Origin of the sequence: Microcoleus sp. T3_D1 (assembly GCF_036700405.1) — a bacterium.
Lineage (GTDB): Bacteria > Cyanobacteriota > Cyanobacteriia > Cyanobacteriales > Microcoleaceae > Microcoleus.
On the sequence record NZ_JAUBOV010000038.1, the window covers coordinates 1 to 51,090 of the forward strand.

The 51,090-nt window shown below is 44.8% G+C and carries 46 protein-coding genes and 1 tRNA gene; 18 read left to right on the forward strand and 29 right to left on the reverse strand.

Features of this window, described 5'->3' with window-relative positions; all coding sequences use genetic code 11:
* Positions 1–358: 358 nt before the first annotated feature.
* Positions 359–832, reverse strand: coding sequence for an ABA4-like family protein (locus QT992_RS17975; protein WP_333315974.1), 474 nt, complete (start codon positions 830–832; stop codon positions 359–361).
* 178 nt (positions 833–1,010) lie between these two features.
* Between QT992_RS17975 and QT992_RS17980 the strand changes: the two genes are divergently transcribed.
* Positions 1,011–2,021, forward strand: a complete 1,011-nt coding sequence (locus QT992_RS17980; RefSeq protein ID WP_333339867.1) for a leucine-rich repeat domain-containing protein — start codon at positions 1,011–1,013, stop codon at positions 2,019–2,021.
* Positions 2,022–2,797: 776 nt separating this feature from the next.
* On the opposite strand, the gene QT992_RS17985 is transcribed toward QT992_RS17980, so the two are convergent.
* Both QT992_RS17985 and QT992_RS17990 read right to left on the reverse strand, forming a co-directional pair.
* Entirely contained in the window at positions 2,798–2,995 is a 198-nt protein-coding gene (locus QT992_RS17985) for a hypothetical protein (RefSeq protein ID WP_333339870.1), read from the reverse strand.
* 154 nt (positions 2,996–3,149) lie between these two features.
* Positions 3,150–4,649 carry an NAD(P)/FAD-dependent oxidoreductase gene (locus tag QT992_RS17990; RefSeq protein WP_333339873.1) on the reverse strand — a complete coding sequence of 500 codons (1,500 nt, stop codon included), beginning with the start codon at positions 4,647–4,649 and terminating at the stop codon, positions 3,150–3,152.
* Between the two features lie 70 nt (positions 4,650–4,719).
* Here QT992_RS17990 and QT992_RS17995 point away from each other — a divergent pair, with 70 nt between their 5' ends.
* From QT992_RS17995 to QT992_RS18005, 3 genes are all read left to right on the forward strand, one after another.
* Positions 4,720–6,411, forward strand: coding sequence for a hypothetical protein (locus QT992_RS17995; protein WP_333339874.1), 1,692 nt, complete (start codon positions 4,720–4,722; stop codon positions 6,409–6,411).
* Between the two features lie 182 nt (positions 6,412–6,593).
* Positions 6,594–7,589: a pentapeptide repeat-containing protein gene (locus QT992_RS18000; protein ID WP_333315978.1), complete on the forward strand. Its 996-nt coding sequence runs from the start codon at positions 6,594–6,596 to the stop codon at positions 7,587–7,589.
* Positions 7,590–7,676: 87 nt separating this feature from the next.
* Positions 7,677–9,011, forward strand: a complete 1,335-nt coding sequence (locus QT992_RS18005) for a serine/threonine-protein kinase (RefSeq protein ID WP_333339879.1) — start codon at positions 7,677–7,679, stop codon at positions 9,009–9,011.
* 358 nt (positions 9,012–9,369) lie between these two features.
* Here QT992_RS18005 and QT992_RS18010 read toward each other — a convergent pair whose 3' ends face one another.
* The 6 genes from QT992_RS18010 to ndhL form a co-directional block, all read right to left on the reverse strand.
* On the reverse strand, positions 9,370–11,787 hold the full coding sequence (locus QT992_RS18010; RefSeq protein WP_333339886.1) for an ATP-binding protein: 2,418 nt from the start codon (positions 11,785–11,787) through the stop codon (positions 9,370–9,372).
* 242 nt (positions 11,788–12,029) lie between these two features.
* Positions 12,030–12,248: a hypothetical protein gene (locus QT992_RS18015; RefSeq protein WP_333339881.1), complete on the reverse strand. Its 219-nt coding sequence runs from the start codon at positions 12,246–12,248 to the stop codon at positions 12,030–12,032.
* A 790-nt stretch (positions 12,249–13,038) separates the two neighbouring features.
* On the reverse strand, positions 13,039–13,686 hold the full coding sequence (locus QT992_RS18020; protein WP_333315982.1) for a DUF6658 family protein: 648 nt from the start codon (positions 13,684–13,686) through the stop codon (positions 13,039–13,041).
* A gap of 890 nt (positions 13,687–14,576) precedes the next feature.
* Positions 14,577–15,374: a tryptophan synthase subunit alpha gene (gene trpA / locus QT992_RS18025; protein ID WP_333104691.1), complete on the reverse strand. Its 798-nt coding sequence runs from the start codon at positions 15,372–15,374 to the stop codon at positions 14,577–14,579.
* 392 nt (positions 15,375–15,766) lie between these two features.
* Positions 15,767–16,072 carry a DUF3007 family protein gene (locus QT992_RS18030; protein ID WP_333104690.1) on the reverse strand — a complete coding sequence of 102 codons (306 nt, stop codon included), beginning with the start codon at positions 16,070–16,072 and terminating at the stop codon, positions 15,767–15,769.
* Entirely contained in the window at positions 16,073–16,288 is a 216-nt protein-coding gene (gene ndhL, locus QT992_RS18035) for an NAD(P)H-quinone oxidoreductase subunit L (protein ID WP_193972727.1), read from the reverse strand. It lies immediately after the preceding gene.
* Positions 16,289–16,486: 198 nt separating this feature from the next.
* On the opposite strand from ndhL, the gene QT992_RS18040 reads away from it, so the two are divergent.
* Positions 16,487–16,571: transfer RNA gene (locus QT992_RS18040), tRNA-Leu, on the forward strand.
* Positions 16,572–16,853: 282 nt separating this feature from the next.
* Here QT992_RS18040 and QT992_RS18045 read toward each other — a convergent pair.
* From QT992_RS18045 to QT992_RS33635, 4 genes are all read right to left on the reverse strand, one after another.
* The gene (locus QT992_RS18045; protein ID WP_333315983.1) at positions 16,854–18,761 is read right to left on the reverse strand and encodes an ATP-binding protein; all 1,908 of its coding nucleotides are present in this window, start codon (positions 18,759–18,761) and stop codon (positions 16,854–16,856) included.
* Positions 18,762–18,907: 146 nt separating this feature from the next.
* Entirely contained in the window at positions 18,908–19,798 is an 891-nt protein-coding gene (locus QT992_RS18050; RefSeq protein ID WP_333315984.1) for a phosphate/phosphite/phosphonate ABC transporter substrate-binding protein, read from the reverse strand.
* Between the two features lie 134 nt (positions 19,799–19,932).
* Positions 19,933–20,166 carry a 7-cyano-7-deazaguanine synthase gene (locus QT992_RS33630; RefSeq protein ID WP_445251112.1) on the reverse strand — a complete coding sequence of 78 codons (234 nt, stop codon included), beginning with the start codon at positions 20,164–20,166 and terminating at the stop codon, positions 19,933–19,935.
* The gene (locus QT992_RS33635) at positions 20,126–20,323 is read right to left on the reverse strand and encodes a 7-cyano-7-deazaguanine synthase (RefSeq protein ID WP_445251113.1); all 198 of its coding nucleotides are present in this window, start codon (positions 20,321–20,323) and stop codon (positions 20,126–20,128) included. Before QT992_RS33635 ends, QT992_RS33630 begins: the two co-directional genes overlap by 41 nt.
* A 31-nt stretch (positions 20,324–20,354) precedes the next feature.
* On the opposite strand from QT992_RS33635, the gene QT992_RS18060 reads away from it, so the two are divergent.
* Positions 20,355–20,504 carry a hypothetical protein gene (locus tag QT992_RS18060; RefSeq protein WP_333340596.1) on the forward strand — a complete coding sequence of 50 codons (150 nt, stop codon included), beginning with the start codon at positions 20,355–20,357 and terminating at the stop codon, positions 20,502–20,504.
* Positions 20,505–20,546: 42 nt separating this feature from the next.
* Here the strand turns inward: QT992_RS18060 and QT992_RS18065 are convergent, their stop codons facing one another.
* The 4 genes from QT992_RS18065 to fmdA all read right to left on the reverse strand — a co-directional run bounded on the left by QT992_RS18065 (position 20,547) and on the right by fmdA (position 25,002).
* A complete protein-coding gene (locus tag QT992_RS18065; RefSeq protein ID WP_333315985.1) occupies positions 20,547–22,322 on the reverse strand; it encodes an ATP-binding protein in 1,776 nt (591 codons plus the stop codon).
* Positions 22,323–22,572: 250 nt separating this feature from the next.
* Entirely contained in the window at positions 22,573–22,800 is a 228-nt protein-coding gene (locus QT992_RS18070; protein ID WP_333315986.1) for a hypothetical protein, read from the reverse strand.
* 472 nt (positions 22,801–23,272) lie between these two features.
* On the reverse strand, positions 23,273–23,536 hold the full coding sequence (locus tag QT992_RS18075; protein ID WP_333204560.1) for a zinc ribbon domain-containing protein: 264 nt from the start codon (positions 23,534–23,536) through the stop codon (positions 23,273–23,275).
* A 290-nt stretch (positions 23,537–23,826) separates the two neighbouring features.
* Positions 23,827–25,002 carry a formamidase gene (fmdA, locus tag QT992_RS18080; RefSeq protein WP_333315987.1) on the reverse strand — a complete coding sequence of 392 codons (1,176 nt, stop codon included), beginning with the start codon at positions 25,000–25,002 and terminating at the stop codon, positions 23,827–23,829.
* Between the two features lie 203 nt (positions 25,003–25,205).
* Here fmdA and QT992_RS18085 point away from each other — a divergent pair, with 203 nt between their 5' ends.
* The 5 genes from QT992_RS18085 (at position 25,206) to ureC (ending at position 29,770) form a co-directional block, all read left to right on the forward strand.
* Positions 25,206–26,081, forward strand: coding sequence for an urease accessory protein UreD (locus tag QT992_RS18085; protein ID WP_333340590.1), 876 nt, complete (start codon positions 25,206–25,208; stop codon positions 26,079–26,081).
* A gap of 173 nt (positions 26,082–26,254) precedes the next feature.
* Entirely contained in the window at positions 26,255–26,557 is a 303-nt protein-coding gene (ureA, locus tag QT992_RS18090) for an urease subunit gamma (RefSeq protein ID WP_015179363.1), read from the forward strand.
* Positions 26,558–26,590: 33 nt separating this feature from the next.
* Positions 26,591–26,902 carry an urease subunit beta gene (locus QT992_RS18095; RefSeq protein WP_333315989.1) on the forward strand — a complete coding sequence of 104 codons (312 nt, stop codon included), beginning with the start codon at positions 26,591–26,593 and terminating at the stop codon, positions 26,900–26,902.
* Positions 26,903–26,969: 67 nt separating this feature from the next.
* Positions 26,970–27,974: an endonuclease NucS domain-containing protein gene (locus QT992_RS18100; protein WP_333340588.1), complete on the forward strand. Its 1,005-nt coding sequence runs from the start codon at positions 26,970–26,972 to the stop codon at positions 27,972–27,974.
* Positions 27,975–27,979: 5 nt separating this feature from the next.
* On the forward strand, positions 27,980–29,770 hold the full coding sequence (gene ureC / locus QT992_RS18105; RefSeq protein ID WP_333315991.1) for an urease subunit alpha: 1,791 nt from the start codon (positions 27,980–27,982) through the stop codon (positions 29,768–29,770).
* Between the two features lie 232 nt (positions 29,771–30,002).
* Here ureC and QT992_RS18110 read toward each other — a convergent pair whose 3' ends face one another.
* From QT992_RS18110 to QT992_RS18150, 9 genes are all read right to left on the reverse strand, one after another.
* Positions 30,003–30,281, reverse strand: coding sequence for a hypothetical protein (locus tag QT992_RS18110; RefSeq protein ID WP_333315992.1), 279 nt, complete (start codon positions 30,279–30,281; stop codon positions 30,003–30,005).
* Between the two features lie 198 nt (positions 30,282–30,479).
* Positions 30,480–30,812, reverse strand: a complete 333-nt coding sequence (gene crn3 / locus QT992_RS18115; RefSeq protein WP_190741266.1) for a CRISPR-associated ring nuclease Crn3/Csx3 — start codon at positions 30,810–30,812, stop codon at positions 30,480–30,482.
* Positions 30,813–30,983: 171 nt separating this feature from the next.
* The gene (locus QT992_RS18120) at positions 30,984–31,910 is read right to left on the reverse strand and encodes a DUF192 domain-containing protein (RefSeq protein ID WP_333340585.1); all 927 of its coding nucleotides are present in this window, start codon (positions 31,908–31,910) and stop codon (positions 30,984–30,986) included.
* 19 nt (positions 31,911–31,929) lie between these two features.
* On the reverse strand, positions 31,930–33,813 hold the full coding sequence (locus QT992_RS18125) for an NAD+ synthase (RefSeq protein WP_333340582.1): 1,884 nt from the start codon (positions 33,811–33,813) through the stop codon (positions 31,930–31,932).
* 87 nt (positions 33,814–33,900) lie between these two features.
* Positions 33,901–34,194, reverse strand: coding sequence for an isochorismate lyase (locus QT992_RS18130; protein WP_333105335.1), 294 nt, complete (start codon positions 34,192–34,194; stop codon positions 33,901–33,903).
* Positions 34,195–34,264: 70 nt separating this feature from the next.
* Positions 34,265–35,014 (reverse strand): NrtR DNA-binding winged helix domain-containing protein, encoded by a 750-nt coding sequence (locus QT992_RS18135; RefSeq protein ID WP_333315995.1) that lies wholly within the window; start codon positions 35,012–35,014, stop codon positions 34,265–34,267.
* The gene (locus tag QT992_RS18140) at positions 34,975–35,574 is read right to left on the reverse strand and encodes a nicotinate-nucleotide adenylyltransferase (RefSeq protein ID WP_333286505.1); all 600 of its coding nucleotides are present in this window, start codon (positions 35,572–35,574) and stop codon (positions 34,975–34,977) included. The genes QT992_RS18135 and QT992_RS18140 overlap by 40 nt, the downstream gene beginning before the upstream one ends.
* A 273-nt stretch (positions 35,575–35,847) precedes the next feature.
* Positions 35,848–37,251, reverse strand: a complete 1,404-nt coding sequence (locus tag QT992_RS18145; protein WP_333340580.1) for a nicotinate phosphoribosyltransferase — start codon at positions 37,249–37,251, stop codon at positions 35,848–35,850.
* 195 nt (positions 37,252–37,446) lie between these two features.
* Positions 37,447–37,623 (reverse strand): hypothetical protein, encoded by a 177-nt coding sequence (locus QT992_RS18150; protein WP_333315997.1) that lies wholly within the window; start codon positions 37,621–37,623, stop codon positions 37,447–37,449.
* A 126-nt stretch (positions 37,624–37,749) separates the two neighbouring features.
* Between QT992_RS18150 and QT992_RS18155 the strand changes: the two genes are divergently transcribed.
* The 4 genes from QT992_RS18155 (at position 37,750) to QT992_RS18170 (ending at position 46,535) form a co-directional block, all read left to right on the forward strand.
* The gene (locus QT992_RS18155; RefSeq protein WP_333143642.1) at positions 37,750–37,899 is read left to right on the forward strand and encodes an isochorismate synthase; all 150 of its coding nucleotides are present in this window, start codon (positions 37,750–37,752) and stop codon (positions 37,897–37,899) included.
* A gap of 1,017 nt (positions 37,900–38,916) precedes the next feature.
* Complete coding sequence (locus QT992_RS18160) at positions 38,917–40,704, forward strand: NHLP bacteriocin system secretion protein (RefSeq protein ID WP_333340577.1); 1,788 nt, start codon at positions 38,917–38,919, stop codon at positions 40,702–40,704.
* Between the two features lie 224 nt (positions 40,705–40,928).
* Positions 40,929–43,139 (forward strand): NHLP family bacteriocin export ABC transporter peptidase/permease/ATPase subunit, encoded by a 2,211-nt coding sequence (locus QT992_RS18165; protein ID WP_333340574.1) that lies wholly within the window; start codon positions 40,929–40,931, stop codon positions 43,137–43,139.
* A gap of 426 nt (positions 43,140–43,565) precedes the next feature.
* Entirely contained in the window at positions 43,566–46,535 is a 2,970-nt protein-coding gene (locus tag QT992_RS18170; protein WP_333340571.1) for an NHLP bacteriocin export ABC transporter permease/ATPase subunit, read from the forward strand.
* 862 nt (positions 46,536–47,397) lie between these two features.
* On the opposite strand, the gene QT992_RS18175 is transcribed toward QT992_RS18170, so the two are convergent.
* The 3 genes from QT992_RS18175 to QT992_RS18185 form a co-directional block, all read right to left on the reverse strand.
* Positions 47,398–47,625: a hypothetical protein gene (locus QT992_RS18175; RefSeq protein ID WP_333340568.1), complete on the reverse strand. Its 228-nt coding sequence runs from the start codon at positions 47,623–47,625 to the stop codon at positions 47,398–47,400.
* Positions 47,626–47,700: 75 nt separating this feature from the next.
* Positions 47,701–47,913 carry a hypothetical protein gene (locus QT992_RS18180; protein WP_333316002.1) on the reverse strand — a complete coding sequence of 71 codons (213 nt, stop codon included), beginning with the start codon at positions 47,911–47,913 and terminating at the stop codon, positions 47,701–47,703.
* Between the two features lie 46 nt (positions 47,914–47,959).
* A complete protein-coding gene (locus tag QT992_RS18185; RefSeq protein WP_333316003.1) occupies positions 47,960–48,370 on the reverse strand; it encodes a Nif11-like leader peptide family natural product precursor in 411 nt (136 codons plus the stop codon).
* A 365-nt stretch (positions 48,371–48,735) separates the two neighbouring features.
* Between QT992_RS18185 and QT992_RS18190 the strand changes: the two genes are divergently transcribed.
* From QT992_RS18190 to QT992_RS18200, 3 genes are all read left to right on the forward strand, one after another.
* A complete protein-coding gene (locus QT992_RS18190) occupies positions 48,736–49,359 on the forward strand; it encodes a sulfotransferase (protein WP_333316004.1) in 624 nt (207 codons plus the stop codon).
* Between the two features lie 36 nt (positions 49,360–49,395).
* Positions 49,396–49,833, forward strand: a complete 438-nt coding sequence (locus QT992_RS18195; protein ID WP_333316005.1) for a hypothetical protein — start codon at positions 49,396–49,398, stop codon at positions 49,831–49,833.
* Positions 49,834–50,035: 202 nt separating this feature from the next.
* A partial coding sequence (locus tag QT992_RS18200) for a serine/threonine-protein kinase (RefSeq protein WP_333377419.1) occupies positions 50,036–51,090 on the forward strand: 1,055 nt, incomplete at its 3' end.

Consider the following 51,090-nt stretch of genomic DNA (forward strand, 5'->3'; position numbering starts at 1 on the left):
CGCCTGATTGTCGGTATGATCGAATCAATGACGTGGCGATCGGCTAGCTCACTCTTTTAAGATACAAGGGGCGGGTTTCACCAACAATAATTGCCTACAACCAATAATCTCATAAACCCGCCCCCACCCAACGGTAAACCGGCATCTACCTCGCTGCGATCGAGGATTGTAGGGGCGGGTTTCACCAACAATAATTGCCTACAACCAATAATCTCATAAACCCGCCCCCACCCAACGGTAAATCGCCATCTACCTCTTGCAAAATACAAGGAGCGGGTTTAGCTACGATCTATATTGTTATTGATATCTTGCGCCCTTCTTAGGAACGAACGGGCCACAGAGCCCGTTCCACAATACATCAATTTTCTTGTGGGTGGGCCCCAGATCCCGCCCCTGAAAGACTTTCAGAACTGGGGAAAAACTTTTGAGTAATCCAAGCAGTTACAATATGAGAAAGCAATCCCATCGGCCCAGCAAAAAAACACAAAGCCAAAGAATGAACCGTCCAAACTCCTGTCCGCTGTCCTTCCCAATAAATCCAGCGCCCGACAAACAAGTCCATCACTAAAAAATGTATCCATCCCGTAGCCGCCGCCGTTTCCTCCCCCAGAAACTTAGCAATATCTGCTAACTTGGGATTCGACAAAGCAGCCGCATTTTCCGCAGTCAGACTGCTACCAAACAAATATATGTACAAAACGGCGAGCACTGCAAACGGAATAAAGGAATTCATCACTTTTCGGGTAATTCCCCAGTTTGGTAATAAAATCATAATTGCCCAGAAAGGCACAACGAACAGATTACCGGCATTAAAAATTAGTTCTGGTGTCATAGTTGGCTCTTGGCTCCTGCGAAGGCAATGCAATTAAGGATGTTAAGATTACTTTACACAATTTTTGCGGAAATTTCTCAAAACCCGAAAAAAATCTCATTTACAAAGGGAATAGAATTGCTATACTTATCTAAAATTTAAAATATCCCATCTAAAATCGATTGAGGCAGCACAAGCCATGACAACTTATAATAACTTTTCCGAGTGGTGCAAGCAGAAAGAAAATCTATCGAGCAGCGCCAAACATACCGCAGACATACTGTTGCAAATATCAGAGACTTCCGAGTGCGATCGAGCTAACGAACTGCTTTCTAATACAACAGAACTTAACCTCAAAAATCTTCAAATTACCGATATCAGCCCCCTCTCATCTTTCACTCAACTTACTAATCTCATCCTCGGCAGTAATCAAATATCTAACATCGCTCCCCTGCAATCTTTAACTAACCTAAAAACTCTGGTTATAGATGTCAATCAAATATCAGATATCAGTCCGCTTTCATCTCTAACAAATCTGAGCATACTCGTTCTCGATACCAATCAAATCTCAGACATCAGTCCCCTAGCAGATCTAACTAATCTTACCGCACTTGTCTTGTTTGACAACAAAATTTCCGACATCACTCCGGTGCAAAATTTAACTAACTTAAATGCGCTGATTCTTTACAAAAATCAAATTTCAGATATCGCTCCTCTGGCAAATTTAACTGAACTCCAGACACTCTACCTTTACAATAATAAAATATCGGAGATCACCCCGCTGGCTTCCTTGAAAAATCTCAAAACGCTGTTTCTCTTCGGAAATGAAATATCTGACCTCACTCCGCTGGAATCTCTAACAAACTTAAATAAATTGGTTTTATTCCAAAATAAAATATCAGATATTACTCCTTTGACATCGCTCACTAATTTAATTGAACTCAACCTCGGTAACAATCAAATATCAGACATCAGTCCGCTGAAATCGTTAACTAATTTGACTGAACTTTATCTGTTCAACAATCCGATTTCGGATAGCAGCGCGCTGCAAGCTTTAAATAACTTATTTTTACTTGACTTGTACAACAATCAAATCTCTGATATCAGTTCCCTGCAATCTTTGCAAAAGTTAACTACACTCGACTTGCGCGGGAATCCCATTGTTAATAAAATTTGCCCTGTTAATCCTGAATCTATATGCCGGTTTTAATTCTTAAGGGCGAGATAGCGGTTTATAAGGAATACCCTGAAAACCCCGTGACTTCAGTCCGGGGATGAAAGGGCGTTGCAGGATTTATCCTGCCTGTTCTCTTTACCTCAGTCATGAACCCAAAATCCAATCTTTTTAATTCAAAAAACTTCCTTAAAAAGCTTTGGACAAAACGGGACAGTATGGTAAACTGAAACAGTCAGGGTTAAACTCCCTTGCCATCGTGAAACAGGACATGAGACACACTTTTAGGCATAAACTGGGGGACAAAGTGCGGCGAAAACACTATAAACAGTCGAAACCGAAAATGTAGGTTTCAATCCAGCAAATAAACTTTTTCACGCTCGAATTGTTAAGTAGGGTAGGGCATACCCAAACTCTAGGGAAATATCCTAGTACGCTTTTGGAGATAGACCCGCTGGGATGCTTCTGAATTAGGCTCGTCAATTGGTGGTATCCCCACGGTTGAAAGGTTTAAGTATTGCCGTAAGGACAGAAAATTTTAAGGTCAGTCGCTGAATTAAGAATCCCCTCGGCTTCAGCCAGGGGAGTGTCAAAGAGTATAATGTTTAAGGTCAATATCAGGAGAAAGTGATGAGCGGACACGATGCTTTGATGTTAGGATTGCTGCTGTTGCCAGGTTTGGCTTTGTCGATCGCAATTATGGGCGCTTTTGCCGCTGGTGGATAATCAGTTTTGGCAGCAGGCAGATTTTGTAAAAAGTAGTTTTTTCCTCGTTTTCCTCGTTCCCTGGCTCTGGCTGGGAACGCATTTCACTATTGCTCTGCCTCCTGTTTTTTTGCCAGCGAGGCAGAGCCTCTGGATCTCGGTTCCCCGCCAGAGGCAGGGAACCAGTTAATCCGTTGCCGAACTTCCTTCTTCCTGACATCCGTTACATCCGTTACATAATCCGTTGCCGAACTTCCTTCTTCCTGACATCCGTTACATCCGTTACATTTGAGATGTTGCACCATTCTCAATTACTTGTTTAGGAACAGGCAAGATGCCTGTTCCACAAGAAAATTCACTCTTTGTGGAACAGGCATCTTGCCTGTTCTTGACAATGGTGCAAGATGTGAGTTACATCCGTTACATCCGTTACATAATCCGTTGCCGAACTTCCTTCGCTTACAAAAATTGTGCTGTCACATCGGAATTTACCAAAGTATTCGCGCACAAAATACCCGATGCTGCGACGGCGGGGACGCCAATTCCCGGCATGGTGCTGTCTCCCACGCGATACAAGCCTTTGACTGGTGTTTGCGGCCCCGGAAATGTGCCTTTTCCGGCGGCAATTGCAGGCCCGTAAGTTCCTTGATATCGATGCAAAAATCGGGCGTGGGTTAGCGGTGTGCCGATCGACTCTAAGACTATTCGCGATCGCAAATCCGGTATAATTCTTTCTAAAGCTTGAAACAGAGATTGCGATCGCTCTTGCTTTTTCTGCTGATACAATTCGCCATATTCCCAACCTTCGTAAGGTTCCAATGTATAAGCGTGAACGGCGTGATGTCCGGGCGGCGCGAGAGTTGCATCCCACACTGTAGGAATCGAAATCATGCAAGTATTTCCGGGTACTGTAATGTCAATCTTGCTGTCGTGAACGACGACGTGGTGGCCGGTCAAACCTTCGAGTCCTTCGGCTTTAATTCCTAAATGCAGGTGCATGAAACTGTCTACTGCTGGCATCGACAAGGCGGTTTTTCGGTAGCTTTCCGGTAAATCTTCAGGGCGCAGTAATTTTGTATAAGTATCCCAGATTGTCGCATTTGAAATGACAATTGGGGCGCGGATAATTTCGCCATTTTTCAAGCGAACGCCGGTGGTTTTGCCGGATTCAACTAATATTTGCTCGACGGGAGTTCCCAGGCGCAATTTTCCTCCCCAGCGCTGCAAGCCTCTGACTAAAGCATCGACGATCGCACCGCTGCCACCTACAGGATATTCGATCGCACAGCGCGATCGTTCGCCAATCATAAAAGCTATTTCCGGGGCGACAGTTCCGTGCGCTTTCAAACCCGACAGCAAAAAGCACTCCAAATCTATCAAACGCCGCACCCAAGGATCGCGCACGTCCCGATCCATCAAGGAACCTGCTGAACCCGCGATCGCACCTACTAGCGGCAACAGCTTCACCAAAGCAGGCGAGTACCGAGACAGCAAAACAGGTATCAACTGCCAGTCGGATCTCAGCGCTAAAGCCGGAATTCCACGCAAAGCTTCATACAAAACTAATAAGTTTTGTTGAAATTGCTGTAATTCTACAGCACCTTGCGGTGCGAATTTAGCTACAGCATCTAAGTAACTTCTCGCATCAGCATAAATCGGTAAACTTCCTTCGGGAAAATGGTAATGCCCCAGCGGATCGTAGGAAATTGCTGCGATCGATTCCTCCAAAACATCAAAAACTTGCCGCAAAGGATTGAACGACCGGGGGTCAGTCAAACCGCAATAAAAAGAAGGCCCCGAATCAAAGTGAAATCCCCGGCGCGAAAAGCTGTGGGCTGCCCCGCCCGCTATTGTGTGGCTCTCGCAGACGAGCACCCGCTTGCCGTAACGAGCTAGCATCGAGCCGGCGACTAAGCCCCCAATACCGCTGCCAATTACGATCGCATCAAAGTCTTGCATTTATCAAATGTGGTATAATTGTATTATTTCTTGCTGAGTGTTGACAGGGTAGTTTTATGGGAGGAAAACTATGAAAGCTTTATCTATTTTAGATGAAGTTGTTCGCGAATTAGAACAAGACGTGAATCTTTCGCGCATTAAAAAAATAATATTTTTTGCTTGTAAAGATTTCTGGGAAAACGACCCCGCCCAACTCGCCAGCGCCGATGTACGAATTTTAATTGAAGAACTGTGCGCCAAATACAGCCGATTAGAAGATATTGAAGCTGTTTTAAATAGTATAGTCTCTAAGGTTAACAAAAAAACCGAGTATGCTTTAGTAGCAGACCTCATAGTCTGTCAACTTAGCAGGCTGTATGAATTTGAAGACTTCACCAAATTAGAAATAAACATATCTAGTTTTGGCGGTCAGGAAGCACCCGCATTTGAAGAGCACTTTAGTTCGGAAATACCCAGCAGCGAAGAAAGGGCAAGAAACCCCGGCCCTTTATTTGATGTCCGACAAAAAATATTGCAGCAAACAAATCCGCTGAGGGCGAAAATCCTAATTTTTTCTAGTCTTTATCACGAGTTCACTTTTAGCGATCGCGACTGGCTACTGCTGAAAACTCAAGAACTTGACAATCTACTGCGACAACTGTTTAATGTCTGTGGCAGCCTAGCCGAACTGGAATCTCAGTTGTACAGAACTGCTAGCAATCTCGACAACAGAGATGAAAACGACCAAGCTGCGAGCGTAATCATCAAAGCGATGAATCCTTGTTACGCCAAAATGCAACAGGAAGAACTCCATGAAGCCGAATCTTCGCCTAGTGAAGATTACGATCAGACACATTTAAACAACAGTGTTTATGAAGAGAGCGAGCTGGTGGAAAGGCGCACCGATTATTTTGATCCAGGCGAGATTACTCACATCCTTCAAGCTCCTCCACCTCACTATCATTATGACCCCCAAAAGAGTTACTTAGTGCCGGACACGGCAGAAAATGTACCGTTTAAAGAACCCGAAAGCAGCAATAATTATGCTACCGAGTTCAGACAGGAAATGGTAGAAACATTCCCAGTTGCAGAAAGGTCGAGTATTATCGAAACTTTAGAACCGGCGGCTCCTGTTATTATAAATATTAGCGATTCCATCAAACGCAAGTTGGAATTGGAAGAAGAAATGACAGAATTAGTCAGTCAAAGTGCTAACTCCGCAACGGCGCAAATAGAAAATATATTCACCCAGTTAGAAGCTGCTTTGAACGGAAAGTTTTCTACGGGAAGTGCCGAGGATCGTTTGTACTGGAAATATAAAAATCTGAGAGAGTATGTAGGAAAAGTTCAGAAGTTTGCCGATAAATTGCTGGAAATTTTGAGCGAATTGGAGTTAAAAGAAAGGGGGCAATCTCCTTCTGAAATCGCCGAAAACCGGGGGGACAATATTTCCGAAATCCCGCCGGACAACTCTAGCCATAAAGCAAATCAGTATCAGCTTCTGGAAATGGCAAAACAAGGCAAACCAAAGGCGATCGCCCAATTGATCAATCAATTGCTACAGCCTAAAGGAATTGCTGCTACAGTAGGATTTAAAGACGGTTGGCTCCACGTGATTCTGGAGTCTGCTGAAGTACCAAACCAACAGGCTACAGCTACCTACATTCACAAAAAACTGTGTACTTTAAAATCAAAATATCTTACTCATGTGAAAATTCACGGGCGACAGTTAGGCAACAAAACAGTCTTGTGGACTCAAGAATTTGTCAATCCAACTCATTAAATGCCCCGACTCAAGTCTGGGGTGACACAAACTAAGTCCGCTTGCGTCAACTGAAATTCAAGAAATTTCATCAAATTTATCAGACTCTAGTCTGGCGCTACAAAAACTAAGTTCGCCTGCGCGAACAGAAATTTAAGCAGCCTAGAAATAGCAGATTGTACCTAATTACCAACAAAAAAAATATGAATGCCAGCGAAATTTTAAGGCGATATACATCAGGAGAACTAGATTTTCAAGGTATGAATCTCAGAGGGGTATACCTGAGCGGGGCCGATTTAATTGGCGTCAATTTAAGTAATGCTGACCTTTGGGGTGCAAACTTAGCGATGTCGTACCTGAGCAGAATTAACCTTCAGCGCGCAAATTTAACTAATGCAAAGCTGTGCGGTGCTAACTTAAATCAAGCAAACTTGAGCGGAGCAAATTTGTCGGATGCAGACTTCCACGGAGCTACTTTGCAAGGTGCAGACTTTCGCAAAGCCAACATCTCTTTGGCAGTTTTTATTGATGCAAATTTGAGCGATGCAGATATGCGAGGTGTGAATTTGCAAGGTGCAGATTTGCGCGGTGCGTGCTTGCGGGGTGCAAATTTGCGGAAGGAGGTGCGGATTTTTGAGGGTGCAAATTTGCGGGGTACAAATTTGCAAGGTGCAGATTTGCGGGGCGTCAATTTGCAAGGTGCAGATTTGACTAAAGCTAATCTCAGTCACGCGAATTTGACAGAAGCATCTCTGGGGGAAGCAAATCTGACTCAGGCGAATTTGAGCGAAGCTATTTTACATGGCATATTTTTGACTGAAGCAACTTTGGTAGAAACAAATTTTTCCTGGGCTGTAATGACAAATGCTAAGTTGGAAAGAGCTGTGTTAATTGATGCTGAATTTGCTGGCGCTAACTTGCGGGGTGCATTTCTTCCTGATGTTAAGTTGAGCAATGCTAATTTAGTTATGGCTGACTTGAGTCGAGCTAATTTGGTGAGGGCTGATTTGAGTCGAGCTAATTTGAATCAGGCAAATTTGAGTGAAGCTGATCTGACTGATGCTTACCTGGCTAGAACAGATTTTCGGGAGGCAATTTTGCACCGCACAAATTTGATTAGGGCCGATTTGAGCACTGCTAATTTAACGGGTGCTCAGTGGCGCGGTACAATTATGCCGAATGGAGAAATCCACGGATAATTACTTGTACTAGCAATTTAACGCTCTCGGCAAAATAGTTAATTTAATAGTTAAGGCAATTTTTTTCAATAAAAAAATATCAAGGCTGTGTTAAATCCCGGAAAACTTTTACAAGAACGTTATCAATTGCAACAGCGTTTAGGACGCACAGCGGCCGGTCATCAAACTTGGCTAGCAGTAGATTTAGAGTTTCAAGAACAGGTGACACTGAAAATGTTAGCTTTTAGCCCGGAAATGCAGTGGGAAGAACTGAAGCTTTTTGAAAGAGAAGCACAAGTTTTGCAGGCGCTAAATCATCCCCGCATTCCTTGCTATCGAGATTATTTTTCCCTGGAACGGGAAGCCGGAGCAGGATTGCCTTGGTTTGGATTAGTGCAAGATTATATTCCGGGATTTTCACTTCAGGAATTTTTAGAAAATGGTCAGCATTTTTCCGAAAAACAAGTACGAAAAATTGCCACTGAAGTGCTAGAAATTTTAATTTATTTGCATGAATTGAGTCCCCCGGTTTTGCACCGAGATATTAAGCCGAGTAATTTAATTTTGGGGGAATATCAGCAGGTTTATCTAGTAGATTTTGGTGCGGTACAAGCTCAAGCGGCGGTGACAGGCGTAACGTTTACAGTTGTAGGAACCAGTGGCTATGCACCCTTAGAACAGTTTTGGGGCCGGGCGGTGGCGGCTTCTGATTTGTATGCTTTGGGAGCTACTTTAATTCATTTGTTAACGGGGGCGACTCCTGCGGATTTGCCACAGAAAGATTCTCGGATTCAGTTTAGCGATCGCGTGAGTGTCAATCCCAGTTTGGTAAGCTGGATTGAGAAGATGACGGAAATCGGGTTAGAAAAGCGTTTCAGCAAGGCTAGAGACGCTTTAGCAGCTTTGAAATCGGGAAACATACAAGGCGCTAATCTTCAAATAGCGACTGTTCGGAAAATTGCTAAACCGCTTCACAGTCACATTCAAGTTAGCAAATCAGCGACGGAGTTACACATTAAAATTCCGGCTGTCTTAGTCAGAAAGCCTTTATTATCTGCTTATCTAGGAACAGTAATGCTAATGACATTCATCCCGACAATTATTCCCTTTTTAACAGGAAAATTGAGCATAGGGGTAGTAATTTCGGTACTTATAATAGGTTTATTAGTTAAGGTTATTTTTGAGATAAAGCAAGTTAAATTTAATCGCAAATTTTTTAAAATAACACATCAGGTATTGGGGTGTAAATACTTACAAGAAACAGGAGAAATATCAGAAATCTTGGGTGCTTTCATTCACAATAACTCTCTTTCGGGAAATCAAATCAAGATTCGTGCCGGTAACGATATGGGAACTTACTTTTATGTTTTAGCAACAAATTTGACAGAGGTTGAGGCGGCTTGGTTAGCGCAAGAAATTCAAGATTGGTTAAATTTAAGATAAATTTTGGTAGGGCGAAGCCTTGGGGATTAATTTTTTTTGTATAATAGACATCTCCCAACTAAAAATGGGTGACGCGCTCACTTATAGGGCAATACGCTTGGGTTAAAACTATTTATTGCTCGGAGATCCCCCTAAATCCCCCTGATTGTTGGGGGACGCAAGAGTAAGTTCTTGTCCCACCCCCTACTCCCCTTTTTAAGGGGGGCGCCAGGGTGATCGAGCTTAACTGAACCGTATTGACTTATAGGGTGTCTAAAATACAACTTTAAAAGAGTTATGCCAAGGCTTTCAAAAAAATACCCGAATTAAAGTCACTATATCTTATTACGCGATCGCCCAAAAAACATTAAATTTTAATTCAAATTTCTCCCTTCACAGGCAAAACGATCGCAAACTCAGTGCCAACTCCAAGCTCTCCCTTCACCTCGATGCTGCCGCCATGTTTCTCTACCGCAATCTGGTGGACAATTGTCAACCCCAATCCAGTTCCTTTGCCGACACCTTTCGTCGTGAACAAATGGTCGAATATCTGCTGTTTAATTTCCTCTTTGATTCCGGTGCCGTTATCAGCAATTTTAATTTTAATGTACCCTTCGCTGACTAGATCCGTGGAAATCGTGATGCGGTTGGGATTGGCGGTAATTTCGCTAAAAGTGCGTCCTATATTTGACTCTTCTAAGGCATCGATCGCATTGGCAAGCAGGTTCATGAAAACTTGATTCAATTGACCGGGAAAACATTCGATTTTAGGGAGATTGCCGTATTTAGTTATCACTTCTATTTGCGGGCGGTGTTCGTTTGCTTTGAGGCGGTGTTTCAAAATTAAAATAGCGCTATCAATGCCTTCGTGAATATTAAAAGGAACTTTGTAGTCTTTGTCGCCTCGGGAGAAGGTACGCAAACTGTTGCTGATGCTGCAAATGCGATCGCACCCGAGTTGCATTGAATCAATCATCTTCGGTAAATCTTCCAAAAGATAATCGAGGTCTATCTCTTCGGCGTGGTCGGCTATTTCCGATTGCGAGGCACCGGAGCGATACAATTCTAAGTGTTCGATAACATCTTCCAAACTTCTTTTACCTTCGCTTAAATTGCCCGAAATAAACCCAATCGGATTGTTAATTTCGTGGGCGACTCCGGCGACTAAATTACCCAAAGCCGACATTTTCTCACTTTGCACGATTTGCAGTTGTGCTTGTTGTAAATTTTTTAGAGTTTGTTCGAGCTGTTGATTTTGCTCTTGCAAAAGTTCTGCGGCTCGCTTGCGCTCAGTGGCATCCACACCCAAACCAATAATCCCGATCGTCTCGCCCTGGGAATTTTTTAACTGCACTTTCGTGACTTCTAAATAGTGCAGTTTGCCGTCAACAAGTCTGAGAGTTTCGCTGGAGTAATGTGGCGAATCTTGGGCAAGGCAGGCCGCATCTGAAACCAGACAGCCCGCTGCATTCTCCCCCAGTAGATCTTTATAATGATCGACAGCTAGGAAATCGCTAAGAGGTACGCCCACATCTTCACAAAATGTCTTGTTGAAAAACTGTACTTTACCACTGGGATTAACCATCCAAATCCAAATCGGAGCGACATCAAGAATTGCTTGCAGCATTTGTTTCTGATCGGCAAGCTGAGCTTCGGTTCGGCTAATTTTTACTAGCGATCGCTCTAATTGTTGGTTGTAATCCTGATATTTTTTATAAAGCAGAGCATTTTGCAAACAGATGGCTGCCTGGGAAGACAGTAGATTGAGAAGTTGCAGGCGATCGCGGGTAAAAACTCTTGCGGTTAAGCGATTTTCCAGATACAAAATGCCGACTAAGTTGCCTCGATCGAGAATCGGCCAACACAACAGGCTCTGCGGTTGGTATTTGAGGATGTAGGAGTCGGAATCCCAATCACGTTGTTGAGCGAGATCCCGAACAATCACAGGTTTCAATAAATTTTTAACGCAGTCAACAATTGTGAGGGGCAAGATATCGCTGTTTTCATCGAGTTTTGCCGATGATAAGTCGATCGCCCACTCGACTCCCGAATTGTCTAGCGTGCTTGTAGCCGCGATTTCCCATTGATTGCCGTTTGGCAAAATCAGCGCCCCTTTGTTAGCTGCTGTATTTTTCATCGCCAGTTGCATCAGTTTGGCAATCAGTCGAGCGAGTTCTCTTTCACTAGAGAGCCCTTGACAAGCTTTTAGCAGTGTTGAAAAATTCCCGAAATCTGAGACGCTCGCCGAAACAGACGGAGGAATGGATGGATGAATGGATGGATGAAGCGATTGATTTTGCCCAGCAGGTGTGGGAAAATTTGCTAATGGATTTGCAGGGAGTTTTGCGGGTTCTAAAATCGGTTTTAATAATTGATGATAACGTTTTTCTAAGTCATCAATTTTGGCTCTATCTCCCCAGCGGACATAGCAATCATAGGCATCTATCATGTAGATTCTGGCAATTTTTTCTCTTCCCAACGACAGGTAAAACTTAGCAGCGAGTTCGCAGCCAAGAGCTTCTTCATTGACATATTCGTGAGCTTTAGCTCCGGTAATAGCTCGATCGTAAAGTTCCATTGCTTCTGCTGTCTGTCCCAAAACGCCGAGCAATTCTGCCTCAACCAGATCGAACTTGTGTTGGTAATTGATCGGCGTATGGTGGGCGAATTCTTTGAGTTTTTTCTGACTAGCCCCAACGCGATTAAGGATTTGTTGGCGCTCCGCCGGTGTGGCATCTGCATAGATTGCCAAATCTGCCAGCGCATCATAAAAGTCGTGCATCATCGTTAATAGCATCAAAACAGAATTCCCAAGATAAGGTTTGCCTCCATTTCCCCTGTCGATTTGCTACGGATTACGGCTCGAATATATCCCGAATCCGTAGCCTCTTTTTCCTAAAATTTATACACCTCCATCTGGAAGATAACAGCCAAGATTAATTGAAAGATTAAAAGGTTTAATGTATTTGTAAATAATCGGTCTGCGTTTCAGTTCGTCGAGAATGTCTGTTCGGTTGAGGACTATTTCTCCCGATGCAATTAACGATCGCTAATGCAACTTTTTGGGATTTGGGCAGCACCGCGTCCCGGAAATCCTCCGCCACAACGAGGTAGGTGGAGAATTTTAGCGGCGGGTTGTCGGTCTTTCTCGCGCACGAACCGATCGATAGCCGATCGATAATCTGTGTACAATTGCGCGATCGGGCGATATCCCGGCATTAGCGCAGTCAAATCTACTGCATTTATTATTGCGTCCATATCGGCTGGCCTCAACCCAGACATTAACTTGACAAAACTTAGTGTATCTATCTTAGGGCATAAATACCATAATTTTCCACCGATCGATCCCAAATTCCAATTATCTGTTAATGAACAACATTTTATACTTGGGCGATCGGGATTAAAGCTTTTTACTTAGGTATAAGTTTCTGCTGTTAATCTCAAATGGGATTCAATAAACGCGAAATACCGTATAAACACCGCAGTATCCTGTCTTGAAAAATACAATGGGTAATTAATTGAATTTAATATAGCGCGATCGACCAAATTTCCGCGAAGCCGATCAAAAACTTACTACCTTAAAAAGTCCAAATATACTCTATAGAAATTATAAAAAATTCGTCGTAAAAGCAGTGGCATTCCAGTCCCCCGAATTTATCCGTGGGGTCAATGCTTCAATTCTTTAATCTAAAATCTAAAATCTAAAATCTAAAATCTAAAATCGATTGACCGAAAGCATCCAGGATACCCGCCACGTGATTCACCCGTCCAGAAATAAAAAACCTGTATCCGATAAACTTGCCCCCTAATTTATCCGTGGGGTCAATGCTTCAATTCTTTAATCTAAAATCTAAAATCTAAAATCTAAAATCGATTGACTTTACCTACATTCCGACAGGGGTTAAAACCCCTGTCGGAATGTAGCTTCCCGAGAAGGAAACAGCGTTATTTGAGATTAGTCGTCTGTCGCTCTTTGTGCCGCTCGTTGAGGTCAGTCAATATCTAGATTCACTTTCTAGCAAATATTGTCTGAGGCATCTTGAGTATTCTATCTTGCATCTCGTGCTGCATCATTGATATTTTCTTGGCCGCCGCTGGTACCATATCTCAGAGACTCAGTACCCTCTGATACTCTTTCTTTTGCTCCCTGGGTGGCTTCTTTAACAATTTCTTTTGCTCCCTGCAAGCCTTCGCGGGTGTTTTCTTTAAGATTAGCAAAGCCTTGTTTGGTTTTGTCGCCAAAGTCATCAGCTTTGCGCTGGGCGGTGCGAGCATCTTCCTTCACCTTTTGGCCAATTTGGTCGAGTTTTTCAGGCGCGTCATCCGCTACCCGCCGCACATTTTCGCCTACATTGTTGCTAGATTTCGTCTCAATGCGTTGCTGCGCTTGATCTTTTAGAAGCTGAGCTTTTGCTTCTGTGGATGTCATCTTTTTGTTTCTAGGATCGACATCGGGGTAGTCGTTCATGCCACCCTTGAATTCGGACGTTACAGCCCCGGTCGGTACTTCTTCTCTAATTTTGTCGGCTGTTTTTCCTACCCTCGCATCAGCTTTTCCTGCCATCACATCCGTTTTTCCTGCCGCCACACCAGGGCCGCTGCAGGCCGTACTCACTAATACTAAAATGCCAGCCAGAAACACTGTTAAAATTTGTACAGCTCGAATTTTTTTCAGAAATGCAGTTAGTCTCTTCATAAAAATGCTCGGTAAGTGGGAAACAAGCGTGGCTTGAGCCCTGAGAGGGAAACGACGCGGCGGTTTCAACCGCTTTGAATCGCCTTTCGGGGTTGGAGAGGTATGGTTGCCCCTCTGATGGAGATATGGTTGTCTCCTTTCTCCCTTGCGGGGAAATGTTCGCCTCGACCTGGTTATAAAGGCTTGTTAGACCTGCAACACTGTTTCAGTGACTTTAAAACTGTTTAATTGCAGATGACAGAGCGGAAAACTGGCGGATCATTCGCCGGTGTCGTGACCTAAATAACGTCTCCGCCATGCGGGGGGTCTGGTCAGAACAGCTTGCAATTTCTTACAAGCTCAGTAGCACTTAGCCCTGAGTTCCTGACAAAAATGCTCCTTTCTATTGTGAGATGCTGAAATGCCTGGTGGTTCTGTAGATGGCTAGCCTTACCAAATTAGGCACTTAAACACTTTTTTTAGTATACGAATAGAAACAGGAGCTTTTCATCTATCTCAAGTTAGATTTCTCAAGTTATAGTAGAAGGAAGAAGGAACAATGAAGAAGGAAGAAATAAGAAGGAAGAAGGCTCTTCGGCTTGGCGAGCGGATAGAAATCACCAATCAGGAAGAAGGAATGGACAATCCTCAATCTTTTACCCATTATTAAAAGTCGCAGCACGCCGTGCCGGACACGGCAATGCCCTTTACCTACATGGCTGTTTGCTTCTCTGTGCGCGCACTACGTTGAGATGTTTTGCGTTTTTTTAAGTTCAAAAAAAACCTTCCGGTCAGGAACCAGAAGGCAGTGGATGTATGATCTCAAGTACAACAAGGTCTTTAATCGCAATTGTCGTGGCCTATCCCGATCGCACACATCTGTCTAATGGCTGAAAGTATGTGCACACTTACTAAGCATTTTGAATCGCTGTTTTTAAACTTTTGCAGAATTCGCCGATCGCCTCTAAACCCTGTTCTGGAGTTCCTTCGGCCAAGCGTTTGACAAAAGCACTGCCAACAATCGCAGCATCTGCACCCCATTCTTTCACTTGGCGAGCGTGTTCGGGTTTCGATATACCAAACCCGACGCCGATGGGTTTGTCGGTGACGGCGCGAAGTTCTTGCAGCAACTCTTTTGCTCTCGTTTCTAAGCCTTCGCGTACTCCCGTAACCCCCGTCACGCTGACTAAGTAAATAAATCCTTGAGACTGACGAGCGATCGCTTCTATACGACTTTTGGGACTTGTCGGAGCAACTAATAATGTTAGTTCAATCCCTAATTTGTTGGCAGGTTGGATGAGACTGTCGGCTTCTTCTAAGGGCAAGTCTGGTACAACCAATCCCTGAACTCCAGCACTTTTGATTTGCTGCAAGAACGTTTCTATACCTCGGTACAAAATCGGGTTGTAGTATGTGAAGAGAATGATGGGCGATCGCAAATTCGGACTAACTTTCGCTACCATTTCCAGCACCGAATCTAACCGCGTTCCCCGCTGTAGAGCCCTTGTAGCAGCAGCTTGAATCACCGGCCCGTCAGCTAGCGGGTCAGAATAGGGAACGCCAAGCTCGATCGCGTCTGCACCGTTGTCATCCAAAATTTGCAGTGCTTTAGCCGTTGTCTCCAAGTCTGGGTCGCCAGCAGTAATAAAAGGAATCAATGCACATTGGTGGTTCTTGCGTAACGTTTCAAAACAATTAGAAATAGTCATTAGTTATTAGTCATCAGTCATTGGGCATTGGGCATTGGGCATTGGGCATTGGGCATTGGGCATTGGCCAAACAGGGCATTGGTCATTGGTCAGTTGTCAGTTGTTATTAGTCATTAGTCATTGGTCATTGGTCATTAGTCAGGGAGCATCTCAGTTTTGTAAAAAGCATTTTTTTTATTGTAGTGCGAGCGTCCCCGCTCGCGTATTGTACAATACGCGAGCGGGGACGCTCGCACTGTAAATGCAAAACTGAGATGCTCCCATTAGTCATTAGTCAGCAATCATTACTTGGCGGTCTATATTCATCTTCCTTAGCTTTTAGTCGGCAGTCATTATTTCACCGTTTATTGCTAATAACTAATAACTAATGACTAATGACTAATGACTAATGACTAATTATCTTTTTCCTGCTCAATTTCGGCTTGAAGTTTGGCTAATTCTTCAGGAGTGAGTGCATCTAGCTGCTTCTGCAAGACAGCTTCTTTGTAGTCTTGCAATTGCTGGCTGTAGGTCATATTTTGAGTCAGTGCTCGAAATAAATAAGTCACCAGCCAGCCAATCAAGCCGGCGACCAAAAACAACTGACTCCAAATCCCTGCATTCATGCTGTCGAGTCCGGCAAATTGCAGTAGCAAGTAGACAAACCCACCTGCTACAAAAAAGCCGACACTGATTCCAATTACGTCAATACGTCGCATTTAGGCTTCTATCTGCCGCCGTTTGGGCCGAAAATTCAAAAATGGAGCTAGGAGAAACATACCTGGGAAGAAGAAGAACATCAAGAAGTACATGAAGCCGCGCTCAAAAGAGGTAGCGACGTACCAGCGGCTGTTCAGGTAAGCGTAGGTGGCGGCGGGTACTACCAGGAGGTAGGCTCCTGCCAAGACGGCGTAAAGCAGTAAGGTAATATACATAGATTTGCTTTAGGGGAATAATAACACGGGTAAGTCAGTTGGCACGCTGCGTTAGCTGGTTAACTATTGTACCGCTTGCGGAGATCCAGCGCGACTTTTGGGAATTTTTTGATTAGGGGTTGCGTAAATTGGGGTTTTGCCTGTAGAATAAAAGGCTGTTGCTGTTAGTGGCTCAAAACCACAGCAGCTTGACCAAAGGGGGGCGTGGCGGAATGGTAGACGCTACGGACTTAAAATCCGTTGACCCGAAACGGTCGTGTGGGTTCAAGTCCCTCCGCCCCCATCCATTTCAATCATTTGTGATTCAACGGTTTCAGATTTATTGTCCCAGCCAGAGTTCTGTTTTCCGCTCAATTTTCGCGCTAATGGTTTTTTACTATGTCCAAAAGCGCCTCTATATCTGCCCAGTTCGCCCCGGACTTTTTACGTCGGGTCTTCAACTGGTTGAGCAAGTCGGCTGTTTCTGGAAATTGGGCGGCTGTCGGAGCTGAGTTTAAATAGTCGAATAACAAATTATGTGTCGTCGTTAACACATTAATGTCCTCATAATAGACAATATTTAGCTTCAAGTTTGAGATGAGGCGGGGAGTGCGATCGCAAACTCTGCTCCCCCTCCCAAAGCTGAAATTACCTCTATTTTCCCCCGATGTTTTTCCACAATCTGGTAGCAAATTGCTAGTCCGATGCCAGTGCCTTTTCCCGGTGCTTTAGTTGTGAAAAATGGGTCAAAAAGCTTAGTGTGGATTGCGGGTGAAATGCCAGGGCCGTTATCGCAAATTCGCACCATAATTTGGCTACTGTCCAACTTTTGCGTCTGAATTAAAATCTGACGACTTTTACCTTTTTTAGAGTTATCCCATGACTCTTCTAGTGCATCTATCGCATTTAGTATAATATTCATAAATACTTGATTTAGCTGCGCTGGATAACACTCTATTGCGGGCAATTCTCCATAGTTTTTGACAACTTCAATTCCCTGCTTGAGCCGACTGTTCAAAATCAACAGTGTATTGTCAATGCCTTCATGGATATCAACTAATTTCATTTGAGCTTCATCTAAGCGAGAGAAGTTTCGCAAAGACAAAACTATTTGCCGGATGCGTTCTGAACCTATTTTCATAGATTCCAGCAGTTTTAGTAAATCTTCTCTGAGAAAGTCTAGTTCTATCTCTGCGATTTCTTCTGCGATCGCCTCTGTGGGTTGCGGGTATTCCTGCTGATAGAGACGAAGTAAATTCAGCAAGTCTATAATATACTCGTTGGCGTATTCTAGGTTGCCGTGAATAAAGTTAATAGGGTTGTTTATTTCATGGGCGACGCCTGCCACCATCTGCCCTAAACTGGACATTTTTTCGGTTTGGATTAACTGGGTTTGGGTGTGTTTAAGTTGGTGAAGCGCTGCTGTAAGTTCTTCTGTTCTTTCTTGTACTCGCTCTTCCAAAGTTTGGCGAGCCAGCTCTAATTCATCGGTGTATTCTGCTACCCATTGAACTAATTGATTGATGGATTTTGCTAAGGTTCCTACTTCATCTTCTGTGGTGACAGGTGCTTGCAAATCAAAATTTGCTTGTTGAGTAATAGTTTTAGCAACGCTGGTTACAGCTTGGATAGGAATGGCGATCGCGCGGCTGGTACAGATGGCTAGAAAAGTAGCGATCACAACTGACACTAACATACTCACTACGATGATTTGCACTCGCAATTTCTCAGCTATATTAAAATTAATGTAGGCTTGTGTTTGCTGTGCCTTAGCTACTTCTGTCATCAAGCTCAAACTCTCTGACAGCCGCTCAAACTTAACATCGAGCTTAACTGCTCTATCCCCTCTGATTAAATCCAATACCTGCTGCTGTGCCTCTTTAACTTCCTCTGGTTTTAGTGAGGAGGGAGCTATTTCTGGCCAAAAAGATTTGAGCAATTGAGAATACGAATCTGTCGCAGTTGCGTAACCGTTTAACAATTCCTTTAATTCAGCAGAATTTACTGCTAATTCTGGGGAATGTTCTTCCGTAAATAAAGCTAAATCAGCAATATTTTTTTTTACTACATCAACATGTTTCAAGAACTTAGCAGTTTCATATTCAAACCAGATTGAATCTCCCAAGACAGAGATTAGCCGTTTGGGATGTGACTGCACTGCCTGCACGGAATATTCTAAATCACTGAGCAAATGTTGTTGCTCGTCGGCCAAGGTTAAAGCTTGGAAAGCTTGCTTTTGGTAATAGTCTCCACAGATCATTCCCCCTGTGGTTCCTAGTACGGCTATGCCAATTGCTAGGGAGTAGCCCGAATTAATTTTTTGGGCAATGCTTAAGCGAGAAATGAAACGGTTAATTGCAGTTAAGGGAGTTTTTTTGAGAGGATTTTTGATGTCGCGAGATCCTTCAGTGACAGCGACATTATTTTTTCGTCTATTTAGGATAAGGTTGTTGAACCTCACAGCCCCATTCTCTCCCTGTTCAAACTTTTGCATACTGGCAACCTGAGCTAAATTTTAACAAGTTTATTAGTAAATGCACATAAATAAAGTCTCTGATTCGTAGTAGGCAATATTACCTAAATTTTATGAATTAAGGGCTAAAGCTCTACTACAAACTCAGCATTAGATAAAATTTAACCTTAAAAGACATTCCCCTGACCAATGGCTTTATAAACTTCACGAATCATGTTATAATCACTGTCGTTAGCTGGCACCAGTTTAGCTCCTTTATACTTGGCATTAACTTTGCCCACCACCAGCGCTTCAATCAGTTTATCTTGATTTTTTACGAGGCGATCGCGCATTTCTTCAACAACAACAATAGGCAGATTGCTACTAGCTACAAACAAATCATTAGGCAAGGGTTCCCCTGTGGCGATTAGCCGAAACTCACTTTCAGATAAACCCTCGCTCTTGAGCAAGTCTTTATATCTTGTATAACCGATGGCTAAGGCATCAACTTCACCCTTTTTGAGAGCTTGTAAACCTTTTTTACCCAACATTGAGATTTTTAATTCAGATTGGGGATTTAATCCAGCATCGAGGAGAATTTTAATCGGGCCTAGATGACCGCTAGTTGCACCTATTTTCCACATAGCTATTGTTTTACCTTTCAATTGTGCTGGTGACTTAATCTCACTATTGGCACGAACAAGAATAAGTGAGTGATACTCCGGGCGAGTGATGGCAATGATGGGAACAGCATTTGTCCGGGCCCGCATAATCACATATTCAGATGGCCCTGTTAGAGCTAATTTTAGCTGACCCGACTGGAGAGCTACGGCTGCTGCTATATAGTTATCTACTGGGAACAATTCAATTTTTTTCTCCAAAACTTCTCCCAACACAGTCCGAAAGGTTTGATAATTTTGCTGCAACTCTTCTGCCCCCTGAACATCAGTTACAGCAAATTCAAGCGTTTCTGGTTCACTTACTGCCAAATTGGAAGAAGTTCGATTAGATTGATTTACTGTTGTAGAACAGCTTGCTACAAACAATAGCGATAACCCAACAAAATGCCGCCGCTTCATGATTTTTAGGAGTTTTAGTGGCAGTTGAAATTTGCATAACTATTATAAGCTATTTGGAATAAACTTTCATTAAAATAGATTATCCGTTGGTTAAGCTTCAGTGAACTGTTGTAGCCAAATTATTAAGAAAATTTTTAGCGCTCTGTTTTATGGTTGGGAGCATAAGGCAGCGGCTCTTGTAAACCGAACTCATTAAACGCTGCCAGCATTAACTCACAGGAATCGCAAACGCCGCCAGCAACTTCACCGCCGGCGTAACAAGACCAAGTTTTTTCGCAAGGCACTCCCCAATTATTGCCTAATTTAATGATTTTTGTCTTTTTTAGCTCACTCAGCGGTATTAAAATAGAGAGTGCATCGCGTTCTATCCCCTATTTTGCCCCTAGCCGAAATACTTCTTGCATGGCTTGAATTATAATGGGGGCGACAGTGCCGATAGCCGGAATAATCTAAAGCGTTGAGGCTAATGTAAACGCGATCGGCGTTGAGAGTTTCGGCCCCGGCGAGACCAAAACTTAGAAAAATTGTATTGCGATCGAGAACTTAGCTGATGGGGATGCTTTCGGACATTCGATCGAGGGTGCGATCGCGCTCAAGCGTCTGGCTATCCTGCAACGGCTTTGAAGGGAGCGATCGCCTCAACGGAGCTCGGATCGGGTACAATCCCGTATCACCAGCACGCCTCAAGAGGACTTTGATAGTCTAATTTTTGCAAGTCCAAACAAAAACGAAGTCGCCCCACGTAATATTACGCAGCAACTGGCAAAGTAATCACAAATTCCGTGCCCTGTCCTATTTGAGAATTTACCTCAATTTTGCCTTGATGCTTGGCAAGGATTTGATAGGAAATAGCCAATCCTAATCCAGTACCTTTGCCGATCGACTTTGTAGTAAAAAATGGGTCAAAAATCTGTTGGACGCTGGCGGAGGCAATTCCGGGCCCGTTATCCCGAATCTTGACGGTGACAGTATTGTCGGCCGTAATTTCCGTGCTAATCCAAATCGTTGGCGAATAGCCTTTGTCTTCCTTTTTCACCTCTTCGAGCGCATCTATTGCATTGCCGATCACGTTCATAAATACTTGATTGAGTTGGGCCAGATAGCACTCAACCGCAGGCAACTTGCCGTATTGTTTAATAACTTGAATACCTTGTTTGAGCCGATGATTGAGAATTACGAGGGTGCTATCAATTCCTTCGTGAATGTCGGCTGATTTCATTTTTCCGTCGTCGCATCGCGAAAAATTCCGCATGGATACGACAATTTCGCGAATGCGATCGGCTCCCATTTTCATCGAAGAGAGGGTTTTTGGTAAATCTTCTCTGAGAAATTCGAGTTCAATGTCTTCGATGCGATCTAGAATGGCATCTGGTGGGTTGGGATAATATTCTTGATAGAGAGTTACCAAATCTACCAAATCTTTGATGTATTGGTTGGCATAGTCAATGTTGCCCCCGATGAAGTTGACAGGATTGTTAATTTCGTGGGCTATCCCTGCAACCATTTGACCGAGAGATGACATTTTTTCGGTTTGAATTAATTGGGATTGAGTTTCTTTGAGTTCTTTTGTATACTCGCTAACTCGCTGAATTAATTGATTGAAAGAGACCGCTAAAACTCCGATTTCATCGTTGGTTGTGACTGGTACTTGCAGGTTAAAATTTGATTCGCGAGCAACTTGCTGAGCCACATTAGTAACGGTTTCTAGGGGTTGGGCGATCGCGCGGCTGGTTTTGTCCGCCAGTGCGACAGCGATGAGTGCGGAAATTAGCATACTTCCGAGAATAATTCGGTTTCGCAAATTTTCCGATTCTTCTAATGCTTGGGTTCCTTCCTGTCTGTGAATTTCTACTTTAGAAATTAGCTCAGTTAAACGTTGAGCAAGCTTATCTAGTACCATCGCCTCTTGGCCGCTGCTAGCCCTCAACATTTGTAGTTGTGCGGACTCCATGCTGTTGGGTGGCAAGTTCCCTACTTCCGCTTCTTTTAACTGCAATTTAATTAGCTGAGCGTAGTAATCAATGACGAGAGCAGATTTCTTCAAGAGAGCCTGCAATGCTGCCTCTTCTGTTGCTAGTCTATCATGATTTTCTAGTGCAAAAGATTCAATTTCTGAAATCAGGATTTTCGCCTGAGTGATTTGCCCGAAAAAGCGATCCTGTTCGTATTGCAGCAACACCGTGTTTCCCAAAACAGCCGGCAATCTCGCCGCGTGCGATCGGGCTTCAAATACTCTATTTTGCAAATTTTGCAGCATTTGCTGCTGCTGCCCAGCAACATTCACCTGAACTAAAGCTTGCTTGCGAAAGTAGTCTCCCAATCTCAGTCCCGCACCAGTTCCCAAAATCGCTATGCCGATAGCTAAAGCATAGCCATAGCTAATTTTTTGACCGATCCGCAAACGGTTGCATTCTGCCTTTAGCCCAGTTATATTAATAGTTGAAGTTGGTAACAAATGTTTTTGAGCATAGTGTTCTTGCTCTACCTTGCTATTCTTTGACTGACTCTGCTTAAATAATAACATTGGAAGTTCCTCCCAAACAAATCAGGAGTAATTGAGCGAAGAAAAGCAGAATGCACTTATGCTGAAGGTCGAAAGCAGTTTTGAGTGTTGAAGTTTGAATTTTGAAATGTTTCACTCACAACTCACCCCTCAATACTCAACGCTTCCCCTAGTATCTCTCTTTTTAGGCTAGAGTGTTTGTGATCTCTATCAACCATTTATGTGATTATACGCAAATTTACAAAACTTATGATTACAGCGAGTAGTATTTTTAGTCTGTTGGGACACAAGGCCCAACTACCGGTTCTCCCCGTTTTTCTTTTTCTGCCAGTTCTAGGTTTAATTCCAGCACTTTTGCTAAAATATCGTCGCTGTCAGTAAATCCGTAAGCTGCATTACATTCGCGATCGAGCTTAGCATGAAGTTTATAAAGTTGACTTGTTGGTTCTTCAAAAAATTTGTTGTAAAGTTGAGTAATTCCCCACTGCTTTGCTGACATTTGTTGAGTGCGGTACAGTGAAGTAGTAAGCTCGAAGCGGGTGCGTGTTTCTCATTCCTAAACGTTTTCCATTTTAATACTGTAGCAGGTTCAATATGACTGAAATTATTCAGTTTCCGATTATGTTATATTGACCAATAAATAAGTACAAAATACTTCCTTAGCCCGCCAGGGACTGAAGTCCCTGTCTAATAGCAAAAGTCGGTTGAAACTCACATCTTGCACCATTCTCAAGAACAGGCTTTTCGGCCTGTTCCACAAGAAAATCTACTCTTTGTGGAACAGGCCGAAAAGCCTGTTCCTAAAAGGCTAATTGAGAATGGTGCAAGATATAAGTTGAAACCGACTGAAATACAGGACTTACGCACAGCCAGCAAATACTAACTTTACAGTCCTCTTAAGAGGACTTTCGCTTTGAGGCAGGGAATTCATTCCCTGCCGGACTATCGGACTGTCGGAATATCAAACTGCATCAGTGACCGATCATCCAAGGTCGTCCCCCTCGGTGTTCGCGATTTCGCTGCGGTTTAGGTTCCTCAGAACGCTTAACTACCTCCGGTTCCCGATTTTCTTGACCTTTCAACCGCAGCTTTCCAGTTAAAATCATCGGCGGCGAAAAGATGCGTTTAGCAACAGTTTCGCAATTCGGGCAAAGCACCGGTGTATCTGCTTCTGCAAGAGGGCGCCACTTATCAAAAATGCCGCAAGTTTCACACTTAAAATCGTAAAGAGGCATATCAATTTTTGAGGGTAAATTTGGATGCAATGACTAGGGCGGGCCACACATTGTGTCAATTTAAGTTCAACTTAAGGTCAAAGTTAGTATCAGTCTGCTGTCTGAGTCACATTCCTCTAGATCCCCCCTAGCCCCCCTTAAAAAGGGGGGGACAAGAGCGCTCAAAGTCAACCCCTACTCCCCTTTTTAAGGGGGATTTAGGGGGATCTAGACTCGGATAAAAGCGAGAGATACAGAGGGCTTTAGTCTTAAGTTCACACCCCCTTGACTGGCCCGGCCCGCCCTACTAATTAAGATGGCAGAATATCCATCTGGAAAATTTCTGTCGGTAAAGCAATAGTGCAGCAAGCATTGGGAATATCCACAATGCCACTGATGCGACCCTCAACCGGAGCACAACTTAACAGTAAATACGCTTGTTCTCCGGTAAAACCAAACTTTTTCAAATATTCGATCGCATTCAAACAAGCTCGTCGATAAGCAACGTGGGCATCCATATAATACTGCTGACCCGTAAATTCATCAACAGAAATCCCTTCAAAAACGAGGTACTCAGAATAGCGGGGTTCCACCGGCCCGGGTTTGAAAATCGGGTTGACCATCGCGTATTTATCCATGCCACCTTTGATAATATCAACGTGGAGGTCGATGTAACCCGACATTTCAATTGCCCCGCAGAATGAAATTTCCCCGTCTCCTTGAGAAAAGTGAATATCTCCCATCGAAAGTTTCGCGCCTTCGACATAAACTGGGAAATAAATTCTCGAACCCCGCGACAGGTTTTTAATGTCGCAATTGCCGCCGTGTTCGCGGGGAGGAACTGTGCGCGCCGCTTCTGCCGCAACTCGCTCGAATTCTGCCCCTTGCAGCGAGCCCAAAATTGCATTCTTGGGGTTCGGCAGCGCTGCTAAAGGCGGCACTCGATCGGGATTTGTTGCTACTAATTCCGCTTCCCGTTTGTTCCATTTATTCAACAATTCCTGAGAAGGAGCGCAGCCGATTAAACCCGGATGAGTAATCCCCGCAAACCTGACTTTTGGTATGTGTCGGGAAGCGGTATAAATTCCCTGAAAATCCCAAATTGCTTTAGCAGCAGTCGGAAAATGTTCGGTTAAGAAACCGCCGCCGTTTTCTTTAGCAAAAATTCCCGTAAAACCCCATTCGTCCCCTTGCAAAGCCCCGATATCGAGGATATCGACTACTAAAATATCCCCTGGCTGCGCGCCGTTAACGTAAATTGGCCCGCTCAAAACGTGAACTACTGTTAAGTCTACATCGCGAATGTCGTCGGGATTGTCGTCATTTTTAATTTGTCCGTCTGTCCAGTCTTTGCACTCGATGCGAAATACATCGCCGGGATTGACGGAAACTACTGCTGGAATATCTGGATGCCAGCGATTGTGACCGACTAATTCCTGTTCAGACATCGGTTTGGTCAAGTCAACTTTGAAGAGAACTTGAGGCATATTCTGCACTCCTCTAGTTACTGATTTTTACATGGTACGCGCATCTTCGCCGATCTGATGGTTGATAAATGTAAATTCTTATACTAATAAGTGCAGAAACCAAAAATATTTTAGAGAACGATTATCATTATTTAACTAATTGCAGGGAAGCGCCGCAGTCGTGGTATGTTTTTGATTGGGAGTGTTTTTAAATTAAAAATTTAGTGACTGAAAATTTGACCAAACAACATATAGATCGAGTTGAAAATGGATGGCACGGCCACCTGGATTTAGCCTATGCCAACAGATCCGGTGCAACTCAAATCATTCACAATCAAATGCAAGCGCCCCTAAAGGTGCAGCGCCCGTTTTATCCTGAAGGTAAAGAGATTTGTCACAGCGTCATCTTGCACACGGCTGGTGGAGTTGTCGGGGGCGATCGACTTTCCAGCCATTTTCACCTCCAAGCCAACGCCAAAGCCTTGATTACCACGGCCGCCGCTGGTAAAATCTATCGCAGCAGCGGACTAGAATCACAACAAAATATTGACATCCAACTAGAACCCGGTGCTAATTTAGAATGGCTACCACAGGAAACAATCGTTTTCGACGGCGCAATATATCGGCAAAATTTGCGGGTAGAATTAGCACCAACAGCGAGGATTTTACTGTGGGAAATTACCAGATTTGGACGCAGTGCTAGGGGCGAAAAGTTCTTGTCGGGAGAATGGCGATCGCACACCGAAATCTGGCAACAAAACAGCCCTTTATGGATTGACAGACAATTGCTCAAAGGTGGAGAAAAAATGCTCGAAAGTCCTCACGGCCTCGCAGGAAAACCCGTAGTCGCCACCCTCGCTTGGGTAGGCGAACCCGTTACAGCCGAAATCGTGGAAAAAGTGCGAGATTTGCCCTGTGAGGCAACAATTTATCCTGGTAATTCCACCGTCGGCGTGACTCGTATTCCTAACGGTTTGCTGTGCCGATATCGCGGTTCATCCACCGCTGCAGCTAGAGACTGGTTTGTCAACATTTGGCAGTTGCTGCGCTTGTCTTTTTCACAACGCCCTTGCTGTTTGCCCCGAGTTTGGATAAAATAGGATGATCTTTGAGTTTCAATGTATAGTTGCCCTCCTAACTAGATTATTCATCTCTCTCTTCTGGAGACTCTGCGCCCTCTGCGCCCTTTGCGGTTTAATCATTCTTAATCATTCAGCAACAACCGTAAACGATATCATAACCAAATAATGCGATCGCACTTACAAGAATAAAAATGCAACTCACCCCCCAAGAAAAAGACAAACTGCTGATTTTCACCGCCGCCCTGGTAGCAGAGCGCCGCAAACAAAGAGGTTTAAAATTAAACTATCCAGAAGCACTAGCCTACATTTCCGCCGCCATATTAGAAGGAGCAAGAGATGGTCTCACCGTCGCCGATTTAATGAGTTACGGAACAACTCTCCTGACGCGGGAAGATGTGATGGAAGGGATACCAGAAATGGTGCATGAAGTCCAGGTTGAGGCGACTTTTCCCGACGGAACTAAGTTGGTAACAGTGCACGATCCGATCCGTTAAAAAATAAACCACAGAGACTCAGAGGAGGAAAAGATGATTCCTGGAGAAATGATTGTTTTAGAAGGTGAAATAGAACTAAATGCCGATCGCCCAACGGTGCGGATGCTGGTAGGGAATACGGGCGATCGACCCATTCAAATTGGTTCACACTATCACTTTTATGAGGCAAACGAAGCCTTAGAATTTAATCGAGAACAAGCAAAAGGAATGCGGTTGGATATCCCCGCAGGTACAGCAGTCAGGTTTGAACCGGGAGATGAAAGGGAAGTTCAATTAGTGCCGTTTGTTGGTAGTCGTCAAGTCTACGGCTTTAATGGAAAAGTGAACGGTATGTTAGATGGATGAGGTTTTTAGAGGGACGAGACTTTTTGGCATAAATTAAAAAGAATAATTAGTAGGAGTATAATTCGATATGCCCGATCAAATTAGATTGTGGGAAATATCAAAGGATAAATTGAAGGAAATTACCCAATCTAAGTTAGACTTAGAATCTCGTTTAGAAACCTGGCTAGAGAATGATATTTCAATCCTAGCAGATGATCTCTTGGTAATTGGTCGGCAAGTGATTACTGATTATGGTGGACAACTTGACCTTTTATGTATAGATAGGAACGGAGATTTAGTCATTGTTGAGTTAAAGAAGGACAAAACAGCAAGAGAAGTAACAGCACAAGCCTTGGATTACGCCTCATGGGTTAAGGATTTGTCAAACGAGAGAGTTAGAGAAATTGCCAATGCTTATTTACTGACTAAAAATGGCAGTAACTTAGAAAAGGCTTTCTGTGAGAAATTTAGCTCAGAATTCCCTGATATTTTGAATGCTCAGCACAACATTATAATTGTAGCTGCACAGATTGATAGTAGTTCGGAAAGGATTATTAAATACTTATTAGAAACTTATGGTGTGAGAATCAATGTCGCAACATTCCAGTATTTCTGTGACTCTAGTGGTAGAGAGTTACTAGCCAGAAAATTCTTGATTGAGGCTGAAATAAAACCTGTAAATATAATATCAAAAAGAAAGCCCAACTTGACCCTGGAAGAATTAGTTGAAATAGCAGATAGCAATGAAGTTGGAAAAGTGTATAGACTACTTTACAACGAAATCATACCACAAATATTTTGGATAAATACAACAACAAGAGGTCTGGCATTGAGAGGAACAAGTCAAAATAGCCAAGTTATCTTCAATCTTTTGTTAACTGAAAGCACGCCTAGGGAGGGTCTAAAGTTTAAGGTATACATAGATAGATTGTCAAACTATTTAAACATTGATGTAGAAGAGTTGGCTAATTTGTTACCTAACTATCAAGAAATAGCACAAGATGATTTTTTTGGTTCAATTGGTGAAGGATTCTTTAAAACAGAAGAACAGGTGAACCAGTTTGTGGCAAAATTAAATCAAGTAAGGAGCTAATTAATATGAGTTACAGAATGGATCGCCGCGCTTACGCGGAAACTTTCGGGCCGACTGTGGGCGATCGCGTCCGGTTAGCCGATACAGAATTATTCATTGAAGTTGAAAAAGACTTCACAACCTACGGAGATGAAGTTAAATTTGGCGGTGGCAAAGTCATTCGCGACGGCATGGGACAGTCGCCTATTTCTAATGCAGACGGCGCTCTTGACACGGTGATTACTAATGCTTTAATATTAGACTGGTGGGGAATTGTTAAAGCAGATGTTGGGATTAAAGACGGCAAAATTTACAAAATTGGTAAAGCCGGAAATCCTTACATTCAAGATAGGGTAGATATTATTATCGGGCCTGGTACTGAAGTGATTGCCGGTGAAGGAATGATTCTCACCGCTGGGGGAATTGACACTCACATTCACTTTATTTGTCCGCAGCAAATTGAAGTGGCGATCGCCTCTGGCATCACGACAATGATCGGCGGTGGCACAGGCCCCGCAACGGGTACAAACGCCACAACTTGCACTCCCGGCCCTTGGCATATGTACCGAATGCTGCAAGCAGCCGACGCTTTCCCGGTAAATCTAGGATTTTTAGGTAAAGGAAATAGCAGTCAACCTCAAGGATTAGTCGAACAAATTTTTGCCGGTGCAATGGGTTTGAAACTCCACGAAGATTGGGGAACTACACCAGCAACGATCGACACTTGTTTGAGTGTAGCTGACGAGTACGATGTGCAAGTTGCAATTCACACCGATACTCTCAATGAAGCGGGATTTGTGGAAGCTACAATTGCCGCATTTAAAAATCGCGCTATTCACACTTACCACACCGAAGGTGCTGGCGGCGGACACGCACCGGATATTATTAAAGTGTGCGGACAAGCTAATGTTTTGCCCTCGTCAACTAACCCGACTCGCCCTTACACTGTCAATACTTTAGAAGAACATTTAGATATGTTGATGGTGTGTCACCATTTGGATCGAGGCATTCCTGAAGATGTGGCTTTTGCTGAATCGAGAATTAGAAGGGAAACTATTGCTGCTGAGGATATTTTGCACGATTTAGGTGCGTTTAGTATGATTTCTTCTGATTCTCAGGCGATGGGAAGAGTTGGAGAGGTGATTATTCGGACTTGGCAAACGGCACATAAAATGAAAGTTCAAAGGGGGAATTTGAACGGGCAAGATGCCCGTTCCACAGGGGGTTTGGGCGGGCAAGATGCCCGTTCCACAGGGGGTTTGGGCGGGCAAGATGCCCGTTCCACAGGGGGAGAAAATGACAATTTTCGGGTGAAGCGGTACATTGCGAAATATACAATTAATCCGGCAATAACTCACGGAATTAGTCAGTATGTGGGTTCGGTGGAAGAGGGAAAGTTGGCGGATTTGTGTTTGTGGCGGCCGGCTTTTTTTGGGGTGAAACCGGAACTGGTAATTAAAGGAGGGGCGATCGCCTATGGGCAGATGGGAGATGCTAATGCCAGCATTCCGACGCCACAACCGGTGCATATGCGGCCGATGTTTGGCAGTTTTGGCGGGGCGATTGGGGCGACTTGTCTGACGTTTGTTTCCCAAGCTGCGCGCGATCGAGATATTGCCGCACAGCTAGGTTTGCAAAAGCCCACTGTAGCAGTTTCCGGCACCAGACAAATTAGCAAAAGAGACATGAAACTCAACGATTATTTGCCACAAATGGAAGTCGATCCAGAAACTTATGAAGTGAGGGCAGATGGGGAATTGTTAACTTGCGAACCGGCAACTGTTTTGCCAATGGCGCAGCGGTACTTTTTGTTTTAACTGATATCTTGCACCAGTGTCAGCAACAGGCAAGATGCCTGTTCCACAAGAAAATTTATATGTTGTGGAACAGGCATCTTGCCTGTTCAGAAAAGGCTAATTGAGAATGGTACAACATAGGAGTTTTCACCGATTATACAATCATGTAGGGGCGGGTTTTACCAACAATATTTGCCAAAAACCGACAATCTCAAAAACCCGCCCCCACCCAACGGCAAATCTTCATCTTACTTCATTCGGGATTGGATTTCCTGTTAGAAAAATTGAGCGATCGCACTATCAAACCCTGACACAAAAACCAAAAATAAAGTGCAATATTAATCCCACTTAATAGCTTCGGTATTCCCTCCAGCAAGATCGACACAATCTCGTTTTTTAACGGCAGCGCTTCTGCAAAAAAGGCAACAAATAACAAACCAACGCCACTCAGCATTAAAGCATAGGGAGTCGAGCGAATTTGTCTCCTAAAAGCTAATCCGTATGCAATTGCCACCCAGGGGTAAAATATCACAATTGTCACTTTGGGAAAACCCACACATCCCAGATGAACTTGGGTGCGAAAAACTTCATTGAACAGAAAGCACTGACGGGGTTGTCACCCCCTCAAGCCAAAACGCTCTAATTTAATCACCACTCTCCTGGATTTTAAGATTCCCCCACCACGGGAAGTTTTATTTTTATTTATTATCACCTAAAACTCAGGAGAGTCTTAATCGCTTGGTAAACTCAATTTTAATACCTGTCCAACAGATACCTCGTGCTTGTGCGTCGCTACTACCACCGCACCTTCTAATCGCGGATCGTAACATCCCACCCAAGCAGCAGGATGACATTCGTGTACTAAATACCCGTACAGCCAAATTGCTCCTCTACCTTCAATGACAATTCCTTGGCTTAATTGAACGTCTTGAGGAAGTTTCAAACCTTGTAAATCATCGGGTGTGATGATACCGTCTTGAGTGGTAATTCGCAAGCGCAAATGTTGGTAAGCTAAACCGTCTTGAGTTTGATTGGGGATTATTTTTAATTCAATAGGATTCATTGGATGCACAAATGTTGAATGCTGCGATAAAATCATATCATGTCTGGTAGTATGGGCGGGGGCGGGTTTATTATATTGTAGATTATGGGCAATTATTGTTGGCTCACGGGCCCCTACAAAATTTAATATCATACAAGTCCGAATCAAACAGACATGATATCATCTACCTTTTTAGGGTAAATTGGGAATCCGATCGCCAACTTTGAGTCCCAATTGGGCCGCCCTTCCGCCTCTGAGTTCAATAACTCCGTCAACGGGAACATCCGGGCCGTAGTTGGGGCAGGTTTCGCTCAAACACGGCGGTACGTTAGGAATTATCGCCTGCACGACGCCTTCCCGCAGAAAAACCATATCCAGCTCAATCAACACGTTTTTCATCCAAAAACGCACGTTTCGCGCGGGTTCGATGGGAAAAAGCATTCCCCTGTCGTCTGGCAATTCTGTGCGAAACATTAAGCCTGTCGCTTGTTCTTGGGGAGTTTGCGCCACTTCCAGTCCGATCGCGCGATCGGCTATAATCGTGTTAACCGAAATTGCCAAAAGCTGACCCATATCTATCCCGCCAAACAGCGACATAAAGTTGGATTCAGTCAGATTAGAATTTCCCGAAACAACTCCTAAATAATTACCAGACTTTTTATCTTTCATAATAGTTTGGTTATCGGAAACAGAAAGCTCTAAATCGCTAAACTTCAGACCTTCTGTCAAGACAATTTTATCATTGCCGTTGCCAAAATCTGTAATTATATCGGCTTCAGTAATAGTAGATGCGGCGCTTTTTTCCATCAGAAATAAATCCTCCCCCGCGCCTCCTGTTAAGATATCCCCGCCTTCGCCACCTATTAGCAAATCGTTACCCCGATCGCCAAAAATCCAATCCGACTCTTGTCCTCCATAGATTGTATCGCTTCCCTGCCCGCCAGACAGCGTATCAGCGCCTTCATTTCCTGCTAGCAAGTCATTTTCCCGATCGCCAAAAATTCGGTCATTTCCCCCCAAACCTTGAATAGTGTCATTACCCGCAAACCCTCTCATCGTATCGTTGCTGAGAGTTCCCAGGAGAAAATCGAAGCCGAAAGTACCGTCGATGTTAACCATTTTGCGTTTAATGATGCGTTTAATAGAAGGAAGATTTGGCGATCGGCATCCGCCAACCGGTACCAAAAGCTCGATCGCTAATTTTCAAACCAGGGGCTGCTTGCCGCCGTTTAAACTCCGCTTGCCTGACTAATTTTACTACACGTTTAACCACGGCTTCATCGTGTCCGGCAGCGACAATTTGTTGGGCAGATTCGTGATGTTCTATCAACCGCTGCAAGATGTCATCCAAAACATCGTAATCCGGCAAAGAATCTTGGTCAATTTGGCCAGGTTTCAGTTCAGCACTCGGCGCTTTAGTAATAATATTAACCGGAATAATTTCCTTTCCCAGAGGCGGGTACGGGGGTGGGTATGGAGAGGGCGGGCACGGGGGTGGGTATGGAGAGGGCGGGCACGGGGGCACCGCCCCTACAGATCCGCCAGAATTCAGCCATTGACAAAGCGAATAAACGCGAGTTTTCGGCACATCGGAAATCACCGCCAATCCCCCATTCATATCGCCGTAGAGAGTGCAGTAACCCACTGCCATTTCCGACTTATTGCCCGTCGAAAGTAGCAAATGTCCGAACTTGTTAGAAATTGCCATCAACAGATTGCCTCGAATCCGCGATTGAATATTTTCCTCAGCAATCCCGAAAGTTGTGTTGACAAACAAATTGGCGAGAGTGCGATCGTAAGTTTCCATCAAATCGCCGATCGGCAATTGTTCGATCGCGATGCCCAGATTTCGGGCTAATTCCACAGCATCATTAACCGAATGATCCGAACTGTAAGGAGAAGGCATCAACACCCCTAGAACATTTTCGGGCCCGATCGCGCAACTGGCGATCGCCGCCACCAAAGCCGAATCTATCCCGCCGCTTAAACCGAGTACAACCTTAGAAAAACCGCACTTGCGAACATAATCTCGTACTCCCAAAACCAAAGCCGCCCAAATTTCGGCATCTCCTTCTGCCGGATGAAAACTCAAATCAGTTGTGGAACCGGCATCTTGCCCGTTCCCGCCGCTGCCAACTCCACTGCCGATCGAACCTAGTTTTTGTCGTCCTTCACATAATCCCAAATCAGTTGTGGAACGGGCATCTTGCCCGTTCCCGCCGCTGCCAACTAAATCTTGTTTAGCTGCGTCATATTCCAGCAGCGCAAAATCCGTTTCAAAAGAAGCTAATAGCTGAATTAAATCACCCTTTCGATTCACAGCAAAACTGCTGCCGTCAAAAATAATATCGTCATTTCCGCCTACCTGATTAGCGTAAATAATCGGTTTCCCGCAGCGGATGACGCTGTGCTGCAACATCGCCGATCGCACTCCCCGCTTCCCCGCAGAATAAGGCGATGCCGACAAATTCACCACTAAATCTACACCCAATTTTGCCAAATCGGAAATAGGATCGCCCGCGTAACTGCGTTTACCCCAAAACTCCTCATTGTTCCACAAATCTTCACAAATTGTTACGCCGATTTTGAGTTCGCCAATAGTAAAATAATTGCTGTTTTCTCCCGGTTCAAAATATCTATCTTCATCAAATACATCATAAGTAGGCAACAAGCGTTTATGAAAAACTTGTTTGACCGCGCCATTTTGCAACAAAACAGCGCTATTAAACAATGATTTTCCGCCGAGTTTAACAGCATTAGCATTAGGTAAGGCAGTGCCGACTATGACTGCCAACTCCGGCGGCAAAGCTTGCGCTAGTTGCAGCAACTGTGCACCTGCATCTGCAATGAAACTCGGATTGATTAACAAATCGCGCGGCGGATAACCGATCAGGGAAAGTTCCGGTGTTAGCAATAAGTTTGCGCCCTCAACATCAGCTTTTTTCGCAGCCTCCAGAATTAGGTGGGAGTTGCCAAAGATATCACCAATAGTAGGGTTGAGTTGTGCGATCGCAATTTTCATCTCACCAAATCACTTAATAAATATTGCTAACAGTCCGCCCGCGCGGACTTACTTTCCTATAGTCCTAGATTTGAATGTAGCGAAATATTACTTGGATTTGTAATGTTTCAACTCTTCCTCAATATAATAATTTACCAAATCCCGGTAAATATTTTCAACCACATCAGGATTCAAACCCGATTCTTGAGCCCACTCGCGCCGCTGCTGTAACATATCGTGAAAGCGATCGAACGATTTAACGCTAGCTTCACTCGTTTTGAACCTTGCAGCCGCGATGACGTATTGAAATCTCTTGCTCAAAGCCTCGATCACTTCTCGATCGATGATATCAATTTCCTCCCGAACTTCGTGAATATTAGCGCATTCATCAGGGTCTTTCATCGTCTGCACTCCTTAATAGCTTCTATTCTAATGTTACTAAATTGATCCCAGAATGTCATCTAAGTAACAGCTAGATAAACACCAGCGGCTTATTTTTTAAAGGAGCAAAAGCGGCCGCATCAAAGCGGTACAAACTAGCAGGGCGGCCAGCCCCGCGCGAAACCTTAACACCGGTATCGCACAAAAAACCCAATTTCAACAATCGAGACCTAAAATTAGAATAATCAGAAAAACTTTCCCCCAAAATAGTTGTATAAAGCTGATACAAATCGCTCAAAGTAAAAAGTTCCGGCAAAACTTCAAAAGCTACCGGGCTGTATTCAAGTTTGTTACGCAGCCGCCGATATCCGTATTCGAGAATTTGAGTGTGATCGAAGGCCAGCTTTGGAACTTGTTGCACGGGATACCAAGCAATGCCGCCGACGCGGTGGCCCACGCCCGCCACTACACTCCCAGCAATTAACTCAGCTTCCTCAAAGCGAACCAAAGCAAAATAACTAACCGAAAGATAACGATCGCCCCTGGTAAATTCCCGAGGATCGCGCCCCGGTTCTCCGAAAGTATACAATTGCTCCAGATACAAATTTTTTACCCGAATTTTCTCAGACAAAATTCGGTAAGCCGCATTTTCTAGAGACTCGCCCTGACGCACCAAAGTACCGGGAAGACTCCAAGAATCGATAAACGGTTCGTCTTGCCGCATTACCAACAGTACCAACAAGCGGTTCTGCACGGTATCGACGGAAAAAATAACATTATCTACTCCTACTTTAAAGTCAGCTAATGAGCAACCTTCGCCCTTTTTCGTGCCTCGTGCCATGCGTACAAATGCTCCCTATTGATGTAATCTTCGATGGTCGGAGTCAGGGCTTGGGTGTCTCCTGTTTCCCGATAGAAGGTAGAAGAAACATTGGGACCATTCAAAGATGCGATCGCCACCTCTGCACCCATGCGCCTCAACTGCCACAAATCTAATTGTTCTGATGGATAACCCGGTCGCGGTACTATCAGCAAGTCCACTTGTTTTAACAATTGTTCAAATTTGTACCAGCGAGACAGTTGCCCCACCAAGTCCGAACCTATTACCAGCGTCAAATCTGCATTCGGCCACAGCAATCTTGCTTGTTCCACAGTTTCCACCGTCCTCGGACTGCTGAGTTCTGGATGCAAGCAAAGATTGTGTCTGGGCGAATTAATTTCTTGAATCATTAACAGCAGCATTGCCGATCGGTGTTCTAGAGAAGTCTGGTGCGACTTAAAAGGATTGTCCGACGCCCAAACTGCTACCCAATCAAAATGTTGCGAAAGCCAACTCAGAATTGTTTTGTGTCCCGCTGTGGGCGGATCGGCACTGGTTCCAAAAAGAGCAATCTTCTGCATAGGGAATCGGTAATTGTTGACTGTTGACTGTTGACTGTTGACGGTTGATTGATGACTGTTGATTGTTGATTGTTGACTGTTGACTGTTGACTGTTGATTGATGATTGATGATATCATGTCCGATCGATTGACCATAATATCCCGGCCGGGCGGGTTTTTGAGATTGTCAATTATTGGCAGATATTATTGGTGAACCCGCCCCTACCTGATGAAGGCTAATCGACCGGACATGATATGACTAATGACTAATGACTAATGACTAATGACTACTGACTAATGATTCTTTTTCGTTTTTTGGGTGAGACTCTGCAAATCTGTAGAAATTTCCACTGGCGGCGAAATCGGGTTGTCAAGTTGGCGAGTTTCGGGTCGAAGACTGGCGACCGAAGCAGCAGTTCGTTTGGCGATATCGTCCAAACTTTCCGGCTTCTGCACTCGTGTTCCGTCCTTTACAACCAACTCCATTAATGGTAAGTAAGAATCGCAATTGTGAATAGTTTCTCCCGACAATCCCAAACAATCTCCGAGAATTTGCCCATTTTCAATATGTCTAAAAATTTGCTTTCTTCCGGGATATGTTACCTTGCCGCTTGCCTCTTTCATCACCGGAATTCCGTCAATTTCCACCAACTTATAAACACCGTTCACAGGGGAACCGCTGACCAACTTGGTTCCCAAACCGTAACCGTCAATGCAAGCACCGCTACTTTTTAATTTAGCAATTTCTCGATCGTCCAAATCGCCACTAGCAAAAATTGGAACCCCAGGCAGGATCGATCGAACTTCCCGAGACAGCACCGCCAAATCGCCCGAATCCAGCCGCACGCCTTCCAACAGCATTTCACCGCTGTTTACTCGATCGGCCAACATCCGCGCCGCCGCCACAGTATCATAAGTATCGATCAGCAGCGGCGCCCCCGGAAAATAGCGGTGAAAAGCTGCAAACGCCTGATTCTCGCTGCCTTCGAGAGCAGCCACAGCCATTACCAAAGCATGAGCCATAGTACCTAGAGGTTTGCGGCCCAACTTCAAAGCAGCCAAAACATTAGAAGTTCCATCGAACCCCGCAGCCAGGGCAGCCCTAGCCGCCCATACAGCAGCTTGAGGCCCAAAAGCCCTGCGCGTCCCGAATTCCAGCAACTTAGCCTCCGGGCCCGCCACATCCCGCAGTCTGGCCGCCCGCGTCGCAATCAAAGTTTGATAATTTATGGCATTCAATAAATAAGTTTCCACTAACTGAGCCTGCCACAGAGGAGCCTCAATTCGCAGCAGTGGCTCATTGGCAAAAACCGCCGTCCCCTCCGGCACCGCCCAAACATCGCCAGTAAAGCGGGCTGTGGCGAGTAAAGTCCAAAATCGCTCTCCTGCGCCGGCAAAAATCCCAGTGGACTGCAAAGCCTCAATTTGCGCCGGCGAAAACCGAAATTTCTCCAAATAATCGATAACTTGCGCCAAACCCATCGCGATCGCGTAGCCAAAACCCTCTGGCAGCCTGCGCGCGAACAATTCAAAACTCGCGGCCCGCCCGTCGATCCCTTCCCCGACGTAACAAGCGGCCATCGTTAGCTGGTAGAGATCGGTCAAAAGGCTGTAATCTGCTGAAGAAACCGTCAGTTCCCGGTCTTCTAAGATTTCTTCAAAACCTGTGAGCGGCAGGCTTTCTGTGGTAGTTTTCATAAAAAAACCCCGGACAAACTTCTTTTTCTTAATTATAGTGACAAACACCATATCTTTTTGTAAATCTTTGATAAAGATTGCAGATATTTGTCGGAAAATTCGCTTACAATGCCGTTTTAGAGCGGATTTCGGTGGATTTGTAGATTAATATTATGGTAAAATCCATATAAAGACTGAATTTAACAAACTCAGGAATTAACCACAAACACTCAAGCGTTCCGGGTTTTTTGCGAAAATATTTCCTTGCAGCCTTTGAATAGAGTTAGACAACTCGGTTTCTGAGCGTCGGGAGGGCGAGCGCGACTGCTTGAGTTGAGCAAGGAAAAATCTACCACCAAAAGGTCGATCGTCCAAAAATGCGTAATTTCTCAAAGCTTCAGCTTGCTTCGATGTTGCAGACTAATAAGTAATTCAAATAAATATTGCTAAAGTCATCCACCGCCCAAAAATCCGAGTAATATTAAAAGTATCAGAACCCAGACAAGAGAGGCAGATTCTATGAATCTTTCTAAATCTTTGGCAAACGCGATGCGTTACGTTTCGGAAGCAGCGGTGCGGATTTTTAGCCCCAGCGATGACAACTATCCAAATAGTGGAGTTCAACCTTTTGAGGGTAAGCTCTCCAAAAGTTCTAAATCGAAAGAATGAACCGCCATTCCGGCAGTTTCTAGCGAGTTCGGCACAGGCATTCAGTTTAACAGTCAACGGTTAACAATTAACTGTTGACTGTTAACTTTTGACTTTTGATTTTGACAATCAAGCATCCAGGATACCCGCCACGTGATTCATTCCTTCGCAGACTCAGGACGGAGAAATCAAAAACCTGTATCCGATGAAGCTTGCCGAACGTATTTATCTCGCGCAAGTCAATGCTTCAATCTAAAATCTAAAATCTAAAATCTAAAATCGATTGACTGTTAATAGTAATTGTAGGTGGGGTTTCTCTTCGTTCTACCCAACCTACAATTACCAATCACCAATTACACTGAACTTCTCCAATAGACAAAAGGTATATTCAGTGTAGAGTAAGCTTTTTAAAGAAAGATTCGGGCGCCCGGTTTACTGCGTATAAGTTAGAGAAACACAAGCAAAACTAGAACCTTATGTTGCACTAGGGTTGGTTCAGTAATCTTATCAAAAATCCAACTATAAGCTGTTGTGCATCTAAATCGTGTTTTTTGTGCGGGCGAGACGCCCAACCCCTACTCCCCACAAGAACTTTATCAAATTTTAGTTCACAGTTTAAATGTGCAACAGCTTATAGCAATCCTTAGCAGCACATTTTAAGTTGCTACTTCGATATCTTAGAGTAATTCTACTCTTTGACAAAAGTGTTTTTAGCTTAACTGGTGACCAATGTGTAGGCACTGGCTGCGGGCGATACCTAGCCGAAAGTTCAGGTCATTCCCCCGTCTGAAGACTGGCTGTAAGCTGGTCTTTTTGTTAGCTGAAAACTCTACTGTTAGTTAGGTCTTACGAGGGTTAATTGTCGTAAAGTGATTTTACAGGCAAGCTGCAAACAGGAGTGAGAACATTCAAGTAATTGTAGGGAAGCTTTGAACGTTTGTTGGGAAATTGTTTGTGCCTCAATTGACTTGCAAGGAATTTCCCTTTCAAATACACCCCTGCTTACAGCCGCGATCGCACTCTCGAAAGGACTAGCTGATGCAGGTAAAACAAAACAAACTTTTCACTACCGAAGCGATCGATCGCTTATCTTCACCGGAACGCCTCGACGAAATGATGCAGGTGGTTAGTCCTCGATCGTGGCTGCCACTAACTGCAATTGGCTGTTTAGTTGCTGCTGCGGGGGTTTGGAGTGCGATCGGGCGAATTCCGCTGACTGTTTCCGGTCAAGGCGTGTTGCTTCTGCCCCGCAGAGTCGTGCAATTTCAAGCTGCTAGTTCCGGTCAATTGGTAAAGCTAAATATCAAGCCGGGAGATGTTGTTAAACGGGGTCAGGAAATCGGTAGAATTGATAAACTCGACCTCAAGCAGCAGTTAGAGCAAGAAAAAGCGAAATTAGCCCAACTGCAAGGGCAAAAACAAGATACTAATAAGCTGCAAAAACAGCAAATTGCCCTGGAATTAAAAACCCTAGAACAGCAGCAAAAAGACCTTCAACAAAGCTTGAATAGGGAGTCAGTTGCACCGATATTGCACCAGCAAAGTATGGCGGCATTAGAGCAAAAACGCCAAAGTTTGGAAGAAAGTTTGCGCCGCGAACAAATTGCGCCGGTACTGCGGCAGCAAACTCTGGCAGCATTAGCAGAAAAACGCCAAAGTTTGGAAGAAAGTTTGCGCCGGGAACAAGTGGCACCGATATTGCGGCAGCAAACTCTGGCCGCGATCGCCAAAAAACAGGACAGTCTTTTGCAGCGAAAGCAGCACATCACTTCTTTGGTGGAAACTTTACAGCAGCGGTTTGAAACTCGCCGCGTTCTTTACGAACAAGAGAGGGCGATCAGCGAGGATGTAATGCTGCAAGCGAGACAGGAATTCGCGGACTCTCAGATGCAACTGGCGGATATTGAAACGCAGTTAAAGGAACTCGACGTTCAGAAAACCAATAGCGATCGCGAATTCCTGCAAAATCTCAATAAAATTGACGACCTCAAAAACAGCCGGCAGCAACTCAAGGTAGAAGCTACCAATACCGAACGGGAGTACCTGCAAAATCTCAACCGCCTTAACGAAATTAAAAACAACCTCCAAGAACTTAAAGTTCAGAAAAGTAACACCGAACGGGAGTACCTGCAAAACCTGAATAAAATTGACGAAATCAAAACTAAGATTAAAGACATGGAAACCCAAGCGGTCAAACTAGCTCAACAAGACTTAGAAAAATCGATCGCCCAAACAAATCAAATTCAGGAAGTTAAACGCAAGATTGCCCACTTGCAGAATCAGTTGACGGCCGACAGCAAAATTACCAGCCAATACGACGGCCGCGTTTTAGAAGTTAGCGCCGTTGCAGGTCAAATGCTGAACATCGGTACAAGGATCGGGACAGTTGAATCTAAAAATTCTCGCGAAAAAATGGTCAGTCTTGTTTATTTTGCTGACAGAGACGGCAAGCAAATTAAACCGGGAATGACCGTACAAGTTACCCCTAGCGTCGTCAAGCGGGAACGCTACGGCGGCATTGTCGGCAAAGTAACCCAAGTTTCTCCTTTTCCGGTTACTAATCAAGATATGTCGTCAATTATCGGCAATGAAAATTTGGCTGACAGCATCGCAAAAAACATAGCTGGTGGCGGTGCTCCCGTGCAAATTTTTGTGGAATTGCAACAAGATCCGAACACTATCAGCGGTTACAAATGGTCTTCCTCGAACGGGCCTCCTCTCAAGATTTCCCCCGGTACTACGGCGCTAGTTCGGGTTCAAATCGGGCAGTTAGCGCCGATTTCTTACGTGATTCCTATTTTTCGTTCTTTGACTGGCGTTTACTAACCGTTATTAGTCAGTTTTTTTTCTTCCCCAGGGATAGATAATTGCTGACAAGAAATACGTTACACCGACCGTTTCTCTTGTTTATATCGAAGTCTAGATCCCCCCTAACCCCCCTTAAGAAGGGGGGGACAAGAGCAGTCAAAGTCCCCCTTCTTAAGGGGGATTTAGGGGGATCTAGACTCGAATACCAGCAAAATTTATTATGGGTTTCAGCCTTATAGCCGATGAAAATACCCGATATTCACAAGTTTGTTACACCGCGCAACTTAAGGCGAGTTCGTACTCCCACACTGCTACAAATGGAAGCAGTAGAATGCGGTGCTGCTGCTTTAGGAATTATTTTGAGTTACTGGCAACACCCGGTACCTTTAGCTCAATTGCGGAGCGAGTGCGGCGTTTCTCGCGATGGCAGTAAAGCTTCTAATATCCTTAAAGCAGCCAGAATTTACGGCTTAGATGCTAAAGGGTTTAAAAAAACTGTCGAAGAGTTGAAAATTGTACCGCCGCCTTTTATTGTTTTTTGGAATTTCAATCACTTTTTGGTGGTTGAGGGGATTAAGAAAAAGCGCGTTTACCTCAACGATCCCGCATCGGGGCCGAGGACTGTTTCCCTAGAAGAATTTAAGTCTGCTTATACTGGCGTTGTTTTGACTTTTGAGCCTGGGCCTGAGTTTAAAAAGGGCGGGAAAAAACCCAGTATTGCCCGTGCTTTAGATTCCCGATTGCAAAGTTCCCGTTGGGCGATCGCATTTTGTTTAATTGCTGGTTTATTACTGACTGTTCCCCGTTTGGCTGGCGCGGCATTTACCCAAATTTTTGTGGATGAAATTCTCGTCGAAAACCGTCACGATTGGCTGCGACCTTTAATACTGGGAATGCTGTTTGCGGCGGCAGTCCAAGGGCTGCTAGCGCGGATGCGGCTTTTCTATTTGCGGCGGCTGGCTAACAAACTTTCGATTTCGATGTCGGGACAGTTTCTCTGGCATACTTTGCGCTTGCCTGTGGGATTTTACGCGCAGCGGTTTGCCGGTGAAATTAGCAGCCGCTGCCAAGTTAATGACAAGGTTGCTGAAATTTTATCGGGGAAACTTGCTGCAACTGCGATCGACGCCGTGATGATGGTTTTCTATGCAATAATTATGGTTATGTACGACTGGGTATTGACCAGTGTTGCCGCTGTTTTTGCAGCCTTAAACTTTTTGGCACTGCAATCTTTATCCCGCAGCCGCGTCGATGCTAACACCAGATTAGCTCAGGAAACAGGTAAGGTGGGCGGTGCTGCGATCGCAGGCATTCAATCTATTGAAACTGTCAAAGCTAGCGGTTTAGAATTCGATTTGTTTTCTAAGTTTGCCGGGTACTATGCCAAAATGAGCAACGCCCAGCAAGAATTGGCTTTGCCCACTCAAATATTGTCAATATTACCAGCATTTTTAACGGCATTAGCTGCAACTGCTATCTTAGTTGTCGGGGGCTTGCGGGTGATGAACGGGGGTTTGAGTATCGGGATGTTAATTGCCTATCAAAGTCTCACTCAACAATTCCTCCGACCCGTCAACAATCTGGTCAATTTTGGCAGCACTCTGCAAGAATTAGAAGCCGAATTAAACCGACTTGATGACGTTCTGCAAAACCCGATCGATCCAGAAGCAGACCGCGATTCTTCTAATAGTGGAAACAGCCGCGCCGCCCTTGCACCAGATTCTTTTCATTTGCAGGGCTCGATTGAATTGCGCGGTGTCAGTTTTGGCTACAGCCGCTTGGAAGCGCCGCTAATTGAAAACTTGAACTTAACCGTAAAACCCGGTCAGCGGGTAGCGTTAGTGGGGGGCAGCGGTTCGGGCAAATCTACTATTGCCAAACTTGTGACCGGGCTTTACGAACCAATGAATGGCGAAATTTTATTTGACGGGGTTCCCCGCAATTTGATTCCCCGTTCTATCCTAGCAAATTCGCTGGCAATGGTCGAACAAGAGATATTTCTATTTGCCGGCACTGTTCGGGAAAATCTCACGCTTTGGGACCCGACAGTACCGGAAGCAGATTTAGTGCAAGCGTGCATTGATGCGGCAATTCACGAACTTATTTTGAATATGCCGGGAGGATACGATGCTCAACTCAATGAAGGGGGGACAAATATGAGTGGCGGACAGCGGCAGCGCTTGGAAATTGCCAGGGCATTAGTGAGGAATCCAGCGGTGTTGGTGCTGGATGAAGCAACAAGTGCTCTGGATGCTGAAACAGAGTTAATTATCGATCGCAATTTGAGGCGTCGCGGTACTTCTTGTATTGTGGTTGCTCACCGTTTGAGCACGATTCGAGATTGCGATGAAATTATTATGCTAGCAGGGGGGAAAGTAGTTCAAAGAGGCACTCATGAGGAGTTGCAAAAGCTGGGAGGATCTTATGCTCTTTTGGTTGGGAATGAAGAATAAATAGCAGAAATACAGTAGCCAACCCGACAGTCCGCCAGGGAATGAATTCCCTGTCTAATAGCTAAAGTCCTCTGAAGAGGACTGAAATGAATGATGGTTTGATTTGGCTATTCAGTCTTATACCAATTTTTTATGAGGCTGTATAGAATACGATCCCCCCTAACCCCCCTTAATAAGGGGGGGACAATTATCCGATATTTCGTCCTCCTTATTAAGGGGGATTTAGGGGGAGCAAAATATGTGCAACGACCCATTAAATTGTTATTAGCTATTGAGTCGGTTTTAACCGACTTTAGCTATGAGACGGGGATTTTAATCCCCGGCGGATCTGTGGATTAGCCCGATCGATTCCATCGAACTTTCTTCTTTGACGCAGGCCTTTAAACCCCTGCCCGACTTGATATTACTAATCACAAATTACTAGCTATGCTCGATCTAAATCCTGTTAAGAAACTGCACCGAATTAAAGGAAATGAACCGCTGCTGCTGAATGACCCGCATCAGGTATGGATTGTTAAGTCGGGCGCGATCGCAGTCTTTGCAGCCCCGATACAAAGTGAGAAGCCTGCGGGAAACCGCCATTATCTGTTCGGCGTCGGTGCCGGCGAGGCTTTGTTCGGCGCCATTACCCCCCCCAACCAGGGCGGGCACGGGGGCACCGCCCCTACAAGGGGGGGAGAAAATTTAAAAGCTGGCTGGGGACTTCTGGCGATCGCGATCGCCGAAACGGAACTGGAACCGATCGCGATCGCAGATTGTGCCGCTTTAGTTGCTGCTGGTGACGGCAAAACGCGATCGCTTGTGGAAGGGTGGATACAGCATTTGGGAGAACGAGTGATTCCCTACGGGATAGCTGCGCTTCACGCCCCGGAGGAAAAAGTTGCCCCAGAAACTGCGGTTGTCGCAGCAGCCTCGCAGCAGATATCGCTACTTCCCGGTCAAATTCTGCGATCGCCTCCGGGAACAGTTGTCTGCGTGCGCGTCTCGTCGGGCGATGCGAGTGTCGGGGAATTGAAGTTAAATTCCGCTTCCCCAGCATTTCCTTTGGCTGGGAATATGCTGCTGGCGGCCTGCGGGGAAGTTGAGGTGCAAATTTTCTCAACAGCAGAGGTGGAAAATGCCGACTGGCTGCCCGCGAGTTTAGCTTTGCTGCACGAGTATTTCTGCTGCTGCTTGAACTTGCTGGTTTCCCAGCAAAAAGCCGAGGAATTCCGGCGCTTTCAGGAACGCGAACAGCTAAACCGCCAAGTAACTCAGACAGCTTTGGGAGAGTTAACCGAGGTGCTGCATCCCCGGAAAACTGCCTTGTTTGAGGAAGGAACGCCTCTGTTAATCGCTGCTGGGGCTGTAGGTAAGGCACAAAGTATAACCGTCAATCCCCCGGCGGGTTCCGAAGACTTGAGTCGAGTTAAAGATCCGATCGAGGCGATCGCGCGATCGTCCCAATTTCGCACCCGCCGCGTGTTGCTGGTTGGAGATTGGTGGCGGCAGAACTGCGGCCCGCTATTGGCTTATACAAAGTCCGACGATCGACCTGTAGCTTTGTTGCCCGGTAAGGGATCTCGTTATACTTTGTTCGATCCGATCGATCGCACTCGCAAACGGGTAACTAAAGCAATCGCCCAAGAGTTGTCGTCAGAAACTCTCATGTTTTACCGGCCGCTGCCGCTATTAGTTCGCAACGCTGCGGAACTGTTTCGCTTCGGGACGAAGGGCTACGAAAAAGACACGATCGCTGCTTTCGGGCTGGGGATATTGGGAACGCTGCTGGGGATGGTGACGCCGCAAGCTACCTCGATTTTGGTCAATGATGCTATTCCTGACAGCGATCGTTTGTTACTGTGGCAGTTAGGGCTGGTATTGTTAGTTGCCGCGATCGGACGGGCTGTATTTAGCATCGCCCAAACAATTCTGACCCTGCGGATCGAAAATGCTGCTAGTGGCACTCTCCAGCCGGCAGTTTGGGATCGATTGCTGAGATTAAAACCGGCGTTTTTTCGCAGCTATTCATCTGGGGACTTGCTAACTCGCTTATTAGCAGTTAATCAAATTCGCGCCCAACTCAGCGGCGCGACGCAGCGGACACTTTTGAGCGCGATATTTTCCCTGCTGAATTTGGGGCTGATGTTTATTTACAGCCTGCCGCTGACTTTAGTCGGAATTGGTTTAACTCTTATCGCGGTTATAGTAACAGTCACATCCAGCTTGCTCTTAATCCCAAAAGAGCGGCAGATGGAAACAGGAGAGGGCGACATTAACGGGCTGACAGTAGAACTAATTAACGGAGTCTCAAAGCTGCGGGTAGCGGCCGCCGAAGGGCGAGCTTTTGCAGCTTGGGCGAAAAAATACAGCCAACAAATTAAATTAAGAACTGGAATTAAACGAATTGACGACAGCGTTTCTGTGTTTAACGAAGCGCTGCCGTTAGTCAGTTCTATTCTGATGTTTTGGTTTGCAATTGTGTTCATGCAAACCTCTCAAACAGAAGGAGGCGGACTGAATATGGGAACCTTTCTTGCTTTTAATTCCGCCTTCGGCACCTTTCTTTCTGGCGTCACAGATTTGAGCAATACCCTAACTGATATTTTAGGAATTGTACCGCTGTGGGAGCGCGCCAAACCGATCGTCCAGGGCATCCCGGAATCTGACCCGACAAAAGCCGATCCCGGCCGCTTGAAAGGTCAAATTACGATCGATCGCGCCACTTTCCGCTACCGCGATGACGGGCCCCCAATTTTAGATGATGTCAGCATCAATATTCAACCGGGGGAATTTATCGCGATCGTCGGGCCGTCTGGTAGCGGCAAATCAACATTATTTCGGCTGTTATTGGGATTTGAAATAGCACAAAGCGGCACTGTTTATTACGACAATCAAGATTTAGCAGGCCTCGACGTTCAAGCTGTGCGGCGGCAGTTAGGAGTAGTGCTGCAAAACGGCAGAATTAATGCTGGTTCGATCTTTGACAATATTACCTGCGGGGCGATGGTAACGCAGGAGGAAGCTTGGGAAGCGGCGCAAATGGCCGGTTTAGCCGCCGATATCGAACAAATGCCGATGGGAATGCACACGGTTGTCAGCGAGGGCGGCACGAATCTTTCGGGAGGACAGCGGCAAAGATTGTTAATTGCGCGCGCGATGGTTGTCAAACCAAAGATTATCCTGATGGATGAAGCTACGAGTGCTTTGGACAACCGCACGCAGGCGATCGTTACTGAGAGTTTGGATAAGTTGAATGTGACGCGAGTTGTCATCGCCCACCGCCTGAGTACGATTCGCAATGCCGATCGCATTTATGTAATTGAAGCCGGCCGTTTGGTGGAATTCGGTTCGTTTGAGGAATTGGTAAAACAGGGAGGATTATTTGCTAGATTAGTGGCGCGGCAATTAGAGTAATGTAAACGCGATTTCACAAACCCGTAGGGGCGGGTTCACCAACAATCTCTGGCAAAAATATACAATTTCGTAAACCCGCCCTACCCACCAACAATACAAATGTACCGCTAATTTACGGGGTAAAATGTTGATGTAAATCCAACCCGTAGGGGCGGGTTCACCAACAATATCTGGCAAAAATCGACAATCTCGTAAACCCGCCCCCACCCCACCAACAATACCAATGTACCGCTAATTTATTGGGAAAATGTTGATGTAAATCAAGGCGGGGGAGGGCGGGTTTATGGGATTGTTCGATCGGTCCGAGAGATTTCGGTGAACCCGCCCCTACAGCCATCACTATGAATCGAGCCAAATTAGGCTTATTCTTTTGTTACCAAATCGGGCAACCACAACAAAATTAGCAATAGCAAGCAGGCGATAACTAAGCCAACGCTAAATATTGTAGTGTTACTCATATCGGGGGCTTGCTGCATGAGGTATACTGGCTGTATTGCATCCATAATAAATTACAGGTATTTTGTAGGAACTGAGGCTTGACTTTTCGTCCTTTTAACTTAAGATTTATGCCACAGTCCGACAGGGAATTAATTCCCTGTCTCATAGCGAAAGTCCTCTCAAAGAGGACTGAATAATATTAGATTCGGTCGCTCGACCGCAATAAGATTCGATCGCTCGTGCGGACAACAGTCCGCAAAATGCTGCGTACTGTTGTCCGCACTACAAACCTTTTTAGATCGCCCTCGAATCGACCGGATCTGATATAACTTATTAGTCCTCTTTGAGAGGACTTATGCTATGAGGCAGGGGTTTAAACCCCTGCCGGACTGCCGGACTGCGGGTGTAACGTTTTTAACTTGTGTTATGAACCCAAAAGTTCCAACATCTTCGTAGGGATTGTCAAGCGCAGTTTTGGAGGCGGTTGGTTGATTGTGAGAACAGGGATACCAGCAGCCCGAGCTTGATCCGCAGCATCGGAACAGCCACCCGCGATCGCATCTAATTCCAATTCGTCCAATTCTTGATTAGTTGAATTTTCTTGTTGGGATTCGGACGGTACTTCTTGGGAAAATTTATTGTTGCTTTCCATTGAGGTTTTCTCCTTGCACAATTAGTGAAATTTGTTTCCAAAAGCGATTGAACCAACTCCTAGCAAAGTTGCCTGCTATCCCACTTTTTTACCCGCAAATGCGTCATAAGTTCTCGGAGAGAAGCGGGGGATATTATGCCAATCTTGAAACATAAAACCCAAACCGCCTGCGATCGCATCTAATTCCGTATCGTTCAATTCTTCAGCAACAGAATTGGCTGGCGACTGTTGCTGTTGTACGGCCGAATCTTGCTCAAGTTCTCGGGAAAACTGATTAGTGCTGTCCATCTGATTGCTCCTTTTGATTTCGGTGTTGGATTCAACAAAAGATTACCTATGCTCCAGGAGTAAGGAGACCGGCGACACCCCCAGCAACAGCTCCTTCTAGCATTTTCTCACCGATCTCATCGAATTTTCCTGTGACAAGAGCGCTGAAAAATCCAGCTATAGCACCTCCCGCGGCTCCTATAGCACCTCCAACAGGTCCAGCGCCAGCAACAGCCTCCAATTCACTGTCAGACAACTCGCCTGAAGTATCTGACTGACTCTGATGCTGGGGCGTCATCGACTCCAGCCACTCAGAAACCTCTGTTGAGGAGAAATTGTAGCTTTTTTCTTTGCCCAGGGCTACCGCTTTATCCACTAAGCTTTCCCGATCCGTTACGGATTGGAACTGTAGCTGGAGTTCTGGATCTTGTGATACTTCTTGAAAAAAATGATTGACGCTTTCAAATTCAAAAGACATGAGATTTGCTCCTGATTTAATTGTTAAGGAAGTTACTCCTTAATTGATTTTTTCCGGCTAGGCTATGGCTGGCCTTTGCGTAAATTTAGTTTAGAAAATTTCCTGCCTAAAGTAGCTAGCTCAAAGTAGAGTTTTGAACCTATAAAAACAACTTAGCTTTAACTCACCTTTAGTTGAGAAGATTACCTGAACTTTTGGCTAGGTATCGCAGATCGCATACAACTATATACTGGTAACACTCTCTTGCAATAACTAAAGCCTGCGTCCCATTCCTGAGTTTCTCCAAGCGATCGCCCCAACGCCCAACACCAACTACTCATCCCACTACAACAAAAAAACTTTAACCTCATACGGAAGCTTAAAATATGCCAGCCAGACAAATCAACAATATCCCAGATGAACCCTACCTTCACTTGCTAGAGAAAGTCGATTTTACTCCAATTTTTATTATGGGAGATCATCGTTCGGGAACGACGGTACTATATCAAATATTGGCTGCAACTGAGTGCTTTAACTACCTCAAGGCTGCTCACATCATCAAATATGATGAAATCTTGGATAACCATATAAATGGAAGCCAAGAGCAAACTCGTCAAGAGTTGGAAAATTTGTTTGAATCCTTGGAAATCAGCGATCGCCTGTTCGATAAAGTCAAGCCTACTCCCGATTTACCAGAAGAGTATGGATTTATTCTCAGAAATGCTGGCTATGACTCTTACTTGAACCCTGAAAACCTGCTTTTGTTTGTGCAACTCTGTCATAAAATTCAATTTGCTTCCAATTCAGACAAATCTCTCTTGCTCAAAAATCCCTGGTGTTTTCCCCACTTTATGTATATCAAGAGTGTTTTACCTAAAGCTAAGTTTGTGTTTATTCACCGACATCCAATGGGAGCATCTCAGTTTTGTAAAAAGCATTTTTTTTATTGTAGTGCGAGCGTCCCCGCTCGCGTATTGTACAATACGCGAGCGGGGACGCTCGCACTGTAAATGCAAAACTGAGATGCTCCCCATCCAATCCATGTGATGAATTCTAAGTTAAAAGCGGCGCGCTTGATGCTTTCTGTTAAAAGTCCCTACACGCAGCTAATTTCTAAGCGGTATCGCAAGATATTTGACAACCCCCTGCGGCGTTTGCTTTTTCGGATTAAGTATTCGAGTTTATTTGGCTTGGGGATACGTCAAGTGACTCAAACATCTATGCTAGCTACGACTTATTTTTGGGAAAATATTCGAGCGCTGCCAACAACCGATTATATATCTATTAAGTATGAGGATTTATGTCAATCCCCAGAGTCAACTATCCTGAAGGTATTGGAGTTTCTACAACTAGAAACAAAAACTACTGTAGACTATGAAAGATCGATCGCTCCTCGTCCCGTGAAGTTATTGCCAGAAGTGGAAAATAGCTATGATGAAATCTGCCGGAAACTCCAACCGTATCTCGTCCATTGCGGTTATTAGGAACTACGCATTAAGCCAAAGAAACCGGGTTTTTTGCTGAATCTGCGGGCTGCGATGAAGGATTTTGGTAAAAAACCCGGTTTCTGACAGCCCGTGCGTAAGTCGCAATCTAAAATCTAAAATCGACTGATGGCTCACGCACATCTGGTGTGAGGAGCAAATTTATGCTATGTTCGACGGCAAAGTTGACCGCAGGCTGAATATGCTCACTTTTCCTGGCGTTGAAGTCACAGAGCTTATCTACGAAAGCGCAAACTCCCTGGTTTACCGAGGATTCCGACAACCCGACTGTCTCCCCGTCGTGCTCAAAGTCCTTAAAGAAAATTATCCCACACCCCAAGAACTCGCCCGCTATCGCACAGAGTATAAAATTACACAATCTCTGAACCTGAGCGGCTGTATAAAAGCCTATGATTTGCAGCCATATCAAAACACGCTGGTGATGTTTTTAGAGGATTTTGGCGGCGAATCCTTGAAAATTTGGATGCAGCAGCAAAAATTTAGTATTGCAGAATTCTTGCGAATTGCGATCGCCACTACAGAAAGTTTACAACAAATTCACAGCGCCCACATCATTCACAAAGACATTAACCCTTCAAATATTGTCTTCAATCCAGCTAGCGGCGAACTCAAAATTATCGATTTTGGCATTTCCACGCAGTTGACGCGCGAGAATTACACCATCAAAAATCCCAACTTTTTAGAGGGAACTCTTGCTTATATGTCGCCGGAACAAACCGGCAGAATGAATCGAAGTTTAGATTACCGCACGGATTTTTATTCCCTGGGGGCTACCTTTTACGAACTGCTGACATACCAACTGCCTTTTGACACTCAGGATGTGCTGGAATTGGTACACAGTCACCTCGCTAAACAGCCCTTGTCTCCATCTCAGGTGAATCCCGAAATTCCGCAAATTGTTTCCGATATTGTGATGAAGTTGATGGGGAAAAATGCTGAGGAGCGGTATCAAAGTGCGATCGGCATTAAACTCGATTTAGAAGAATGTTTAAATCAACTGCATAGCGCTAACAATATATCAGTTTTTCCGCTAGGATGTCAAGATATTTCTGACCGTTTTCAAATCCCGCAAAAACTTTATGGCAGAGAGCGAGAAATTGATAGTTTACTAACAGCTTTTGAAACAGTCAGCAGTCACAGGCAAGATGCCTGTGCCACAAGCAGTCACAGGCAAGATGCCTGTGCCACAAGCAGTCACAGGCAAGATGCCTGTGCCACAAGCAGTCACAGGCAAGA

Excerpts from the sequence above, each read along its gene's own strand:
- QT992_RS17975 (WP_333315974.1), bottom strand. The coding sequence starts at position 832 with ATGACACCAGAACTAATTTTTAATGCCGGTAATCTGTTCGTTGTGCCT.
- QT992_RS17980 (WP_333339867.1), top strand. The coding sequence starts at position 1,011 with ATGACAACTTATAATAACTTTTCCGAGTGGTGCAAGCAGAAAGAAAAT.
- QT992_RS17985 (WP_333339870.1), bottom strand. The coding sequence starts at position 2,995 with ATGGTGCAACATCTCAAATGTAACGGATGTAACGGATGTCAGGAAGAA.
- QT992_RS17990 (WP_333339873.1), bottom strand. The coding sequence starts at position 4,649 with ATGCAAGACTTTGATGCGATCGTAATTGGCAGCGGTATTGGGGGCTTA.
- QT992_RS17995 (WP_333339874.1), top strand. The coding sequence starts at position 4,720 with ATGAAAGCTTTATCTATTTTAGATGAAGTTGTTCGCGAATTAGAACAA.
- QT992_RS18000 (WP_333315978.1), top strand. The coding sequence starts at position 6,594 with ATGAATGCCAGCGAAATTTTAAGGCGATATACATCAGGAGAACTAGAT.
- QT992_RS18010 (WP_333339886.1), bottom strand. The coding sequence starts at position 11,787 with ATGCTATTAACGATGATGCACGACTTTTATGATGCGCTGGCAGATTTG.
- QT992_RS18015 (WP_333339881.1), bottom strand. The coding sequence starts at position 12,248 with ATGGACGCAATAATAAATGCAGTAGATTTGACTGCGCTAATGCCGGGA.
- QT992_RS18020 (WP_333315982.1), bottom strand. The coding sequence starts at position 13,686 with ATGAAGAGACTAACTGCATTTCTGAAAAAAATTCGAGCTGTACAAATT.
- trpA (WP_333104691.1), bottom strand. The coding sequence starts at position 15,374 with ATGACTATTTCTAATTGTTTTGAAACGTTACGCAAGAACCACCAATGT.
- QT992_RS18030 (WP_333104690.1), bottom strand. The coding sequence starts at position 16,072 with ATGCGACGTATTGACGTAATTGGAATCAGTGTCGGCTTTTTTGTAGCA.
- ndhL (WP_193972727.1), bottom strand. The coding sequence starts at position 16,288 with ATGTATATTACCTTACTGCTTTACGCCGTCTTGGCAGGAGCCTACCTC.
- QT992_RS18045 (WP_333315983.1), bottom strand. The coding sequence starts at position 18,761 with ATGCAAAAGTTTGAACAGGGAGAGAATGGGGCTGTGAGGTTCAACAAC.
- QT992_RS18050 (WP_333315984.1), bottom strand. The coding sequence starts at position 19,798 with ATGAAGCGGCGGCATTTTGTTGGGTTATCGCTATTGTTTGTAGCAAGC.
- QT992_RS18060 (WP_333340596.1), top strand. The coding sequence starts at position 20,355 with ATGCTTTCGGACATTCGATCGAGGGTGCGATCGCGCTCAAGCGTCTGG.
- QT992_RS18065 (WP_333315985.1), bottom strand. The coding sequence starts at position 22,322 with ATGTTATTATTTAAGCAGAGTCAGTCAAAGAATAGCAAGGTAGAGCAA.
- QT992_RS18070 (WP_333315986.1), bottom strand. The coding sequence starts at position 22,800 with ATGTCAGCAAAGCAGTGGGGAATTACTCAACTTTACAACAAATTTTTT.
- QT992_RS18075 (WP_333204560.1), bottom strand. The coding sequence starts at position 23,536 with ATGCCTCTTTACGATTTTAAGTGTGAAACTTGCGGCATTTTTGATAAG.
- fmdA (WP_333315987.1), bottom strand. The coding sequence starts at position 25,002 with ATGCCTCAAGTTCTCTTCAAAGTTGACTTGACCAAACCGATGTCTGAA.
- ureA (WP_015179363.1), top strand. The coding sequence starts at position 26,255 with ATGCAACTCACCCCCCAAGAAAAAGACAAACTGCTGATTTTCACCGCC.
- QT992_RS18095 (WP_333315989.1), top strand. The coding sequence starts at position 26,591 with ATGATTCCTGGAGAAATGATTGTTTTAGAAGGTGAAATAGAACTAAAT.
- QT992_RS18100 (WP_333340588.1), top strand. The coding sequence starts at position 26,970 with ATGCCCGATCAAATTAGATTGTGGGAAATATCAAAGGATAAATTGAAG.
- ureC (WP_333315991.1), top strand. The coding sequence starts at position 27,980 with ATGAGTTACAGAATGGATCGCCGCGCTTACGCGGAAACTTTCGGGCCG.
- crn3 (WP_190741266.1), bottom strand. The coding sequence starts at position 30,812 with ATGAATCCTATTGAATTAAAAATAATCCCCAATCAAACTCAAGACGGT.
- QT992_RS18120 (WP_333340585.1), bottom strand. The coding sequence starts at position 31,910 with ATGGTTAACATCGACGGTACTTTCGGCTTCGATTTTCTCCTGGGAACT.
- QT992_RS18125 (WP_333340582.1), bottom strand. The coding sequence starts at position 33,813 with ATGAAAATTGCGATCGCACAACTCAACCCTACTATTGGTGATATCTTT.
- QT992_RS18130 (WP_333105335.1), bottom strand. The coding sequence starts at position 34,194 with ATGAAAGACCCTGATGAATGCGCTAATATTCACGAAGTTCGGGAGGAA.
- QT992_RS18135 (WP_333315995.1), bottom strand. The coding sequence starts at position 35,014 with ATGGCACGAGGCACGAAAAAGGGCGAAGGTTGCTCATTAGCTGACTTT.
- QT992_RS18140 (WP_333286505.1), bottom strand. The coding sequence starts at position 35,574 with ATGCAGAAGATTGCTCTTTTTGGAACCAGTGCCGATCCGCCCACAGCG.
- QT992_RS18145 (WP_333340580.1), bottom strand. The coding sequence starts at position 37,251 with ATGAAAACTACCACAGAAAGCCTGCCGCTCACAGGTTTTGAAGAAATC.
- QT992_RS18155 (WP_333143642.1), top strand. The coding sequence starts at position 37,750 with ATGAATCTTTCTAAATCTTTGGCAAACGCGATGCGTTACGTTTCGGAA.
- QT992_RS18160 (WP_333340577.1), top strand. The coding sequence starts at position 38,917 with ATGCAGGTAAAACAAAACAAACTTTTCACTACCGAAGCGATCGATCGC.
- QT992_RS18165 (WP_333340574.1), top strand. The coding sequence starts at position 40,929 with ATGAAAATACCCGATATTCACAAGTTTGTTACACCGCGCAACTTAAGG.
- QT992_RS18170 (WP_333340571.1), top strand. The coding sequence starts at position 43,566 with ATGCTCGATCTAAATCCTGTTAAGAAACTGCACCGAATTAAAGGAAAT.
- QT992_RS18175 (WP_333340568.1), bottom strand. The coding sequence starts at position 47,625 with ATGGAAAGCAACAATAAATTTTCCCAAGAAGTACCGTCCGAATCCCAA.
- QT992_RS18180 (WP_333316002.1), bottom strand. The coding sequence starts at position 47,913 with ATGGACAGCACTAATCAGTTTTCCCGAGAACTTGAGCAAGATTCGGCC.
- QT992_RS18185 (WP_333316003.1), bottom strand. The coding sequence starts at position 48,370 with ATGTCTTTTGAATTTGAAAGCGTCAATCATTTTTTTCAAGAAGTATCA.
- QT992_RS18190 (WP_333316004.1), top strand. The coding sequence starts at position 48,736 with ATGCCAGCCAGACAAATCAACAATATCCCAGATGAACCCTACCTTCAC.
- QT992_RS18195 (WP_333316005.1), top strand. The coding sequence starts at position 49,396 with ATGAATTCTAAGTTAAAAGCGGCGCGCTTGATGCTTTCTGTTAAAAGT.